Origin of the sequence: Verrucosispora sp. TAA-831 (assembly GCF_050780145.1) — a bacterium.
Classification (GTDB): domain Bacteria; phylum Actinomycetota; class Actinomycetes; order Mycobacteriales; family Micromonosporaceae; genus Micromonospora.
In genome coordinates this window covers 5,955,442-6,011,518 of the sequence record NZ_CP192240.1, presented here as the reverse complement: position 1 = coordinate 6,011,518, position 56,077 = coordinate 5,955,442, and the positions used below count along the sequence as shown (strand labels likewise).

General features: G+C 70.0%; 58 protein-coding genes and 4 tRNA genes (2 of these 62 running past the window's edge). 57 read left to right on the top strand and 5 right to left on the bottom strand.

The annotated features are described in order from the left end of the window. Positions 1–1,137: the 5' portion of a glutamate 5-kinase gene (gene proB, locus ACQVFL_RS26755; protein WP_396690163.1), read on the bottom strand. It extends 21 nt beyond the left edge of the window; 1,137 of the gene's 1,158 nt are visible here — the first part of the coding sequence; it begins with the start codon at positions 1,135–1,137; the stop codon falls past the left edge of the window. A 13-nt stretch (positions 1,138–1,150) separates the two neighbouring features. Here proB and ACQVFL_RS26750 point away from each other — a divergent pair, with 13 nt between their 5' ends. The 5 genes from ACQVFL_RS26750 to ACQVFL_RS26730 all read left to right on the top strand — a co-directional run bounded on the left by ACQVFL_RS26750 (position 1,151) and on the right by ACQVFL_RS26730 (position 6,642). Then, on the top strand, positions 1,151–1,465 hold the full coding sequence (locus ACQVFL_RS26750; protein WP_396690165.1) for an MGMT family protein: 315 nt from the start codon (positions 1,151–1,153) through the stop codon (positions 1,463–1,465). Positions 1,466–1,497: 32 nt separating this feature from the next. Continuing rightward, the gene (locus ACQVFL_RS26745; protein ID WP_431727834.1) at positions 1,498–2,988 is read left to right on the top strand and encodes an MFS transporter; all 1,491 of its coding nucleotides are present in this window, start codon (positions 1,498–1,500) and stop codon (positions 2,986–2,988) included. Then, positions 2,985–4,460, top strand: a complete 1,476-nt coding sequence (locus tag ACQVFL_RS26740; RefSeq protein ID WP_431727833.1) for a pyridoxal phosphate-dependent decarboxylase family protein — start codon at positions 2,985–2,987, stop codon at positions 4,458–4,460. The genes ACQVFL_RS26745 and ACQVFL_RS26740 overlap by 4 nt, the downstream gene beginning before the upstream one ends. Positions 4,461–4,581: 121 nt before the next feature. Next, positions 4,582–5,238 carry an NADH-quinone oxidoreductase subunit B gene (locus tag ACQVFL_RS26735; protein ID WP_431727832.1) on the top strand — a complete coding sequence of 219 codons (657 nt, stop codon included), beginning with the start codon at positions 4,582–4,584 and terminating at the stop codon, positions 5,236–5,238. A gap of 90 nt (positions 5,239–5,328) precedes the next feature. Beyond that, complete coding sequence (locus ACQVFL_RS26730) at positions 5,329–6,642, top strand: DUF2252 domain-containing protein (protein ID WP_396690173.1); 1,314 nt, start codon at positions 5,329–5,331, stop codon at positions 6,640–6,642. Between the two features lie 16 nt (positions 6,643–6,658). Here the strand turns inward: ACQVFL_RS26730 and ACQVFL_RS26725 are convergent, their stop codons facing one another. Further along, the gene (locus ACQVFL_RS26725) at positions 6,659–7,705 is read right to left on the bottom strand and encodes a glucose 1-dehydrogenase (protein ID WP_396690175.1); all 1,047 of its coding nucleotides are present in this window, start codon (positions 7,703–7,705) and stop codon (positions 6,659–6,661) included. 106 nt (positions 7,706–7,811) lie between these two features. Between ACQVFL_RS26725 and ACQVFL_RS26720 the strand changes: the two genes are divergently transcribed. Together ACQVFL_RS26720 and ACQVFL_RS26715 are read left to right on the top strand one after the other, a co-directional pair. Next, positions 7,812–8,558, top strand: coding sequence for an NADH-quinone oxidoreductase subunit C (locus ACQVFL_RS26720; RefSeq protein ID WP_431727831.1), 747 nt, complete (start codon positions 7,812–7,814; stop codon positions 8,556–8,558). Next, entirely contained in the window at positions 8,558–9,523 is a 966-nt protein-coding gene (locus ACQVFL_RS26715) for a complex I subunit 1/NuoH family protein (protein ID WP_396690178.1), read from the top strand. Before ACQVFL_RS26720 ends, ACQVFL_RS26715 begins: the two co-directional genes overlap by 1 nt. Positions 9,524–9,636: 113 nt before the next feature. Here ACQVFL_RS26715 and ACQVFL_RS26710 read toward each other — a convergent pair whose 3' ends face one another. Further along, positions 9,637–10,653 carry a glutathione S-transferase family protein gene (locus ACQVFL_RS26710; protein ID WP_431727830.1) on the bottom strand — a complete coding sequence of 339 codons (1,017 nt, stop codon included), beginning with the start codon at positions 10,651–10,653 and terminating at the stop codon, positions 9,637–9,639. Between the two features lie 160 nt (positions 10,654–10,813). On the opposite strand from ACQVFL_RS26710, the gene ACQVFL_RS26705 reads away from it, so the two are divergent. The 8 genes from ACQVFL_RS26705 to ACQVFL_RS26670 all read left to right on the top strand — a co-directional run bounded on the left by ACQVFL_RS26705 (position 10,814) and on the right by ACQVFL_RS26670 (position 19,976). After that, complete coding sequence (locus ACQVFL_RS26705) at positions 10,814–11,479, top strand: NuoI/complex I 23 kDa subunit family protein (protein ID WP_396690181.1); 666 nt, start codon at positions 10,814–10,816, stop codon at positions 11,477–11,479. Beyond that, positions 11,476–12,042: an NADH-quinone oxidoreductase subunit J gene (locus tag ACQVFL_RS26700; RefSeq protein WP_396690183.1), complete on the top strand. Its 567-nt coding sequence runs from the start codon at positions 11,476–11,478 to the stop codon at positions 12,040–12,042. Before ACQVFL_RS26705 ends, ACQVFL_RS26700 begins: the two co-directional genes overlap by 4 nt. Then, positions 12,039–12,407 (top strand): NADH-quinone oxidoreductase subunit NuoK, encoded by a 369-nt coding sequence (nuoK, locus tag ACQVFL_RS26695; RefSeq protein ID WP_396690184.1) that lies wholly within the window; start codon positions 12,039–12,041, stop codon positions 12,405–12,407. Before ACQVFL_RS26700 ends, nuoK begins: the two co-directional genes overlap by 4 nt. Next, complete coding sequence (locus tag ACQVFL_RS26690) at positions 12,404–14,326, top strand: NADH-quinone oxidoreductase subunit 5 family protein (protein ID WP_431727829.1); 1,923 nt, start codon at positions 12,404–12,406, stop codon at positions 14,324–14,326. Before nuoK ends, ACQVFL_RS26690 begins: the two co-directional genes overlap by 4 nt. Beyond that, entirely contained in the window at positions 14,323–15,861 is a 1,539-nt protein-coding gene (locus ACQVFL_RS26685) for a NuoM family protein (protein WP_396690188.1), read from the top strand. The genes ACQVFL_RS26690 and ACQVFL_RS26685 overlap by 4 nt, the downstream gene beginning before the upstream one ends. A 236-nt stretch (positions 15,862–16,097) precedes the next feature. Beyond that, positions 16,098–17,558, top strand: coding sequence for an NADH-quinone oxidoreductase subunit N (locus ACQVFL_RS26680; protein WP_431727828.1), 1,461 nt, complete (start codon positions 16,098–16,100; stop codon positions 17,556–17,558). Positions 17,559–17,685: 127 nt separating this feature from the next. Next, on the top strand, positions 17,686–18,561 hold the full coding sequence (gene htpX, locus ACQVFL_RS26675) for a zinc metalloprotease HtpX (protein ID WP_396690191.1): 876 nt from the start codon (positions 17,686–17,688) through the stop codon (positions 18,559–18,561). 155 nt (positions 18,562–18,716) lie between these two features. Further along, complete coding sequence (locus tag ACQVFL_RS26670) at positions 18,717–19,976, top strand: MFS transporter (RefSeq protein WP_396690193.1); 1,260 nt, start codon at positions 18,717–18,719, stop codon at positions 19,974–19,976. 24 nt (positions 19,977–20,000) lie between these two features. Here ACQVFL_RS26670 and ACQVFL_RS26665 read toward each other — a convergent pair whose 3' ends face one another. After that, positions 20,001–20,642 carry a TetR/AcrR family transcriptional regulator gene (locus tag ACQVFL_RS26665; RefSeq protein WP_431727827.1) on the bottom strand — a complete coding sequence of 214 codons (642 nt, stop codon included), beginning with the start codon at positions 20,640–20,642 and terminating at the stop codon, positions 20,001–20,003. A 123-nt stretch (positions 20,643–20,765) separates the two neighbouring features. On the opposite strand from ACQVFL_RS26665, the gene ACQVFL_RS26660 reads away from it, so the two are divergent. After that, entirely contained in the window at positions 20,766–21,587 is an 822-nt protein-coding gene (locus ACQVFL_RS26660) for an SDR family NAD(P)-dependent oxidoreductase (RefSeq protein ID WP_431727826.1), read from the top strand. Between the two features lie 217 nt (positions 21,588–21,804). On the opposite strand, the gene ACQVFL_RS26655 is transcribed toward ACQVFL_RS26660, so the two are convergent. Beyond that, positions 21,805–22,299: a YajQ family cyclic di-GMP-binding protein gene (locus ACQVFL_RS26655; RefSeq protein WP_350692913.1), complete on the bottom strand. Its 495-nt coding sequence runs from the start codon at positions 22,297–22,299 to the stop codon at positions 21,805–21,807. A 148-nt stretch (positions 22,300–22,447) separates the two neighbouring features. On the opposite strand from ACQVFL_RS26655, the gene ACQVFL_RS26650 reads away from it, so the two are divergent. The 41 genes from ACQVFL_RS26650 to rplR form a co-directional block, all read left to right on the top strand. Then, positions 22,448–22,531 (top strand) — tRNA-Tyr (locus ACQVFL_RS26650). 259 nt (positions 22,532–22,790) lie between these two features. Further along, positions 22,791–23,492 carry a hypothetical protein gene (locus tag ACQVFL_RS26645; protein ID WP_431727825.1) on the top strand — a complete coding sequence of 234 codons (702 nt, stop codon included), beginning with the start codon at positions 22,791–22,793 and terminating at the stop codon, positions 23,490–23,492. A 939-nt stretch (positions 23,493–24,431) separates the two neighbouring features. Continuing rightward, positions 24,432–26,963 (top strand): putative bifunctional diguanylate cyclase/phosphodiesterase, encoded by a 2,532-nt coding sequence (locus tag ACQVFL_RS26640; protein WP_431727824.1) that lies wholly within the window; start codon positions 24,432–24,434, stop codon positions 26,961–26,963. A gap of 91 nt (positions 26,964–27,054) precedes the next feature. Then, a tRNA-Thr gene (locus ACQVFL_RS26635) sits at positions 27,055–27,127 on the top strand. Positions 27,128–27,152: 25 nt separating this feature from the next. After that, positions 27,153–27,225 (top strand) — tRNA-Met (locus ACQVFL_RS26630). Between the two features lie 131 nt (positions 27,226–27,356). Continuing rightward, positions 27,357–27,524, top strand: a complete 168-nt coding sequence (rpmG, locus tag ACQVFL_RS26625; RefSeq protein WP_007073056.1) for a 50S ribosomal protein L33 — start codon at positions 27,357–27,359, stop codon at positions 27,522–27,524. 125 nt (positions 27,525–27,649) lie between these two features. Next, complete coding sequence (locus tag ACQVFL_RS26620) at positions 27,650–28,096, top strand: MaoC family dehydratase N-terminal domain-containing protein (protein ID WP_350692903.1); 447 nt, start codon at positions 27,650–27,652, stop codon at positions 28,094–28,096. 1 nt (position 28,097) lies between these two features. Beyond that, the gene (locus ACQVFL_RS26615; protein WP_396690230.1) at positions 28,098–28,490 is read left to right on the top strand and encodes a MaoC family dehydratase; all 393 of its coding nucleotides are present in this window, start codon (positions 28,098–28,100) and stop codon (positions 28,488–28,490) included. 126 nt (positions 28,491–28,616) lie between these two features. Next, positions 28,617–28,689 (top strand) — tRNA-Trp (locus ACQVFL_RS26610). A 213-nt stretch (positions 28,690–28,902) separates the two neighbouring features. Next, entirely contained in the window at positions 28,903–29,301 is a 399-nt protein-coding gene (secE, locus tag ACQVFL_RS26605; RefSeq protein WP_396690232.1) for a preprotein translocase subunit SecE, read from the top strand. A gap of 38 nt (positions 29,302–29,339) precedes the next feature. Then, positions 29,340–30,062, top strand: coding sequence for a transcription termination/antitermination protein NusG (gene nusG, locus ACQVFL_RS26600; protein WP_396690234.1), 723 nt, complete (start codon positions 29,340–29,342; stop codon positions 30,060–30,062). Between the two features lie 215 nt (positions 30,063–30,277). Further along, positions 30,278–30,709, top strand: a complete 432-nt coding sequence (rplK, locus tag ACQVFL_RS26595) for a 50S ribosomal protein L11 (RefSeq protein ID WP_396690236.1) — start codon at positions 30,278–30,280, stop codon at positions 30,707–30,709. An 83-nt stretch (positions 30,710–30,792) separates the two neighbouring features. Next, positions 30,793–31,509: a 50S ribosomal protein L1 gene (rplA, locus tag ACQVFL_RS26590; protein ID WP_396690238.1), complete on the top strand. Its 717-nt coding sequence runs from the start codon at positions 30,793–30,795 to the stop codon at positions 31,507–31,509. 435 nt (positions 31,510–31,944) lie between these two features. Further along, entirely contained in the window at positions 31,945–32,490 is a 546-nt protein-coding gene (gene rplJ / locus ACQVFL_RS26585) for a 50S ribosomal protein L10 (RefSeq protein WP_396690240.1), read from the top strand. Between the two features lie 54 nt (positions 32,491–32,544). Beyond that, positions 32,545–32,931, top strand: coding sequence for a 50S ribosomal protein L7/L12 (gene rplL / locus ACQVFL_RS26580; protein WP_396690242.1), 387 nt, complete (start codon positions 32,545–32,547; stop codon positions 32,929–32,931). Between the two features lie 571 nt (positions 32,932–33,502). Then, positions 33,503–36,934 carry a DNA-directed RNA polymerase subunit beta gene (locus ACQVFL_RS26575; RefSeq protein ID WP_396690244.1) on the top strand — a complete coding sequence of 1,144 codons (3,432 nt, stop codon included), beginning with the start codon at positions 33,503–33,505 and terminating at the stop codon, positions 36,932–36,934. Positions 36,935–37,037: 103 nt separating this feature from the next. Then, entirely contained in the window at positions 37,038–40,925 is a 3,888-nt protein-coding gene (locus tag ACQVFL_RS26570; RefSeq protein ID WP_431729897.1) for a DNA-directed RNA polymerase subunit beta', read from the top strand. Between the two features lie 102 nt (positions 40,926–41,027). Next, complete coding sequence (locus ACQVFL_RS26565; protein ID WP_396690246.1) at positions 41,028–41,393, top strand: hypothetical protein; 366 nt, start codon at positions 41,028–41,030, stop codon at positions 41,391–41,393. 695 nt (positions 41,394–42,088) lie between these two features. After that, positions 42,089–42,463, top strand: coding sequence for a hypothetical protein (locus ACQVFL_RS26560; protein ID WP_396690965.1), 375 nt, complete (start codon positions 42,089–42,091; stop codon positions 42,461–42,463). Between the two features lie 513 nt (positions 42,464–42,976). Then, a complete protein-coding gene (gene rpsL, locus ACQVFL_RS26555) occupies positions 42,977–43,351 on the top strand; it encodes a 30S ribosomal protein S12 (protein WP_014440718.1) in 375 nt (124 codons plus the stop codon). A gap of 1 nt (position 43,352) precedes the next feature. Further along, the gene (rpsG, locus tag ACQVFL_RS26550) at positions 43,353–43,823 is read left to right on the top strand and encodes a 30S ribosomal protein S7 (protein ID WP_091650217.1); all 471 of its coding nucleotides are present in this window, start codon (positions 43,353–43,355) and stop codon (positions 43,821–43,823) included. A 75-nt stretch (positions 43,824–43,898) separates the two neighbouring features. Beyond that, entirely contained in the window at positions 43,899–45,995 is a 2,097-nt protein-coding gene (fusA, locus tag ACQVFL_RS26545; protein ID WP_396690249.1) for an elongation factor G, read from the top strand. 212 nt (positions 45,996–46,207) lie between these two features. Then, the gene (tuf, locus tag ACQVFL_RS26540; protein WP_111215579.1) at positions 46,208–47,401 is read left to right on the top strand and encodes an elongation factor Tu; all 1,194 of its coding nucleotides are present in this window, start codon (positions 46,208–46,210) and stop codon (positions 47,399–47,401) included. A 350-nt stretch (positions 47,402–47,751) separates the two neighbouring features. Next, complete coding sequence (rpsJ, locus tag ACQVFL_RS26535; protein ID WP_007073037.1) at positions 47,752–48,060, top strand: 30S ribosomal protein S10; 309 nt, start codon at positions 47,752–47,754, stop codon at positions 48,058–48,060. A gap of 11 nt (positions 48,061–48,071) precedes the next feature. Further along, the gene (gene rplC / locus ACQVFL_RS26530; protein WP_396690251.1) at positions 48,072–48,737 is read left to right on the top strand and encodes a 50S ribosomal protein L3; all 666 of its coding nucleotides are present in this window, start codon (positions 48,072–48,074) and stop codon (positions 48,735–48,737) included. Continuing rightward, positions 48,734–49,384 carry a 50S ribosomal protein L4 gene (rplD, locus tag ACQVFL_RS26525; RefSeq protein ID WP_396690252.1) on the top strand — a complete coding sequence of 217 codons (651 nt, stop codon included), beginning with the start codon at positions 48,734–48,736 and terminating at the stop codon, positions 49,382–49,384. Before rplC ends, rplD begins: the two co-directional genes overlap by 4 nt. Next, a complete protein-coding gene (rplW, locus tag ACQVFL_RS26520) occupies positions 49,381–49,683 on the top strand; it encodes a 50S ribosomal protein L23 (RefSeq protein ID WP_093403611.1) in 303 nt (100 codons plus the stop codon). Before rplD ends, rplW begins: the two co-directional genes overlap by 4 nt. Before the next feature lie 12 nt (positions 49,684–49,695). Continuing rightward, complete coding sequence (gene rplB / locus ACQVFL_RS26515; protein WP_117226254.1) at positions 49,696–50,535, top strand: 50S ribosomal protein L2; 840 nt, start codon at positions 49,696–49,698, stop codon at positions 50,533–50,535. Positions 50,536–50,547: 12 nt separating this feature from the next. Then, positions 50,548–50,829, top strand: a complete 282-nt coding sequence (gene rpsS / locus ACQVFL_RS26510; protein WP_067359615.1) for a 30S ribosomal protein S19 — start codon at positions 50,548–50,550, stop codon at positions 50,827–50,829. A gap of 40 nt (positions 50,830–50,869) precedes the next feature. Next, positions 50,870–51,325 carry a 50S ribosomal protein L22 gene (gene rplV / locus ACQVFL_RS26505; RefSeq protein ID WP_350692880.1) on the top strand — a complete coding sequence of 152 codons (456 nt, stop codon included), beginning with the start codon at positions 50,870–50,872 and terminating at the stop codon, positions 51,323–51,325. Then, positions 51,325–52,179 (top strand): 30S ribosomal protein S3, encoded by an 855-nt coding sequence (gene rpsC, locus ACQVFL_RS26500; protein ID WP_131052671.1) that lies wholly within the window; start codon positions 51,325–51,327, stop codon positions 52,177–52,179. The genes rplV and rpsC overlap by 1 nt, the downstream gene beginning before the upstream one ends. Before the next feature lie 3 nt (positions 52,180–52,182). Next, positions 52,183–52,608 carry a 50S ribosomal protein L16 gene (rplP, locus tag ACQVFL_RS26495; protein WP_007465292.1) on the top strand — a complete coding sequence of 142 codons (426 nt, stop codon included), beginning with the start codon at positions 52,183–52,185 and terminating at the stop codon, positions 52,606–52,608. Continuing rightward, complete coding sequence (gene rpmC, locus ACQVFL_RS26490; protein WP_007073028.1) at positions 52,608–52,844, top strand: 50S ribosomal protein L29; 237 nt, start codon at positions 52,608–52,610, stop codon at positions 52,842–52,844. The genes rplP and rpmC overlap by 1 nt, the downstream gene beginning before the upstream one ends. Continuing rightward, the gene (rpsQ, locus tag ACQVFL_RS26485; RefSeq protein ID WP_396690256.1) at positions 52,841–53,119 is read left to right on the top strand and encodes a 30S ribosomal protein S17; all 279 of its coding nucleotides are present in this window, start codon (positions 52,841–52,843) and stop codon (positions 53,117–53,119) included. The genes rpmC and rpsQ overlap by 4 nt, the downstream gene beginning before the upstream one ends. A 96-nt stretch (positions 53,120–53,215) precedes the next feature. Next, positions 53,216–53,584 (top strand): 50S ribosomal protein L14, encoded by a 369-nt coding sequence (gene rplN, locus ACQVFL_RS26480; RefSeq protein ID WP_023358185.1) that lies wholly within the window; start codon positions 53,216–53,218, stop codon positions 53,582–53,584. After that, complete coding sequence (gene rplX / locus ACQVFL_RS26475; RefSeq protein WP_350692876.1) at positions 53,581–53,901, top strand: 50S ribosomal protein L24; 321 nt, start codon at positions 53,581–53,583, stop codon at positions 53,899–53,901. The genes rplN and rplX overlap by 4 nt, the downstream gene beginning before the upstream one ends. Further along, on the top strand, positions 53,901–54,470 hold the full coding sequence (rplE, locus tag ACQVFL_RS26470) for a 50S ribosomal protein L5 (RefSeq protein WP_350692874.1): 570 nt from the start codon (positions 53,901–53,903) through the stop codon (positions 54,468–54,470). The genes rplX and rplE overlap by 1 nt, the downstream gene beginning before the upstream one ends. Position 54,471: 1 nt before the next feature. Then, positions 54,472–54,657, top strand: coding sequence for a type Z 30S ribosomal protein S14 (locus ACQVFL_RS26465; protein WP_007073023.1), 186 nt, complete (start codon positions 54,472–54,474; stop codon positions 54,655–54,657). A 96-nt stretch (positions 54,658–54,753) separates the two neighbouring features. Beyond that, complete coding sequence (rpsH, locus tag ACQVFL_RS26460; protein WP_093403619.1) at positions 54,754–55,161, top strand: 30S ribosomal protein S8; 408 nt, start codon at positions 54,754–54,756, stop codon at positions 55,159–55,161. Between the two features lie 16 nt (positions 55,162–55,177). Beyond that, positions 55,178–55,720, top strand: a complete 543-nt coding sequence (gene rplF / locus ACQVFL_RS26455; RefSeq protein ID WP_203997226.1) for a 50S ribosomal protein L6 — start codon at positions 55,178–55,180, stop codon at positions 55,718–55,720. A gap of 67 nt (positions 55,721–55,787) precedes the next feature. Then, a protein-coding gene (gene rplR, locus ACQVFL_RS26450) for a 50S ribosomal protein L18 (RefSeq protein ID WP_396690260.1) crosses the window boundary here: on the top strand, positions 55,788–56,077 show its 5' portion. It continues 100 nt past the right edge of the window; 290 of the gene's 390 nt are visible here — the first part of the coding sequence; the start codon lies at positions 55,788–55,790; the stop codon falls past the right edge of the window.

Below are 56,077 nucleotides of genomic sequence, written 5' to 3'. Positions count from 1 at the left end.
GCGGTGGACGACCTCCCGTTCGTACGCCGGACCGAGCGCCGCGGCCAGGTCCGAGGTGGACCGGCCGAGCAGGCCGGGCAGTTCGACCGCGTCGTAGTTGACCAGTCCCCGGGCGACCGGTGCGCCGGAGGTGTCGACCAGGTCGACCGGGTCACCGGCGGTGAAGGCTCCGTCCACGGCGGTGATCCCGGCCGGCAGCAGCGACTTGCGGCGGCCCACCACCGCGGCGACCGCGCCCGGGTCGAGGTGCAGCCGTCCCCGGGGTGCGGTGGCGTGCGCCAGCCAGAACAGCCGCGCGGCCGGGCGGCTGACGCTGGGGTGGAAGAACGTGCCGACCGGCTCACCGGCCAGCGCCGCGACCGCCTGCGGTGCGGAGGTCAGCACCACCGGGATGCCGAATCCGGTGGCGATCCGGGCCGCCTCGACCTTGGTCACCATGCCACCGGTTCCGACACCGGCCCGCCCGGCACCGCCGATGTCGACTCCGGCGAGGTCCGACTCGTCGCGTACCTCGGCGATCCGGCGGGCGCCGGGACGCGCCGGGTTGCCGGTCCAGAGCGCGTCGACGTCGGAGAGGAGCACCAGCAGATCGGCGTCGACGAGCGCGGCCACCAGCGCGGCCAGCCGGTCGTTGTCGCCGAAACGGATCTCCTCGGTGGCGACCGTGTCGTTCTCGTTGACGATCGGCACCGCCCGCAGGTCCAACAGCTTGCGCAGGGTGCGGTACGCGTTGCGGTAGTGCGCCCGGCGGGTCACGTCGTCGACGGTGAGCAGCACCTGCCCGACGGTCCGGCCGTGCCGGGCGAAGGCGGCGGCGTACCGCCCGATCAGCAGGCCCTGGCCGACGCTCGCGGCGGCCTGCTGGGTGGCCAGGTCACGTGGTCGCCGGGAGAGCCCGAGCGGGGCCAGGCCGGCGGCGATCGCGCCGGAGGAGACCAGCACGACCTCACGTCCGTCGGCCGTCCGGGATCCGAGGGCGTCGACCAACGCGTCCACCCGCCCGTCGTCCAGACCGCCCGTGGCGGTGGTCAACGAGGAGGAACCGATCTTGACCACGACCCGCCGGGCCGCCCTCACCGTGTCACGCACCCGCCTATTCTGCGTGGTCGGCGCGGTGTGGCCCGGCGGCCTTCCCATAGTCTGGCCGCTTGTGACACCAGACGAGTACGTCGAGGCGGTGCTGGAGCTCGTCGACCGGATACCGCCGGGCCGGGTGATGTCGTACGGCGGGGTGGCCGACGCGCTCGCCGAGCGCTCCGGACGGGCCTCCGCCCGGCTGGTCGGATCGATCATGGCTCGGCACGGTGGGGCCGTCGGATGGCACCGCGTGGTCAACGCCACCGGCACGATGCCGCCCCGACTCGTCGCCGAGGCGCGGGCGCGGTGGCGCAGCGAGGGTACGCCGCTGCGCGCGGGCCGGGTCGACATGCGGGTGGCGCAGTGGCAGCCCGGAGAGGGGATGTGACCCGCGCCATAACGTGAGTAATATTCGGCACCATGAACGCGTCGCCGGGTGGAACAGGGGCGGCCGGCCTGCCGCGCAAGGTGCACGCCGGGTACGCGCTCGGATCGCTGGCCACGGGAGCCTTCGGCACCGTGCCGGGGCTGCTGCTGTTGCCGTACCTCACCGACACGCTCGGCGTGGCCGCCGGGATGGCTGCCCTGCTGGTGCTGCTGCCGAAGGCATGGGACGTGCTGGTCAACCCGGTGGCCGGGCGGATCTCCGACCGGACCCGGTCGCGGTGGGGCGCCCGTCGGCCGTACCTGCTCGTCGGCGGGTTGGCGCTGGCCGTGCTGTTCGGGTCGATCTTCGCTGCGCCGTTCGGCGCCGGACCGGCCGCCGGGGCGTACGTGGCGATCGCCTTCCTGGCCACGGCCACCGCGTTCGCCTTCTTCCAGGTGCCGTACGTGGCGATGCCGGCCGAGTTGACCGACGACTACGCCGAACGTACCCGGATGATGACCTGGCGGATCGCGGTGCTGGCGCTGGCCATCCTGGTCGCCGGTGCGGTGGCCCCGCTGGTCCGCGACGCCGCCGGTGGTGGCGTGCCGGGGCACCGCTGGATGGGCGTGTTCGTGGCCGCGCTGATCGCGGTGGGTGTCGTCGGCGCGTTCCTCGGCACCCGGTCGGCCCCGCAAGGCTCGGTCGGGGAGAGCGAGCCGAGCCTGCGGGCCCAGCTCTCCGTCGCCGGTCGCAACCGACCGTTCCGGGCGTTGCTGCTCTGCTTCGTGGTGCAGTCCGCCGGGGTGGCCACGATCCTCGCCGGGGTGCAGTACTTCGCCGACCAGATTCTGCGCGACCCGACGACCGGCCCGACGCTGCTGTTCCTCTGCTTCGTCGGCCCGGCGCTGGTGGTGATGCCGCTGTGGTCGCGGGTGGGCGCCCGGCTGGGCAAGCTGGCCGCGCTGGTGGCCGCGTCGCTGATCCTGTCCGCCGGTGGACTGGCGCTGGTCGCCGCGCCGGTGCTGCCCGCCGTCGTGGTCTATCTGCTGGTCGCGGCGCTCGGCGTCGGGTACGCCGGTCAGCAGGTGTTCGCGCTGGCCATGCTTCCGGACTGCATCGCGTACGACACCGCGCGCACCGGCCGGCGGCAGGCGGGCGTCTTCACCGGCCTGTGGACGGCGGGCGAGACCTTCGGCCTGGCGCTCGGCCCGGGCATCTTCGGTCTGGTGCTCGCGCTCACCGGCTACGTCTCCTCCACCACCGGCACTGCAGCGGTCCAGTCGGACACCGCGCGCCTGGGCGTCCTGCTCGGCTTCACCGTCCTCCCGGCCCTGCTGATCGGCCTGGCCACCCTCCTGCTCCGCCCCTACGACCTGACCCCCACCCTCCTGTCCACCCTTCACCCCTCCCACGCCCCCACCACCCCCGACGTCCCCGGCACCCCCGGCACCCCCGACGCTCCCCGCGTCTCCGGCGTCGATCATGGAGTTGTGGTGAGGGCGAATGCCATTAAAAGCCACGGAAAGGGCACCACTACTCCATGATCGACGAGAGCGGGTCGGCGCTGCCGGCGCACGGGGTCCCGGCGGAACAGGTGCTGGCAGAGGTTCGCGTCCTGCGGGAGTCGGACCGGCCGACGCACGGCGGGCGGCTGTTCGCGTACGTGTACGACGCGGCTGTCGCCGGGCTGGACGAGTTGGCCGCCTCGGCGTACGCCGAGAGCGCGCACGTCAACGGGCTCGACCCGACCGCCTTCCCGTCGCTGCTGGCGATGGAGAACGCGCTGGTCGGCGCGGCGGCACAGGTGCTCGGCGGCGGACCCGGCACCAGCGCGCCGGAGGTGGTCGGCAGTGTCACCAGCGGCGGCACCGAGTCGCTGATCCTGGCCGTCAAGGCGGCCCGCGACGCCCGCCCCGAGATCACCGCACCACGGATCGTGGTGCCGACCAGCGCGCACGCCGCGTTCGCCAAGGCCGCCCACTACCTGCGGGTGGCGCTCGACACCGTACCGGTCGACCCGGCCACGCTCCGGCCCTCGGTCGCCGACGTGGCCGCCGCGATCGGGCCGGAGACCGTGCTGGTGGCGTGCTCCGCCCCCTCGTACGCGCACGGCGTGATCGACCCGGTGGCGCAGATCGCCGGTACGGCCGCCGCGGCCGGGGTGCGCTGCCACGTGGACGCCTGCTTCGGCGGCTGGACCCTGCCGTACCTGCGCCGTCTCGGCGTCGACGTGCCCGCGTTCGACTTCGCCGTCGCCGGGGTCACCTCGATCTCGGTGGACCTGCACAAGTACGCGTACGCGCCGAAGGGCGTCTCGGTGCTGCTGCACCGTGATGCCGGGCTGCGCGCGCCGCAGTACTTCGCGTACGCCGACTGGCCCGGGTACACGATGGTCAACCCGGTGATCTCCTCCACCCGATCCGGTGGCCCGATCGCCGCCGCGTACGCCACCCTGCGGCACCTCGGCGACGACGGCTACCTGGAACTGGCCCGCCGCACCCGCGAGGCGGTCCGGGTGCTGGCCGACGCGGTACGCGGCGTCGACGGGCTGCGGCTGGTCGCCGAGCCGGAGTCGACCGTGGTCTGCTTCACCGCCACCGAGTCCGGCCCCGACCTGTTCGTCCTAGTCGACGAGTTGGCCGCGCGAGGGTGGCACACCCAGCCCCAGCTCACGTACGCCGGTCTGCCGCGCAGCGTGCACCTGACGGTGACCGCGGCGGTCGCGCCCACGGCGGCGGAGTTCGGTGCCGACCTGGCCGAGGCGGTGGCGGCGGCCGGCGCGACCGGGCCGGTCGTGTTGCCGCCGGAACTGCTCGCCCTCGCCGGGGCGCTCACCCCGGAGGCGCTCACCCCCGACCTGGTCGCCGGGCTCGCCGCCGGGCTGGGCCTCGGAGGTGGTGGTGGGCTGCCGGACCGGATGGCAGCGGTGAACACCCTGCTGGACGCCGCGCCACCCGCGCTGCGGGAGCGGCTCCTGGTGGAGTTCGTGAGCCTGCTGCAACGCCCGTCGTTCTGAGCGCCTTCTTGTTGTAAGGAGGGGACCCTTGCTATGCACGAGGCGTTAGCAGGGGGCCCTTCCTTACAACCAGGGCGAGTGAGCGCTGTGGTTGACTGTCGGAGACGGGAAGGGGGCGGACGTGCAGCTACCGGCGGTGCTCGGCGAGCCGATCCGGTTCGTGCTCAACTGGGGCCGGCGGTATTCGCTCTGGGTCTTCAACTTCGGGCTGGCCTGCTGCGCCATCGAGTTCATCGCGACCAGCATGTCCCGGCACGACTTCATGCGCCTTGGCGTGATCCCGTTCGCACACGGTCCCCGACAGGCCGACCTGATGGTGGTCTCCGGCACGGTAACCGACAAGATGGCCCCGGCGATCAAGCGGCTCTACGACCAGATGCCCGAGCCGAAGTACGTCATCTCGTTCGGTGCCTGCTCCAACTGTGGCGGCCCGTACTGGGACTCGTACTCGGTGACCAAGGGCGTCGACCAGCTCATCCCGGTCGACGTCTACGTGCCCGGCTGCCCGCCCCGGCCGGAGGCGCTGCTGCACGGCATCCTCCGCCTACAGGAGAAGATCGCCGCCGAGCAGTCCGGCATCGGCGGCGTACCCCGCCCCGACGCGCTCGCCCCGCCCACCGACGCGCTGGCCACCGACGCGCCATCGACCGGCGGGCCGCAGGCCGACGCCCCGTCCGCCGACCAGGCCCGAGCGGCCGACGCACCGGCGGGCCGGAGCACCCCGCCCCGCGACGCGGCCTCCCTCACCGCCCCGCCGGTACGCCCTCCGACCTCCTGAGACTCGCAGCGACGACCGATCCCCGGCGGGCGGGACACCCCGCTCGGCGCGGTCACCGTCACGGTGGCGGGCGGACGCTAGCGTGCGGTCATGACCGACTCAGCGGAGCCGCGCTCCGCCTTCATCGTCAAGGTGCTGACCGAGGAGTTCGGCACCCTGATGGCGCTCGACCCGGCCGCCTTCCGGCGCAAGTTCCGCAAGATGGCCGCGTCGCCGTTCGCGTTCTACCGGGGCAGTGCCAGCCTCTTCTACGCCGACCAGCGCGGCGACTTCGCCGACGAGCGTTTCCTCGACGAGCAGACCAGCCGGGTGTGGATCCACGGCGACCTGCACGCGGAGAACTTCGGCACCTACATGAACGGCTCCGGCCAGCTCGTCTTCAACGTCAACGACTTCGACGAGGCGTACGTCGGGCCGTTCACCTGGGACCTGCGGCGCTTCGTCGCCAGCGTGGCCCTGATCGGCTACACCAAGGCGCTCTCCGACCGGGTGATCAGCGACCTGGTCACCACGTTCGCCGAGCACTACCTGACCGAGCTGCGGGCCATCGCCGCCGGTGGTGACGACGCGATCGGGTCGATCACGCTGGACAACGCCGACGGGGTACTGCGCCGGGTGCTCCAGCAGGCCCGCCTCAACACCCGGGTCGACCTGCTGCGTGAGCAGACCACCGTCGACCAGTACGAGCGGCGGTTCTCGCTGCGCGACGGCGTGTACGAGGTGGACGACGACGTTCGGGCGCGGGTCTGTGCCGCCTTCCAGGACTACCTGGACACGCTGCCCGCCGGCACGCGGACCCGTCCGGTGGCGGCGCAGATCAAGGACGTGGTGCTGCGTAAGGGCGTGGGGATCGGGTCGGCCGGGCTGCCGTCGTACAACCTCCTGCTGGAGGGGCACACCCAGGCGCTGGAGAACGACGTCCTGATCTACATGAAGCAGGCGCAGGTCCCGGCGGTCGCCCGCTATGTCGACGACGAACGCGTCCGTGGCTACTTCCGCCACCAGGGCCACCGTACGGCCGAGTCGCAGCGCGCCCTCCAGGCGCACGCCGACCCGTGGGTGGGCTTCACCGAGCTGGACGGGGTGGGCCAACTCGTCGCCGAGGTCTCCCCGTACGCCGCCGATCTGGACTGGGCGGACGTCAACGAGCCCGAGGAACTGGCCGGGGTGCTGGCCGACCTCGGTCGGGCGGTCGCCCGGATGCACTCGGTCGCCGACGACGAGTCCAGCCACGACCTGGTCGACTACTCCACCGAGGAGGCGATCGTCGCGGCGGTCGACACGGATCCCGCCGGCTTCGTCGCGCACCTGGTCGACTTCGCCCACGCGTACGGGGTGCGGGCCCGGCAGGACCACCAGCTCTTCGTGGACCTGTTCCGCAACGGCGAACTGCCGGGCGTGTAGCGACCGGCGTCCGAGGTCAGACGGTGAAGTCGATGACGACCTTGATGTCCTCGGGCCCGGGGGAGTAGGCCGAGGCGTACTGCGACAGCGGCACCCGGCGGGTGACCAGTGCGCCGAGCCAGTCCCGGTCGGCGCGGGCCAGCGCCTCGGCGGCGGCGTCCCAGTGTCGTCGGTTGGCGTTCACCGAGCCGAAGACGACGTTGTTCTCCAGCACCAGGGTGCGGTTGAGCGCACCGGCGTCGAAGTCGATGATCCGGCCGCCGCTGGAGACCCCGGCCAGGCAGACGATCCCGGTCGGTGCGACCTTGCACATCGTCTCCAGGACGACCACCGGCGCGCCGGTGCACTCGACGATCACGTCCGGCTCGAAGTCGAGTTCCTCGACCGGCCCGGAGTGGTACGTGGCCCCGAGCGCACCGGCCAGCGCCGGCTTCGGCCCGTCGGTGGCCAGGTCGAGCACGTGCACCGACAGCCCCCGCTGGCTGGCCAGCAGCGCGGCCAGCAGGCCGATCGGCCCGGCACCGGTGATCAGGGCGGTACGCGGCTGCCACTCCGCCCGCCGGCCGATCCGGTCGATGTGGTCCCACGCCTTGACCACCACGCTCGTCGGTTCCAGCAGGACGCCCACCTCGCCCAGCGCCGGGTCGAGGCCGACGGCGAACCGGGGTTGCAGGCGCCAGCGTTCCCGGGCGAACCCGGGCAGTCCCTTGATGCCGTGCTCGGTGAACATGCCGTTGCGGCACATGTCCCACTCGTCCACGGCGCAGTTCGGACAGGGCAGCGGGTCCGGGTGCCGGACGATCCCGGCGACCAGGTCACCGGTCTGGAGGGTGCCGGTCGGGTCCTCCAGCACCCGGCCCAGCGACTCGTGCCCGAGCACCAGGTGCTCGGCACCGGGCGGCGCCTCGCCGTACTGCCCGTCGATGATCTCGATGTCGGTGCCGCAGACTCCGACCGCGACGGCCTCGACCAGGATCGCCCCCTCCTCGGTGGCCGGTTCCGGGTAGTCGTCGAGCAGTCGCAGCGAGCCGGGCACTCCCGGGGTCACGGTCACAGCGCGCACGGACCCATCCTGTCCGGCACCGGGGCCCACCGTCGGCAAAGCCGAGATCTCCACCCGGCCGCGCACCACCGGCGCGGGCGGCCGGACACGCCCTAGGATCAGCGGCATGACACCGGAAGAGGTCGGCCGGCGGCTCGTCACGCTGCTCGCCCCCGTCGAGGCCACCGCGACGGTTTCCGGGGGTCAGGCATACTCCCGGGCCACCGTCGACGTACCCCCGCAGCAGTGGCGGGCGGCGTTGCTCGCTGTCCGCGACGACCCGGAGCTGGCCTGCGACTACTTCGACTGGCTCTCGGCGGTCGACGAGCTGGCCGACGGCTTCGACGTGGTCGCCCACCTGTGGTCCACCACGCACCGGCACGGGGTGCTGCTGCGCACCCGGGCGCCCCGGGCGACGCCGACGGTCGACTCGGTGGTGTCGGTCTACCCGGGTGCCGCCTGGCACGAGCGGGAGACCCACGAGATGTTCGGCATCGACTTCGCCGGGCACGCCGACCTGCGGCCGTTGTTGCTGCCGCCGGAGTTCGAGGGCCATCCGCTGCGCAAGGAGTTCGTGCTCGCCTCCCGGGTCGCGAAGCCCTGGCCGGGGGCGAAGGAACCGGGCGAGTCCGAGGCCGGTGGCGGTCGGCGGCCGATCCGGCCGCCGGGCGTACCCGCACCCGGTGAGTGGGGTGTGGTGCCGACCCCGGCCGGGGCCGGGGGTGTCGGGGAGGGGCCGCGCGGCGGTACCCCGGCACGGCCAGCCCGGGAGCGTCCGGCCCGACCGGCACCGGGTACGCGCCCACCGCGTACCCCCCGATCGGCCGGTCCCGCCGCGGACCCGGCGGCGGACGGCGAGGAGGGTACGCTCTGATGCCGCTCTGGCTGGAACTGGTGATCCGCATCGGCGGGGTGGTGGCCGCCTTCCTGATCCTGCCGCTGCTGGTGGGTCAGGCCGAGCACAAGGTGATGGCGCACATGCAGGGCCGGCTCGGCCCGATGTACGCGGGCGCGTTCCACGGTTGGGCACAGCTCGTCGCCGACGGCGTGAAGTTCGTCCAGAAGGAGGACGTCACCCCGCGCGCGGCGGACCGGCCGGTGTTCCGGCTGGCTCCGGCGGTGGCCCTGGTGCCGTACCTGCTCGCCCTGCTGGTGATCCCGCTCGGGCCGAACGATCTGGTCGGGCAGCCGTTGGACGTGGGCCTGTTCTTCGTGCTGGCGGTGGTCGGCGTGGGTGTGCTGGCCGTGCTGATGTCGGCCTGGGCCTCGGCCAACAAGTTCAGCCTGCTGGGTGGGCTGCGCGGTGCGGCCCAGTTGCTCGGCTACGAGCTGCCGCTGGTGCTGGCCGCCGCGTCGGTGGCGATGGCCGCCGGCACGCTGAGTCTGTCCGGCATCGTCGAGGCGTGGCAGCCGTGGTGGCTGATCTGGCAGGCCCCGGCGATGGTGGTGTTCTTCGTGGCCGGCCTGGCCGAGATCCGTCGGCCGCCGTTCGACATGCCGGTGGCCGACTCCGAGCTGGTGTTCGGGTACATGACCGAGTACACCGGCCTGCGGTTCGCGTTCCTGCTGCTGGCCGAGTACGTCGGGATCGTGGTGATCGCCGCGCTGACCACGGTGCTGTTCCTCGGCGGGTGGCAGGGGCCGTTCGCCGACGACCAGCTCGGCTGGCTCTGGACCCTGCTCAAGGTGGCCGCCGTCAGCTTCGTGATCATCTGGTTGCGGGTCTCCTACCCGCGCCTGCGCGAGGACCAGTTGCAGCGGCTCTGCTGGTTGGTGCTGGTGCCGACTGCGCTGGCCCAGCTCGTGCTGACCGCCGCCGTACGGGTGGCGCAGATGTAAGGAAGGGACCCCTACTACCGTCTCCGGTATAGCAGGGGTCCCTTCCTGACATCTCTTCCCGCCGCCAGACGGCCCGCCGCCGCTGCACCGGAGCGCGACGGCGGGGCGGGCGGTCAGCGCAGGGGAGTGTGTGCGGGGTCGACCCGCTCGGCGGGCGGCGGGGGCGGCGGGGGCGTGCCGTCGCCGAACGGGCGACCGCCCAGCGCCTCCCGGTCGTGCGGGGTGAGCCAGTTCGACAGGTCGGGGCCGAGCGGCACCACCCCGGTCGGGTTGATGTCCCGGTGCACCTCGTAGTAGTGCCGCTTGATGTGGTCGAAGTCGATGGTGTCGCCGAAGCCGGGCGTGGTGAACAGGTCCCGCGCGTACGCCCACAGCACCGGCATCTCGCTCAGCTTCTGCCGGTTGCACTTGAAGTGCCCGTGGTACACCGGGTCGAAGCGGACCAGCGTGGTGAACAGCCGTACGTCGGCCTCGGTGATGGTGTCGCCGACCAGGTACCGCTGCCCGGCCAGGCGCTCGCTGAGCCAGTCGAGCCGGTCGAACAGCCGGTGGTACGCCTTCTCGTACCCCTTCTGGCTACCGGCGAAGCCGCACCGGTACACCCCGTTGTTGACGTCGCTGAAGACCAGCGCGTTGACCTCGTCGATCTCGTCGCGCAGGTGCTCGGGGTAGAGCTGCGGCGCGCCGGGACGGTGGTGCGCGGTCCACTCGGTGGAGAGGTCCAGGCTCATCCGGCTGTAGTCGTTGGTCACCACCTGACCGGTCGGCACGTCGACGATCGCCGGTACGGTAATGCCGCGCGGGTAGTCCGGGTACCGGGCGAAGTACGCCTGCTGGAGCCGCTCGATGCCGAGCACCGGGTCACGCCCCTCGGGGTCGAGGTCGAAGGTCCAGCTCCGCGCGTCGTGGGTCGGCCCGGCGACGGCCATCGAGATGGCGTCCTCCAGTCCCAACAGCCGCCGGACGATGATCAAGCGGTTCGCCCAGGGGCAGGCCCGGCTGACCGCCAGCCGGTACCGGCCCGCCTCGACCGGGTAGCCGTCCCGGCCGTCGACCGTGATCCGGGTGGTGATGTAGTTCTGGTCCCGGTTGAACTCGCCCTGCTCGACGTACTTCCCGCCCTCGCCCATCCCGCCCCCAAGGTGTCGCCACGTCCTCCTGCGTCCCATCATGGCCGATCATGCGCGGGCCGGCGCGGGGAGCCCGTCGGAAGCCACGGTCCGGGCCGGACGGTGGAGATCCTTCGGGTGGTGGTCGCGCGCGCCGTGGCCACAGGGCAGGATGTTGCGCATGAGCGAGCGAAGCGAGTCGGCCGGCGTACCCGGCAGCGGCCTGGTGAAGGGGCTGGCGGTCACGCTCAAGACGATGACGAAGCGCTCCACCACCCAGCAGTACCCGGACGTCGCGCCGGACCTGCCGCCCCGCTCGCGCGGGGTGATCGCGCTGATGGAGGAGAACTGCACGGTCTGCATGCTCTGCGCCCGCGAGTGTCCGGACTGGTGCATCTACATCGACTCGCACAAGGAGGAGGTGGCGGTGCCCGGCGCGGCCCGGCCCCGCCAGCGCAACGTCCTCGACCGGTTCGACATCGACTTCTCGCTCTGCATGTACTGCGGCATCTGCATCGAGGTCTGCCCCTTCGACGCGCTCTACTGGTCGCCCGAGTTCGAGTACTCCGAGTACGACATCAAGGACCTGCTGCACGACAAGGAGCACCTGGGCGAGTGGATGGCGACCGTGCCGCCGCCGCCTGCGCACGATCCGCAGGGTGAGCCGGCCAAGGAGGAGACCGCCGCCGCGCGCAAGGCCGCGGTCCCCGCCGCGTCCGCCGCCCGGCCGACCGCCCCGGCGGTACGCCCCGAGCGCCGCCCCGCCGCCCGCCCACCCGCCGCCGAGCCCGGTGCCGCAGGTGCGGGTACGCCCGAACCCGATGCCGGGGAAGGCACTCCCGCGTGACCGGGGTGGACGCCCTGCTGTTGGCTCTCGGCGCGGTGGCGGTCGGGTCAGGGGTGCTGGTGGTGGCGACCCGCCACCTGGTCCGGGCCGGGCTCTACCTGGTGGTCTGCCTCGGCGCGCTGGCCGGGATGTACCTGGTGCTCTCCGCCGAGATGGTGGCCTGGGTGCAGGTGCTGATCTACGTCGGCGCGGTGGTGGTGCTGCTGCTGTTCGCGGTGATGTTGACCCGGGCGCCGATCGGTGCCTCCGACGACCTGGACCGCCCCGGCTGGCCCGCCGCGTTGATCGGCGGCGGCGTCGGGCTGGGGCTGTCGGCCCTGCTCGTCGACGCGTACCGCTGGACCGCCGTGGAACTGCCCGAGCCGGGCAACGCCGAGCGCATCGGTGAGCAGGTCTTCGGAAGCTGGGTGCTGCCGTTCGAGGTGCTCTCCGTACTGCTGCTCTCCGCGCTGGTCGGCGCGATCGTGCTGTCCCGGCCGGACATCGGCCGGGCGTCGCGCGACCGGGCGGAGGCGTCCGACGGCGCGTCGCAGGGTGGCGCGGCCCAGGGGCGGTCGCGGTGAGACCGGTCATCCCGTACGTCACCGCCGCCCTGCTGTTCGGCCTCGGCGTCTACGGCGTCCTGCGGCGGCGTAACGCGGTGCTGGTGCTGATGGCCGTGGAGTTGATGCTCAACGCGGTGAACCTGATCCTGGTCACCGCCGACACCACGGCCAAGGCGTTGCTGCCGCACGGCGGGCAGGTCTTCGCCCTCTTCGTCATCGTGCTGGCCGCCGCCGAGATCGGGGTGGGGCTGGCGATCGTGCTCCAGCTCTATCGGATGCGGGCCAGCGTCGCGGTGGACGAGATCCCGCTGGCCGAGCGCCCGGCCGACGAGCCGACGCGGGTGACCGCCGGTCCGGCCGTGGTCGCGGAGGGGGAGCGGTGAGCGCCACGACGCTGCTGGGTGTGCTGCTGCCGGTCGTCCCGCTGGTCGCCGGACTGACCGGCCTGCTGCTGCCGCCCTCGCCGCGTGGCTCCGCCCTCGGTGCGGATCCGGCCCGCCGGGCGGCCGTCGCGCTCGGCGTGACCGGTGCGGCCGGTGCCCTCGCCCTGGCCGTGGCCCTGCTGGTCACGCTGGACGGCCCGGTGGAGGCGTCGACCACCTGGATCGACCTCGGCGGTCTCACCGTCACCCTCGGCGTACGCCTCGACGGGGCCGCCGCGCTGGTCGCGGTCGCGGTCACCGCCGTGGCCCTGGCCGTGCAGGTCTACTCGACCGGTTACCTGACCGGCGGTCCCCGCGAGGACGGGGACGTGGACCATCGCTACCCGCCGTACGCGGCCCAGATCAGCCTCTTCACCGCCGCGATGCTGCTGGTGGTGGTCTCCGGGGACCTGATCCTGCTGCTGGTCGGCTGGGAGGTGATGGGCCTCTGCTCGTACCTGCTCATCGCCCACGACCGGCGGCTGCCGGAGGCACCGGCCGCCGCGATGAAGGCGTTCCTGGTGACCCGGGTCGGCGACGTCGGCTTCCTGCTCGGCATCGCACTGCTCGGCGTCTCGGCGGGCAGCTTCCGGATCCACGAGGTGCTCGTCCACTCGCACGACACCACCACGCTCACCGCCGCCTGCCTGCTGTTGCTCGCCGGGGTGGCCGGCAAGAGCGCCCAGTTCCCGTTGCACACCTGGCTGCCCGACGCGATGGCCGGCCCGACCCCGATCTCCGCGTTGATCCACGCCGCGACCATGGTCGCCGCGGGGGTGTACGCGGTCACCCGACTGTGGCCGCTGTTCGAGGCGACGCCGGTCGCGCTGGCCGTGCTCGGCGTGATGGCGTCGGTGACGCTGCTGCTCGGCGCGCTGGCCGCCACCGCACAGGACGACATCAAGCGGGTACTGGCCTGGTCCACCGTCTCCCAGCTCGGCTACATGACCGGAGCGCTGGCCGTCGGCTCGCCGCCCGCCGCCCTGTTCCACCTGCTCACCCACGCCGCGTTCAAGGCGCTGCTGTTCCTCGCCGCCGGTGCGGTGATCCACAGCGTCGGCACCGCGCTGATGTCCCGGATGGGCGGGCTGCGGCACACCATGCCGGTCACCTTCTGGTGCATGCTGATCGGGCTCGGCGCGCTGGCCGGCGTACCACCGCTCTCCGGATTCTGGAGCAAGGAGGGCGTACTGGCCGCCGCCGCCGACGCCGTGCACGGCGACGGCCCGGCCCCGGCCTGGGTGGGCTGGCTGGTGCTGGTCTCCGGGCTGGTCGGGGTGGCGATCACCGCCTGGTACGCCACCCGCCTGCTGCTGCGGGCCTTCTTCGGCACTCTGCGCACGCCGCAGCTCCAGCCGCACGACCCGCCCGCCGCCCTGCGCTGGCCGCTGCTGGTGCTCGCGGTGCCGGCGGTCCTGCTCGGCCTGGCCGGTTTCTCCACCTGGTTCACCGACCGGCTGCGGTCCGGCGTGTCGTCCGGTCAGGCAGAGGTGTCCGAGCTGGTGCACATCGGGCCGCTGATGCTGTTGCCGCTGGCGCTGCTGCTGGCCGGGGCGGCCCTGGCCGGGCGGCGTGACCCGGCGGTCGACCCGGCCACCACGCTGGGTCCGCTGCGGCCGGTCCTCGTCCGCGCGTTCCGGCTCGACGACGTCCAGCACGCCCTGGTGGTACGCCCGACGACCGCGCTCGGTCGGCTGGCCCGTACCGCCGACGAGCGGGTGGTGGACGGCGCGGTCACCGGCACCGGCCGGGCCGCCCGCGCGCTCGGCGGCGGGCTGGGCACCCTGCACCGGGCGGCGCTGCCCCGGGCGGTCGTCGCGGTGCTGGCCGGTGCGCTGCTGCTCGGCCTGGCCGCCGTCCTGATCGGAGGAGCGGCATGACGTCCGGGGAAGTCCTGCTGGTGGCGGTCCTCGCGCTGCCGGCCCTCGGCGCTCTCGCGGTGGCGGCCACGCCACACGACCGGGGCGCGCGGGTTCTCGGCACCGTCGTCGCCGCGCTGACCCTGGTCGCGGCCGTCGCCCTGGTCGTCGGCCGGGACGCCGGCTGGTCGGCGTACCGGCCGGACGACACCGCCGGGGCGGTGCTGCCCTGGCACACGGTCGACCTGCCCTGGGTGCCCGGCCTGGACCTGCGCTTCCACCTCGGGGTGGACGGCATCTCCTGGCCGCTGGTGGTGCTCACCGCCCTGCTCACGCTGCTCTGTTGCGGCTACAGCCTCTGGCGGGTGCCGACCGGCGGCAGCGGGAAGGCACTGGTGGCGCTGCTGCTGGTGGTCGAGGTCGGCATCCTCGGCACCTTCCTCGCCCTCGACCTCGTGCTGTTCTTCCTCTTCTTCGAGGTCGTCCTGCTGCCGATGTACGCGATCATCGTCGGCTGGGGCGGCGACAGCACCGACCTGGCGGCGGTCGACGCGCGGCGGCGGGCGGCCCGGAAGTTCGCCCTCTACACGCTGTTCGGCTCGGTGCTGCTGCTGGTCGGCGTGTACGTCGTGGTGGCCGCCGCCGGCACCGCCGACATCGTGGCGCTGACCGGCGGCACCGAGCTGTCCCGCACCACCCAGCTCACCGCGTTCACCCTGCTCGCGGTCGCCTTCGCGGTGAAGAGCCCGCTCTGGCCGCTGCACTCCTGGCTGCCCGACGCGCACACCCAGGCGCCGACGGTCGGCAGCGTGCTGCTCGCCGGTGTGCTGCTCAAGATGGGCACGTACGGCCTGATCCGGGTCGCCGTCGGGGTGGCACCGGAGGGTGCCCGCTGGGCGGCACCGGTGCTCGGTGTGCTCGCCGTCGCCGCCATCCTGGTCGGCTCGCTGGTCTGCCTGGCACAGAGCGAGCTGAAACGGCTGATCGCGTACTCCAGCGTGGGGCACATGGGCTTCGTGCTGCTCGGGATCGCCACCCTCACCGCCACCGGCATCCAGGCGGCGCTGATCGGCAACGTGGCGCACGGCATCATCACGGGCCTGCTGTTCTTCCTGGCCGGCGCGATCAAGGACCGTGCCCACACCGGGGCGCTGAGTGAACTGTCCGGGCTGCGGGAGACCGCACCCCGGCTCTCCGGGCTGCTCGCCTTCGCGGCGGTCGCCTCGCTCGGGCTGCCCGGCCTGGCCGGCTTCTGGGGCGAGGCGTTCGCCGTGGTCGCCGCGATCCAGGTGGGCGGCGCACTCTGGACCACGCTGGCCGTGCTGGCCGCGATCGGCGGGGCGTTGACCGCCGCGTACCTGCTGCGACTGTTGCGTCGGGTCACCCACGGGCGACCCACACCCACGGTCAACGCCCTCGGCCCGGGGATCGCTGGGGCCGAGTTGGCCGCCTGGGCACCGCTGGTGCTGCTGACCCTCGCCGTCGGACTGGCTCCGACCCTGGTGCTGGGCGTCGCCGAGGCACCGGTGGCCGCCCTGGTGGGAGTGCTGCCATGAGCGAGCGTCAGCGAGTGAATCGTCATTGCAGGGCGTTGGTGTCTCGTGGCGGTACGGAGCGGAGCGGAGTGCCGGCATGAGCGAGCGTCAGCGAGTGAATCGTCATTGCAGGGCGGTGGTGTCTCGTGGCGGCACGCAGCGGAGCGGAGTGCCGGCATGAGCGAGCGTCAGCGAGTGAATCGTCGGTACAGCGCGGTGGTGTCTCGTGGCGGCACGCAGCGGAGCGGAGTGCCGGCATGAGCATGGTGCAGAGTGTCGATCACGTCGCGTTGCTCCCGGCGTACCTGGCCGCCGGGACGGCCGTCCTGGTGCTCCTGGTGGACCTGCTGCTGGCCCGTCCGGCGGCGACGGTGGCCACGGCGGTCACCGGTGCGGTCGCCACCGCCGTGGGGGCGGCGGCGGTCGGGACGCTGCCGGATCGGCGGACGTTCTGCGTCGGCGCCGACTGCTCGTACGTCTTCGGTGGCCGGGCCGCACTGGTCGCGGCGCTGGTGGCGTTGCTGATGGTCGGGGTGCTGGCGCTGTCCGGGTCGGTGCTGCGCGACGGGCGTACGCCGGTGGGGGAGTACTGCTTCCTGCTCGCCTGCTCGATGACCGGTGGCGTGGTGCTCGGCGCGGCCGGTGACCTGATCACCCTGATCGTCGCGGTGGAGGTGCTCACCCTGCCGCTGTACGTGCTGGTGGGGCTGCGCCGGGGCAGCCTGGCCAGTGCCGAGGCGGCGGTGACCTTCTTCGTGGTCAGCGTGGTGGCCACCACGCTGACGCTGCTCGGTGCCGCGCTGCTCTACGCGGTCACCGGCGCGCTGCACCTGGAGCGGCTGGGCGGGCTGCTCGCCGACGGGGCACTGCTCGACGTGCCGCTCACCACGGTGGCGGTGACGCTCGTGGTGGCGGGACTGGCGTTCAAGGTGGCGGCGGTGCCGTTCCACGTCTGGGCCCCGGCCACCTACGACGGCGCGCCGCTGCCGGTGGCCGCGTACCTGTCGACGGCCTCGAAACTCGGCGGGGTGGTCGCCCTGCTGGCCGTGGTGCAGCACGCGTTGCCGGCCGAGGTGACCGGCCCGGTGCTGGCCACGGTCGCGGTGCTGACCATGACGGTGGGCAACCTGGTGGCGCTGCGCCAGCGGCGTACGGTGCGGTTGCTGGCCTGGTCCTCGGTGGCGCAGGCCGGGTACATCCTCGCTCCGCTCGGCGCGCTGGCCCTGGCCGATTCCGACGCGCGCACCGGTGCGTACGCGGCTGCCCTGGCGTATGCGGTCTTCTTCGTGGTGTTGGAGCTGGCGGCCTTCGCCGGGGTGGTGGCGCTGCGCCCGGCCGGCGCGGACGGCGGCACCCTGGACGACCTGCGGGGTGCGGCCCGACGGCACCCGTGGATCGGTGGGGGCCTGGCGTTCGCGCTGGTCGGGTTGGCGGGTCTGCCACCGGCGCTGGCCGGGCTGTTCGCCAAGGTGACGGTGGTCCGTTCGCTGCTCGGCGGCGAGGCGAACTGGCTAGCCCTGGTGGTGGCGCTGAACGCGGTCATCGGCCTGGCCTACTACCTGCGCGTCGCCGCGTCGCTCTACGGGCCGCCCGGAGATACCGCCGCGCCCGCCGTCCGGCCGGGACGGGCGGTGCTCGCCGCGCTGGCGGTGGCGACACTCCTCGCCGTGGTGGTCGGGTTCGCGCCGCAGGTCGTGCTGGATCTCGCCGGGGGCTGACCGCTACCGCACTCCTTGGTCATGACTGCCGTTCAGGTAACTCTCAGTCATGAAGCGGATGGTTAACGGGTACCGGGTTGTTGTACCGGTCAGCGGATCCCGTCATCCGTGCACCGAAGGAGTGATCGTGCACCACAACCGTCTGAAGACCGCCGCGTTGCTCGGCCTGCTCACCTCGCTGATCCTGGCGGTGGGTTACTGGTTCGGCGGCAGTGGCGGACTGGTCGTCGCCGTCCTCGTCTCGCTGGCGATGAACGGTTTCACCTACTTCTACTCGGACAAGCTGGCGTTGCGCTCGATGCGGGCGCAGCCGGTCACCGAGGCGCAGTTCCCGGAGCTGTACCACATGGTGCGGGAACTGGCCGCCGAGGCGCGGCAGCCCATGCCCCGTCTCTACGTGAGCCCGACCGCCCAGCCGAACGCGTTCGCCACCGGGCGCAACCCGCAGAACGCGGCGGTATGCGTGACGCAGGGGATCGTCGAGATCCTCGACTACCGCGAACTGCGCGGCGTGATCGGCCACGAACTGTCCCACGTCTACAACCGGGACATCCTGATCTCCAGCGTGGCGGCCGGTCTGGCCGGCATCATCACCATGCTGGCCAACCTCGCCCTGTTCATCCCGCTCGGCGGCAACAGCGACGAGGACGGCCCGAACCCGGTCGTGTTGCTGCTCACCATCATCCTGGGCCCGCTCGCCGCGACCGTCATCCAGCTCGCGATCAGCCGCAGCCGGGAGTTCCAGGCGGACGCCTCCGGTGCCGAGCTGACCCGCGACCCGCTGGCCCTGGCCAGCGCGCTCCGGAAGATCCACATGGGCACCCAGCGTCGGCCGTTGCCGGCCGAGGGCCAGCTCACCAGCACCGCCCACCTGATGATCGACAACCCGTTCAAGGGCGGTGGCATCTCCGCCCTGTTCGCCACGCACCCCCGCATGGAGGAGCGTGTGGCCCGGCTGGAGCAGATGGCCGCCCAGAGCGGCCCGGTCCGCTACCAGCGCTGACGCACCACCCAACCCCTTCGCCGCCCGCGCCGGGTCACCCGGCGCGGGCGGCGCTTCGGTGCGGCCTGTGAGCGCGATAACCATGTTGACCGACGCCACCGGGGCGTTAGGGTCTAAACGAATCTGGCTCATTACATCAGCGGTGGGGGTAAACGGTGGTCGGGCTGCGCCGGTATCTGAGCGTCTGGCAGATCCCAGGGGCACCGACCCTGCTGGTCACCGGCATCCTCGGGCGACTCGGGATCGGCATGACGCCGCTGGCGCTGCTGCTCGTCGTGGAGCAGGTCACCGGCCGGTACTCGCTGGCCGCCCTGGCCGGCGGCTGCTACGCCCTCACCGGTGCCGCGCTCAGTCCGGTCGCCGGACGGATCGCCGACCGGATCGGCCCCACTCCGGTCCTGGTCGGCACCGCGATCGCCCATCCGCTGGCGCTGATCGGGCTGCTCCTGTCGGCCCGCTCCGACACCGTGCCCTTCGCGTGGGTGCTGGTGGCCTCGGCGCTGGCCGGTGGGTCGTACCCGCCGTTGACCGCCGCCATCCGGGGCGCCTGGAACGACCTGACCAGTGTCTCCTCGGGCCGCTACCACCTGCGTAACACGGCTCTCGCCGCAGAGACGACGCTGTTCGAGATCGTCTTCGTGCTCGGCCCGCTGCTCGTCGCCGGCTTCATCCTGTTCGCCGACGCCGGAGCGGCCCTGATCGGCGCGGCCGTCGTCACCCTCGTCGGCACCGTGGCGGTGGCGCTCGGCAGCACCATGCGGGGCTGGCAGCCGCACTCCCGTGAGCACCGCACCCGAGGGCTCGGCCCGCTACGGGTCCCCGGCTTCCCGGCGCTGCTGCTCTGCGTGGCCAGCCTCGGCATCGCGTTCGGTGCGACCGGTGTGACCGTGCCGGCGTTCGCCACCCGCTACGCCGCCGGCGACCCGGACAGCCTCGCCGGTGTGCTGCTGGCCGTCTGGGGGATCGGCAGTGCGATCGGCGGGTTCTGGTTCGGCCTGCGTCGTCCGGCCCGGAACATGACCCGCCAGTTCGCCTGGCTGCTGGGCGGGGTGGCGAGCAGCTTCGTGGTGTTCGCCGCGATGCCCACGGCGGGCGCGCTGGGCGTCGCCCTGGTGATCGGTGGTGCCACCATCGCGCCCGCACTGACCCTGGAGAACACTCTGGTCGGGCGGATCTCCCCGCTGGGCATGCTGAACGAGGCGTACACCTGGGTGGTGACCATGTCGGTCGGCGCGAGCGCGGCAGGCGGTGCCGTCGCCGGCCTGATCGTCGACCAGGCCGGCGGGGTGCCCTGGGCCTTCCTGTTCGCCGGTGCGGCGGTCGCCGTCGGGGCCGGGGTGGCGGCCCTGCCCGGCGGCCCCATCGCCCGCGCCGAGGCCGAGGCGGTACGCCTCGAAGCGCCGGTCACCGTCTGACCGTGCCCCGAACGCCCGTCCACGTCAGGGGCGCAACGCGCGGAGCACGTGCGCGACGAGTGCGTCGGCATACTCGTCGGTGAGTGGCCCCAGGCGGAGCAGCCACCGCTGGTACAGCGGCGCGTAGAGCAGTTCGAGCGCCAGGTCCAGGTCGGCGTCGGCGCGGATCTGCCCGGCCCGCTGCGCGCTGCGCAGCCGCTCCCGCTTGGCCTCGTCCACCGGAGCCGCCAGCCGTTCCCGGTACTGCGCGGCCAGCTCCGGATCGGCGGCGATCTCCAGGTTGAGCGCCCGGATCGGTGCCTCGAACGCCGGGTCGGCGAACTCCGCGACGGTGGCCCGCAGCACCGCCCTCAGGTCGGCCTCGATGTCCCCGGTGTCCGGCAGCACCACACCGTTGGCCTCCTCGCTCAACGCCAGGAACGCGTCGAAGACCACCGCCCCCTTGGACCGCCACCACCGGTAGATCGTCTGCTTGCCGACGCCCGCCCGTGCCGCGATGGCCTCGATGGAGAGCTTCGCGTACCCGACCTCGGAGACCAGCTCCCGCGTGGCCGCCAGCACGGCCTGCCGGGATCGTTCGCTGCGGCGCGCCGGGTCCGGACGCTTCGGTGCCGGTGCGTGGGCTGCGGCCTGGGTCGGGTCGGTGTTTCTCGGGGGCGGGGACATGGGCTTGAGCATATCGAGAGTGAAACGAGACGGTCCGTCTTGACGGATCGGTGTCGGCGGAGCAGACTCGATCCGTCAAGCGAGACGGGACGTCTCGTCTCATGCGATCAGGGGAGGTGCGGGGTGACAGATCCTCGCGTGTGGTTCGTCACCGGAGCCAGCCGTGGCCTGGGCCGGGCGGTCACCGAGGCCGCTCTGGCTGCGGGGGACCGGGTCGTCGGGGCGGCCCGGGACGTCGGCCCGCTGGCCGAGTTGGTCGCGCGCCACCCCGACCGGCTGATCGCGCTGCCCCTGGACGTCGCCGACCGGTCCGCCGTCGCGGGGGCGGTGGACCGTGCGGCCGAGGCGCACGGCCGGCTCGACGTCGTCCTCAACAACGCCGGCGGGATGCTGCTCGGCATGTTGGAGGAAGCCACCGAGGAACAGATCCGGCAGCACTTCGACGTCAACTTCTTCGGCGCCGTCTGGGTCACCCAGGCCGCCATCCCGCACCTGCGCGCCCAGGGCGGCGGTCGCCTGCTCCAGGTCACCTCGATGGGCAGCGGAGGCGGCGTGGCCTCCGTCGGCTTCTACGCGGCCGGCAAGGCCGCACTCGACGCGCTCAGCCAGTCCGTGGCGATGGAACTCGCGCCCTTCGGCATCAGGGTCAGCATCGTGCAGCCCGGCGGCTACGACACCGGCCTCTACACCTCGGGCACCACCACGACCGAACCCCAACCGGCGTACGCGCCGTTGCGCGCGAAACTCGCCGAACTCTGGGGCGACGACGCGGGCCCACCGCCCGAGACCGCCGTACCGGTCATCATGCAACTGGTCGACCTGCCCGAGCCGCCGCTACGCCTCATCGTCGGCAGCGACTCCTACGACATCGTGCAGCAGATGGAGCAGGCCAGAGTCGACGAGTACCGAGCCTGGGAGACTCTCAGCCGCCAGGCACCCGGCTGAGCCGCGCGTACCACCACCGCACCGCGACGCCTCGCGCCCGGCCCGGATCGGCGGTGCGGTTCGAGGCAGGGCAGCCGAAGCCGATCTGGCCAGCCCGACCGGCTGGGGCGGCAGCGCCGTCGGCAGTGTGGACGCGGCACGGGGCGGCCGGCGGAACACCGCCCGCCGGCCGCCCCCGGGTGCTCCTCGGGGGCGGCCGACAGCGTGGGCCACTGCCTCAGCGGTAGTTGTTGAACTGCAGGGCGACGCCGAAGTCCTCGCCCTTGAGCAGCGTGATGACGGCCTGCAGGTCGTCCTTCTTCTTGCCGGTGACCCGAAGCTGGTCACCCTGGATCTGCGCCTGGACCCCCTTGGGACCCTCGTCGCGGATCTTCTTGCTGATCGCCTTGGCCTTCTCCTGGTCGATGCCCTGGATCACCTTGGCATCGATCTTGAAGATCTTGCCCGACGGGCGCGGGTCGCCCGCGTCCAACGACTTCATCGAGATGTTGCGCTTGACCAGCTTCTCCTTGAAGACGTCCAGCGCGGCCCGCACCCGCTCCTCGGTCTCCGCCTGGAGGCTGATCGCCTCCTCGCCCGACCAGGAGATCTCCGCGCCGGTCCCCCGAAAGTCGAACCGCGTCGCGAGCTCCTTCTCCGCCTGGCGAAGGGCGTTGTCGACCTCCTGGCGGTCGACCTTGCTCACGATGTCGAACGACGGGTTCGCTGCCATGCTCATGCTCCTGCTGTCTGGCTGGTTTGTGATCCTTTGCCCCCGATGCCCAGGGGTACGACTCCCTGACGGTACCCGGTTGCGGCCGAGCCGGGAGTAGCCGCTATCCTTGCTTCCGCTGCTGCGCCACGGCGCGGTGGCACGCCCTGGCGGGTTGCCCGAGCGGCCAATGGGAGCGGACTGTAAATCCGTCGCGAAAGCTACAGAGGTTCGAATCCTCTACCCGCCACCAGGTGCGAGAACGGCCCCCGACCAACAGAGATGCTGGTCGGGGGCCGTTCTCGTCGAGCTAGCTCCGTCCGGCTGAGTCCAGCCCGTTGCGCCCTGAGCGACTTCCTGGGCCGAGTCCTTGCCGTCGGGAATTGATGCGGGCTGTCAGGATCCTCGTCGTGAGGCAACTCCCCGCCTGTCGTCGGTAGCTGTGTGCCCGGCGCCGTAGCAGGCAGGGCGGCCCGCCGCCGGCTGGCGCACCGTGAGGTCGAGGAGGTTGCGTGGGCACTCGGTTCGTCCGAGCGGGGACGGCGGGCATCCTTGTTCTGGCACTCGCCGCCACCGGCTGCGATTCGCCGTGCCGGGCCAGTGGCCAGCTTGGCGATGACGTGTTTGTCCAGACGGGCAGCTACGGCTGGGGAGGATCCTTCGCTGTCGGTCATCGACTCACGGACGGCGTCACAATCGTTCGGATCGACAAGGGGCCGGTGACGATCAAGAGCATCGAGCCGGTCATGCACGGTGGCTCGGCTCGTCTGCTCGGTGCCCAGGTGCGGTTGCTGACTGCGTCCCGAGGATCACCCGTGGTGGACTCCGAGGGCTGGCCGCCGGCTCACCCTGACCTTGACGGTGCGGAGGATCCGGCCGGGTTCGTCATTCCCGGTCCGGCTGCCGCTGATCCGGTCGACCATCCCCACGGCACCGTGCACATCGAGATCCTGCTCGGTTACGAGTTCGTCGGGGAGGGCCGGACGGTCCGACGCGGACTGAACGTGACGTACGAGACCGGTGGCCGGCAGCGGAAGGTCTTCCTGGGGAGCTACATGGCGGTGTGCGCGCCTGCGGCAGTGCCATGCCAGCACGAGGACGAGAACGGGCCGGTGCCACTCGCGGCTCATGTCACCCCGACCGGCGGCCTCCTCGACCTTCGGGGGCGTTCTCCGCGACTCCACACCTTTATCGAAGTACGGAATCGGGTTTGATAATGCGGAAGCCGTCGGTACCTCCGGCCGGTCGAGGTCGGGTAGCGGTGAACCGGGAAGGTCGTATTTTTCGTCCGGCCGCTGGTCAGCGAGGACGCCGAATGTCTCCGACGGTGGGAGCGGGTACCCGACAGATCAACTGGCGGCACCGATGAGCAGCACCTTCGCGCAGGTTGGCACGATTCGGCCATCCATGGGGGTGACTGCGATGGTGTGTTCGGCCTACTCTGGGTTCGTGCAGCTCCACAGCGTGCCGTTCGCCCCTGCGGCGTGGGTGTCGGGGTGGCGGGGCTCTGCCTGGTGATCCGGCTGGCTGGTTCGGCACGCGATGGAGGACGCGGACCGACGCGGGGCGGAAGAGCGGTCGCAAACGCGGGGTGACTGATCGCTCACGGTGGTGCGATTGGAGGTCTTCCGCCATTCCGCAATATCCGGTCAAAAGTATTCTTCGCCATTGTCCGCTAGATCCGCTACGCCACCTAAGTAGGGAATGGGTAGTTGGTGTCTTCTTCTTCGGTGGCAACGGCGCTGCCAGCGCTGACCTGCCCGGACGTTGTAGGGCACGGGTACGTAAGTGCGGTGCCGGACGACATCCGGACCAACATCAGGTCTGTGAACTTTCCACCGGCCGACTCGCTGTGGCACCATCGTGGGACCTCCATCGCGTTCCCATCACCCCACTCAGGAGCACAGATGTCTGCTCGACGTTTGGGCCGGCTACTCGGCTCCCTCTTGCTCGTTACCGGCCTGGTTCTCGCGACGAGCACGGTCGCGGAGTTCGATGTCAGGGCGAATGGTCTCGAGTGGAACATGCCGACGCTAGGGTCGCTGATCCCCTGACGGGACTTTCCGCCGGCCCCGTTGCTGCCCGGCCCGCAGCACCCGGTGCTGGGTCCGGGCATCTCCGGGATCCGCTGAGTTCAGGTCGCTAGGGGAGCCATGACGCCTCGCCCCCGCCCCATCCGACGGCGGACGGAGTACGCCTGGCTGGTCACCGGGCCGTTGGCGCTCGGTGCTGTCGTCTTCTCGCTGATCCTCGGGCTGACGACGTCCCCCGCCCTGGGGGACTGGCCGATGACGTTGCTGCTCACGGTGGCGATGGTGGCCGCCGCGCTGCCGACCATCAACGTCGTGGTGCGACGTCAGGCGCTCGCCGCCACGCCGACCGAGATCCCGCTGGTCGTCGCCCTCTATCTGCTGCCGCCGCTGTCGGTGGTGCTGGCGTACACGGCCGCCGCCATCGTTGTGCAGATCCGGCGCAAGCTGCTGCCGGCGAAGTTCTGGTTCAACGTCGCACTCGCGGCGATCGCGACCTCGCTGGCGACCGTGGTTTACCACGTTCTGCCGCAGCCGGGTGGCGTCGGCCCGGGTACCTGGGCGGTGCTGACCGCCGCCGTGGGTACGCACACCCTCGTCGCGCTGGCCGCCGTGGTCGCGGTGGTCTCCGTGGTGCAGGGCTGGCAGGCCGGGCGGGAGATGCTGCGGGCCGCCCCGCCGATGCTGCTCGCGGTCACGATCAACCTCGCGATCGGCCTGGTGATCATCATCGCGCTGGAGGGCACGCCCTGGGCGGTCTTCCTCTTCGCCGGTCTGGGTATCGCCTTCGCCCTGGTCTACGGCTCGTACGCGCAGTTCTTCCGGCAGCACCGCACGGTCGCCGAGATGTACGAGTTCACCAAGGGGATCACCGAGAGCGGTCCCGACGGCAACCTCATCGACGCGTTGCTGGTCCGGATCCGCAGCCTGATGCAGGCGGAGTCCGCCACCCTCTGGTTGCCGGCCCAGGGCCGTCACCCGGAGGTGCTGCTGACCGCTCAGGAGGGCAAGCCCGGCCTGCTGGACTCCACGCTCAGCCCGGCCGCGTTGCGGGACGTCGCGGTGGCCCGGCAGGAGACCGTGGCGGTCAGCGCTCGGCTGGGCGGCGACGACCCGGAGTTGCGCGACGCGCTGGGGTCGACCTCGGTCAAGGACGTGATCGTGGTGCCGCTGCGGTCCGGCAAGGCGATCATCGGCACCCTTGAGGTGACCAACCGGCTCGGCGACACCAACTCGTTCCGGGCCGCGGACGTGACGGTCTTCGAGACGGTGGCGGCACACGCGGCGGTCGCGCTGGAGAACTCGCGTCTGGTCGACCGGTTGCGGCACGACGCGTACCACGACGGGCTCACCAAGCTGCCCAACCGCCGCCGGATCCTCGGCGCACTGACCGAGGCGGTCCGGATCCGGGCCCCCGGCGAGGTCGTCGCGCTGCTGCTCTTCGACGTCGACCGGCTGCGCCAGGTCAACGAGTCCCTCGGGCACGCCGCCGGGGACAAGGTGCTGGTCGAGGTCGCCGATCGGCTGCGCGGATGCGTACCGTCGGCGGCCCTGGTGGGTCGGGCCGGCGGCGACGAGTTCCTGGTGACCCTGCGCCTGGAGAGCGCCGAGGCGGCGGTGGAGCTCGCCGGCCAGCTTCGCGAGCAGATCCGGGACGAGATGGTCTTCGACGCCCTCACGCTGGACGTGGACACCGCCGTCGGCGTGGTGGTGCATCCGGATCACGGCAGCGACCCGGCGACGCTGCTGCAACGGGTGGACGTGGCGGCGTCGGCGGCGAAGTCGGTCCCGGGCAGCGTGCAGCTCTACACGCCGGCCCTGGAGTCGCGGGCGCTGCACCGGCTGGGTCTCGCCGGTGACCTGCGCAGCGCTCTGGACAACGGCGAGCTGGAGATCTACTACCAGCCGAAGGTGACGTTGCGCGACCGGCGTCTGGTGGGGGTGGAGTGCCTGGCCCGGTGGGAACACCCGACCCACGGCACGGTCGCGCCGCAGGACTTCGTCGCGGTGGCCGAACACACCGGCCAGCTCGGTCGGCTCACCGAGTTCGTGCTGCGGGAGGGGCTGCGCCACAGCCGCGACTGGGCACACGGCGGCCAGTCGCTCGCCGTCGCGGTCAACATCTCCGCGCGTACGCTGAACGACCAGCACTTCCCGGAGCGGGTACGTGAGTTGCTGGCCGAGTACGACGTACCGGCGCAGTTGTTGACCCTGGAGATCGAGGAGGCCGGGGTGCTGGACGGCACCGACCGGCCCATCCCTACCCTGCGCCGCCTGCGGGACCTCGGCGTACGGCTCTCGGTGGACGACTTCGGCACCGGCAGTTCGTCGCTGGCCCACCTGCGCCGGTTGCCGGTGCACGAGGTCAAGGTGGACCACTCCTTCGTCCAGGGCATGGCGACCGATCCCGGTGACCTGGCGATCGTCAACGCCGTGGTGACTCTCTCCCAACAGTTCGGCCTGACCGTGGTGGCCGAGGGGGTGGAGAGCGAGCTGACCCTGGAACTGCTCCAGGACATCGGCTGTGAGATCGGCCAGGGATTCCTGTTCAGCCGCCCGTTGCCGTACGAGCGTCTGGAGGCCTGGTTCGGCGCCCAGGTCGACCCGGAGTCGATCACCGACCACGAGCTGCCGCGCCTGCGAGTGGTGCCCTGAGCTGTACGTACGGCGTGCCTGGGGATCCGATTTCACCAGCGAGGTGGGGCCGTGTACTCTTACCTCTGCGCGGCACCGAGTGATCGCGCAGGCCCCCTTAGCTCAGTCGGCAGAGCGTCTCCATGGTAAGGAGAAGGTCTACGGTTCGATTCCGTAAGGGGGCTCAGAGGGCCCGGCTGGGCCCACCACGGCGGTGTAGCTCAGATGGCAGAGCAAGCGGCTCATAATCGCTGTGTCGCCGGTTCAAGTCCGGCCACCGCTACTCTCGTCCGTCCGGAGCATTCCGGCGGTCGGTAGGACGGGCGCCCTGGGCGCCCGCTTTGCGTGTCCGCCCTGGTGGGGCGTACGCTGTAGCGCTGTAGTTGTATCCGTTAGCGAGGAAGGCACTCCGCCGTGGCGAAGGCGACCGATGTCCGGCCGAAGATCACTTTGGCGTGTGTGGAGTGCAAGGAGCGCAACTACATCACGCGCAAGAACCGCCGTAACGACCCGGACCGCATCGAGCTGAAGAAGTTCTGCCCCCGGGACGGACGGCACACCGTTCACCGCGAGACCCGCTGACCCGGCCGGGCCGATTCGGCCCGGGTCGACGCATTCCACGATCGCCGGTTCGTGCGGCGGCGCGGCCCTCGGGCCGACGTCGACCGCTCGGACCGGCGATCATGCGTTGCGTGTAGGTTCGCGGCATGTCCCTGGACCACTCCTTCGTCGGCCGCAGTTTCCCGCCGACCGCCCCCTACCAGGTGGGCCGCGAGAAGATCCGCGAGTTCGCGACGGCGATCGGGGCGACCGATCCCGCCTATCACGACCCGGAGGCGGCCCGAGCCCTCGGCCATCCCGACGTGGTCGCGCCGCCGACCTTCCCCGTGGTGATCACCATGGCCGCCAGCCGCCAGATCGTCGAGGACCCGGCCCTCGGTGTCGACTACAGCCGGGTCGTCCACGGCGACCAGCGGTTCGCGTACACCCGCCCGGTGGCGGCCGGCGACGAACTGGTCTGCGTCAACTTCGTGGAGGACATCACCAGCCGGGGTGGTCACGAGTTCCTGACCACCCGGACCGAGGTCAGCACGACCGCCGGCGAGCCGGTGGTCACGGTCTGGTCCAAGCTCGTCGTACGCGGGGAGGCCTGACATGGAGCTGACCACCCAGACGTTCCGAGTGACCCGGGCGGACCTGGTCCGCTACGCCGGCGCCTCGGGCGACTTCAACCCGATCCACTGGAACGACCGGTTCGCGACCAAGGTGGGTCTGCCGGGGGTGATCGCGCACGGCATGTTCACCATGGCGCTGGTCGGCCGGGCCGTCACCGCCTGGGCCGGTGGCCCCGACGCGGTGGTCGACTACAACGTCCGATTCACCCGCCCGGTGGTCGTGCCGGACGACGACCAGGGCACCGAGATCGTGGTGACCGCCGTGGTCCGCGAGGTCACCGAGGAGGGCCTGACCAGGCTCGACATCACCGCCACCTGTCAGGGCGAGAAGGTGTTGTCGCAGGCGCGGGCCATCGTGCGGACCTCCGCCTGAGCGGCCCCGTCCGGCACGATCGGTGGACCGGTTGGGAAAGTCGGGTCCGTACCCGTACACTGGTCCGCCGTGGGGCAAGTGACTCCTGCCTGGTCGTGTGACCTGGTGGGACGAGCGTTGCCGCACAGGGGTGTAGCTCAATTGGCAGAGCAGCGGTCTCCAAAACCGCAGGCTGCAGGTTCAAGTCCTGTCACCCCTGCGCCTCAGGCCTGACCGTTCCGTGGGTCGCGTCACCGCTCGGTGGCGTGCGGCCCGTGGTGGTGGCATCGGCGGAGAGGTTCCGAGGCATCGGGGCCCCTCCGGTTGATCCGCCGGCCGCGGCCCGTCCCGGGACGGTTGGTCCGGCCGGCGTGACCAGCGCCGCGTACGCGTGTACCGCGTACGACCCCGACATCCCGCGACGGAGGGCGAAGTGGCCGACAACAAGCGGCGCGGCGAGGACGCCGACGACGACCGCCTGAACGACGAGGTGGTCAACGACGGCGACGGTGCCGACGACGACGCCACCGACGCGGACGAGCTGGTATCACGGGGCGGCACCGCCACCCGTGAGCGGGCCAAGGCGGATTCCGCCGACAGCCGGTCGAAGACGCGCGCCGATGCCGAGAAGGTTGGCCTGTTCGGCCGCGTCGCGCGTTTCATCCGCGAGGTCGTGGCCGAACTGCGTAAGGTCATCTGGCCGACGCGCAAGGAGCTGCTGACCTACACGGCCGTGGTGGTCGCATTCGTCGCGATGATGCTGACGATCGTGGCCGGCCTTGACTACGCCTTCGCGAAGGGCGTGTTGTGGGTCTTCGGCAACCCCAGCTGACCGGCTGACTGTGCCGATAGTGACGGAAGTGAGCAAGCGTGCCTGAGTACGACGAGACCGCCGAGACCCCGGACGAGCAGTCCACGGTGGCGACGGCGGCGAACGACGAGTCGGTCGAGGCCGCCAGCGAGCCGGAGTTCGCGACCACGGAGCCCGCACCCGACGAGGACTACGACCCGGTGGCGGAGCTGCGGCAGAAGCTGCGCTACGCGCCGGGCGACTGGTACGTGGTGCACTCGTACGCCGGCTATGAGAACAAGGTCAAGACCAACCTCGAGACCCGGATCACGTCCCTCGACATGGAGGACTACATCTACCAGGTCGAGGTGCCGACCCGGGAAGAGGTCGAGGTCAAGAACGGCAAGCGGTCCCAGGTCCAGGCGAAGGTCTTCCCGGGCTACATCCTGGTCCGGATGGAGCTGACCGCCGAGTCCTACTCCTGCGTGCGCAACACGCCCGGGGTGACCGGTTTCGTGGGTGCCACGGACCGGGCCGACCGCCCGGCCCCGTTGAGCCTCGACGAGGTGCTGAAGTGGCTGGCGCCGGCCGTCGAGACCGAGCAGAAGAAGGCCAAGCCGGAGATCAAGGTCCTCGACTTCGAGGTCGGCGACTCGGTCACCGTCACCGACGGCGCCTTCGCGTCGCTGCCGGCCACGATCAGTGAGATCAACGCCGACCAGCAGAAGCTCAAGGTGCTGGTGTCGATCTTCGGCCGGGAGACGCCGGTGGAGCTGAACTTCAACCAGGTCGCCAAGATCTGATCGCGTCGACCGGCGGCGACGACCCGGGTGGTCGTCGCGGCCGGTCGACGACGTTCGTCTGGTCCGGTTCGCCCCGTCGGGGGCAACCTCTGTGGGCGGGTGGATTCCGGCCTGCGCTACCCTAGAACGTCGCCGCCGTCCACACGCGCTGACCGTGCGCGCCCGACGGCGACGTCGGTGCGAACAATTCCCAGTTCCAAGCCCCAGGAAGAGACATGCCTCCGAAGAAGAAGCTCGTCAAGACGTTCACGCTTCAGCTGCCGGCGGGCCAGGCCACCCCGGCGCCGCCGGTGGGCCCCGCGCTCGGTCAGCACGGCGTGAACATCATGGAGTTCTGCAAGTCCTACAACGCGCAGACCGAGTCGCAGCGGGGCGACATCGTCCCCGCCGAGATCAGCGTGTACGAGGACCGGTCCTTCACCTTCGTGCTGAAGACCCCGCCCGCCGCCCGGCTGCTGATCAAGGCCGCCGGTGTGCCGAAGGGCTCGGGCGTCCCGCACACCCAGAAGGTCGGCTCGGTGACCCGCGCCCAGTTGCGTGAGATCGCCGAGAAGAAGATGGCCGACCTCAACGCCAACGACCTCGACCAGGCCGAGAAGATCATTGCCGGTACCGCCCGGTCGATGGGCCTGAACGTCACCGACTGATCTCGGCCACAGCGAACCCGTACGGATCGTGGGAGGGCGCGCGAGCACCGCGGGCCCGCCAGAAACCACAGGAGTAGACAGAAATGCAGCGCAGCAAGAGCTACCGCAAGGCCGCCGAGGTCATCGACCGGTCCAAGCTCTACACCCCCGCCGAGGCCGTCAAGCTGGCCAAGGAGACGACCAACGTCAAGTTCGACGCCACGGTCGAGGTCGCCATGCGCCTCGGCGTCGACCCCCGCAAGGCGGACCAGATGGTCCGCGGCACGGTCAACCTGCCGCACGGCACCGGTAAGACCGCCCGCGTGATCGTCTTCGCCGCCGGTGCGAAGGCCGAGGAGGCCGTCGCCGCCGGTGCCGACGAGGTGGGTACCGACGAGCTGGTCGCCCGGATCCAGGGCGGTTGGTTGGACTTCGACGCGGCGATCGCCACGCCGGACCAGATGGCCAAGATCGGTCGGATCGCGCGGATCCTGGGCCCGCGCGGTCTGATGCCGAACCCGAAGACCGGCACGGTGACCATGGACGTCACCAAGGCGGTCGCGGACATCAAGGGCGGCAAGATCACCTTCCGGGTTGACAAGCACTCCAACCTGCACCTGATCATCGGCAAGGCCTCGTTCTCCGAGAACCAGCTGGTGGACAACTACGCGGCGGTCCTCGACGAGGTGCTGCGGGCCAAGCCGTCTGCGGCGAAGGGCAAGTACCTCAAGAAGGTCACCCTCACCACGACGATGGGCCCGGGTGTGCCGATCGACCCGAACCTGGTGAAGAACCTGCAGGAGGGCTCGGCCGACAGCTGAGCATCGACCTCCGCGAAGGGCCCCGCCACGGTCGTGGCGGGGCCCTTCCGGCTCTCGTCGGCGGATCTGACGGTCCGCCGCGTACGGCCGGTGGCCTCAGCCGGGTGAGCAGGGGCACAGCAGAGCATTTGGTGGAGCGGCGCGTGGTCGCGTACGCTGCGTAGGTTCACACATGTTGTCATGTGTGAGGATCCACCCAGAGACCGCTGGTCACCGTGCCTCGGCACGGTCGAAGGTCCCGCGAAGACGGGCGACCCGCGTAGGGCGGCAAGCGATAACCGGCAGTGTCCCGTGGTCCGCCGACTGCGATGATCTCCGCCGACCTCGCCCCGTGCGCCCTGCGCCGGGGCTTTTCTGTTGCCGCGGTGCCTCCGCCCCCGTCACAGGCGCCTGTCTGCGACGGTGACCAGCCTCGAGTAACGAGAGAGGAGGGACATGGCGGACAAGCCGATCCGGGCCGACAAGGCCACGGCCGTTGCTGAGCTGACGGAGAGTTTCCGCAGCGCGGGTGCCACCGTGCTGACCGAGTACCGCGGTCTGACGGTTTCCCAGCTCACCCAGCTGCGGCGCTCGCTCGGCAAGGAGACCACCTACACGGTCGCCAAGAACACGCTGGCCAAGCGTGCTGCGGCGGACGCGGGCATCTCCGGCCTCGACGAGCTGTTCACCGGTCCTACCGCGCTGACTTTCGTTTCGGGCGACATCGTCGAGGCGGCGAAGGGACTTCGCGACTTCGCGAAGTCCAACCCGAAGCTCGTCATCAAGGGCGGCGTCTTCGAGGGCAAGGCCATCACCGCGGCCGAGGTCACGAAGCTCGCCGACCTGGAGTCCCGCGAGGTGCTGCTGGCCAAGCTGGCCGGCGCGATGAAGGGCAACCTGAGCAAGGCTGCGGCCCTGTTCCAGGCCCCGCTGTCGAAGACCGCCCGTCTGGCGGCCGCACTGCAGGACAAGCGCGAGAAGGAGGGCGCCGAGGCGGCCTGAGGCCACCCGGCGCACCCACGTTCTTAGATAAACCATTCAGAAAGGACGCCAGACATGGCGAAGCTCAGCACCGAAGAGCTGCTCGACGCGTTCAAGGAGATGACGCTGATCGAGCTCTCCGAGTTCGTGAAGCAGTTCGAGGAGACCTTCGAGGTCACCGCCGCCGCGCCGGTCGCGGTCGCCGCGGGCCCGGCCCAGGGTGGCGCCGCCGCCGAGGCCGAGCCGGAGAAGGACGAGTTCGACGTCATCCTCGACGCCGACGGTGGCAAGAAGATCCAGGTCATCAAGGTCGTGCGTGAGCTGACCGGCCTGGGCCTCAAGGAGGCCAAGGACCTGGTCGAGGCCGCGCCGAAGGCGGTCCTGGAGAAGGTCAACAAGGAGGCCGCCGACAAGGCCAAGGCCAAGCTGGAGGGCGAGGGCGCCAAGGTCACCCTCAAGTGACCTGAGCCTCACCCGGGCGCCCCGGCTCACGTGAGCCGGGGCACACCCACATCGCGGCGGGCGACGATCCGGATCTCGGATCGCCGCCCGCTGTGTGGTTTCACCGCCCGGAACCGGTCATGAGCAGGGCGTGTGCGTCGCGGCGGGCGTGGGGGCGAACGGCGCTCGTTTCGCCCGTCGGTGGGAAAGAGCGTCGGATGGCGGCACCGGCCCTTGACGCGACCATGGCCTCCCAGGCACGCTGACATCAGCAAGACCTTCCGCGCTTGCGACGGCCACCGGCTGGGTATGAAGCGGCAGCACCACCGCCGCAGACACCTGGGCGGCCCGGCAGGGACGTTGCGTTCCGAGCGGCCCGGTGCGACCCGTTTCCAGGGTCCCGAGGCCCGTTCCGCAACTTCCTGCGGGGTGGGCTGGACAGCGGTTAGCCTCTCGGCTACACTGCTAGTTTGCGCTGCCTTCCGACTTGACCCCTGCTCGGAAATGTCCGTTTATGGATATTTTCTGGTGGGGTCATTGGAGTGCACGCGTACCAGCCGTTCTGCAGCACCGGTCCTCGGAAGGACGCATCTTGGCAGCTTCCCGCCCTGCGAAGACCAGTCGTACGTCGAGCGCATTCGCTCCCCGCCGAGTTTCCTTCGGTCGGATCACCGAACACCTCGAGGTCCCCAACCTCCTCGCCATTCAGAACGAGTCCTTCGACTGGCTCGTCGGCAACGAGGGTTGGCAGGGCCGGTCGGCGGACGACCCGCACGCACGCTCGGGTCTCGCGGAAATCCTCGACGAGATCAGTCCCATTGAGGACTTTTCCGGCACCATGTCGCTTTCCTTCTCGGCACCGCGCTTCGACGAGGTCAAGGCCTCGATCGAGGAGTGCAAGGAGAAGGACCTGACCTACTGCGCGCCGCTCTTCGTGACCGCGGAGTTCACCAACAACACCACCGGCGAGATCAAGAGCCAGACGGTGTTCATGGGTGACTTCCCGATGATGACGCCGAAGGGCACCTTCATCATCAACGGCACCGAGCGCGTCGTGGTCAGCCAGCTCGTCCGCTCGCCGGGCGTCTACTTCGACAAGCAGCCGGACAAGACCTCCGACCGCGACCTCTCCAGCGTCAAGGTCATCCCGAGCCGGGGTGCCTGGCTGGAGTTCGACATCGACAAGCGCGACACGGTCGGCGTACGCATCGACCGCAAGCGTCGGCAGGCCGTCACGGTGCTGCTCAAGGCCGTCGGATGGTCGGCCGAGCGGATCCGTGAGAAGTTCGGCTGGTCCGAGCTGATGATGACCACGCTCGAGAAGGACCACATCGCCGGCCAGGACGAGGCGCTACTCGACATCTACCGGAAGCTGCGCCCTGGCGAGCCGCCGACCCGTGAGAACGCCCAGACCCTGCTCGACAACCTCTTCTTCAACCCGAAGCGGTACGACGTCGCCAAGGTCGGTCGGTACAAGTTCAACAAGAAGCTCGAAGTGGACGTGCCGATCACCACCGGCACGCTGACCGAGGACGACATCGTCGCCACCGTGGAGTACCTCTGCCGGCTGCACGCCGGTGAGGAGGGCTACGAGGCCGACGACATCGACCACTTCGGCAACCGGCGCCTGCGTACCGTGGGCGAGCTGATCCAGAACCAGGTTCGGGTCGGCCTCTCCCGGATGGAGCGGGTCGTCCGCGAGCGGATGACGACTCAGGACGTCGAGGCGATCACGCCGCAGACCCTGATCAACATCCGTCCCGTGGTGGCCGCGATCCGGGAGTTCTTCGGCACCTCGCAGCTGTCCCAGTTCATGGACCAGACCAACCCGCTGGCGGGCCTGACCCACCGGCGCCGGCTGAGCGCGCTCGGCCCGGGTGGTCTGTCCCGGGAGCGGGCCGGCTTCGAGGTCCGCGACGTGCACCCGTCCCACTACGGCCGGATGTGCCCGATCGAGACGCCGGAAGGCCCGAACATCGGTCTGATCGGCGCCCTGTCCACCTTCGCCCGGGTCAACCCGTTCGGCTTCATCGAGACGCCGTACCGGAAGGTCGTCGACGGTCGGGTCACCGACCAGATCGACTACCTGACCGCGGACGAGGAGGACCGGTTCGTCAAGGCGCAGGCCAACGCGCCGCTGCGGGCCGACGGCACGTTCGCCGAGGACCGCGTCCTGGTCCGCCGTAAGGGCGGCGAGACCGAGGACGTCGCGCCCGGCGCGGTGGACTACATGGACGTGTCGCCGCGGCAGATGACCTCGGTCGCGACCGCGATGATCCCGTTCCTGGAGCACGACGACGCGAACCGGGCCCTGATGGGCGCCAACATGCAGCGTCAGGCGGTGCCGCTGGTCAAGGCGGAGTCGCCGCTGGTCGGCACCGGCATGGAGTACCGCGCCGCGGTCGACGCCGGTGACGTGGTGGTGGCCGAGGTCGGTGGCGTGGTCGAGGACCTGTGCGCCGACTACATCACCGTCCACCAGGACGACGGCCACCGCCGGACGTACCTGCTGCACAAGTTCCGCCGCTCCAACGCCGGCTCCTGCGTCAACCAGAAGCCGGTGGTCTTCGAGGGTGACCGGGTCGAGGCCGGCCAGGTCGTCGCCGACGGGCCGTGCACCGACGAGGGCGAGATGGCGCTCGGGCGCAACCTGCTCGTGGCGTTCATGTGCTGGGAGGGTCACAACTACGAGGACGCGATCATCCTGTCGCAGCGCCTCGTGCAGCAGGACGTGCTCACCTCGATCCACATCGAGGAGCACGAGGTCGACGCGCGGGACACCAAGCTCGGCCCGGAGGAAATCACCCGCGACATCCCGAACGTCAGCGAGGAGATGCTCGCCGACCTCGACGAGCGCGGCATCATCCGGATCGGTGCGGAGGTCGTCCCCGGCGACATCCTGGTCGGCAAGGTCACGCCGAAGGGCGAGACCGAGCTGACCCCGGAGGAGCGGCTGCTCCGCGCGATCTTCGGTGAGAAGGCGCGTGAGGTCCGGGACACCTCGCTGAAGGTGCCGCACGGTGAGACCGGCACGGTCATCGGCGTGCGTACCTTCTCCCGCGAGGACGGCGACGAGCTGCCGCCGGGCGTCAACGAGTTGGTCCGGGTCTACGTCGCCCAGAAGCGGAAGATCCAGGACGGCGACAAGCTCGCCGGCCGGCACGGCAACAAGGGCGTCATCTCCAAGATCCTGCCGGTCGAGGACATGCCGTTCCTGGAGGACGGCACCCCGGTCGACATCGTGCTCAACCCGCTGGGTGTGCCGAGCCGGATGAACATCGGCCAGGTGCTGGAGACCCACCTGGGCTGGGTGGCCAAGACCGGTTGGAAGGTCGACGGCGACGACGCGGAGTGGAAGCGTCAGCTCCAAGGGATCGGTGCGGACGAGTCCGAGCCGGACACCAACGTGGCCACGCCGGTCTTCGACGGTGCCCGCGAGGAGGAGATCTCCGGTCTGCTCGCGTCGACCCTGCCCAACCGGGACGGCAAGCAGCTGATCGGCGCCACCGGTAAGGCGCAGTTGTTCGACGGTCGCTCCGGCGAGCCGCTGCCGGACCCGATCGCGGTCGGCTACATCTACATCCTGAAGCTCAACCACCTGGTCGACGACAAGATCCACGCTCGGTCGACCGGTCCGTACTCGATGATCACGCAGCAGCCGCTGGGTGGTAAGGCGCAGTTCGGTGGCCAGCGCTTCGGTGAGATGGAGTGCTGGGCGATGCAGGCCTACGGTGCCGCGTACGCCCTGCAGGAGCTGCTGACGATCAAGTCCGACGACGTCCTGGGCCGGGTCAAGGTCTACGAGGCGATCGTCAAGGGCGAGAACATCCCCGAGCCGGGCATCCCGGAGTCGTTCAAGGTGCTGCTCAAGGAGCTGCAGTCGCTGTGCCTCAACGTCGAGGTGCTCTCCAGCGACGGCGTGGCCCTGGAGATGCGCGAGACCGACGACGAGGTCTTCCGGGCCGCGGAGGAGCTGGGTATCGACCTTTCCCGGCGCGAGCCGAGCTCGGTCGAGGAAGTGTGACGTTGGGCCTCGGTGGCGGGGCGTTCTCTCCGGAGGCCGCCCCGCCCCGAGCCCAGACCCGGTCAGCTGCTAACGCAACAAGCGACGTGTGAGGGAATTGAACGTGCTCGACGTCAACTTTTTCGACGAGTTGCGAATTGGGCTGGCGACCGCCGACGACATCCGTCAGTGGTCGCACGGCGAGGTCAAGAAGCCCGAGACGATCAACTACCGCACCCTCAAGCCGGAGAAGGACGGGCTCTTCTGCGAGAAGATCTTCGGTCCGCAGCGGGACTGGGAGTGCTACTGCGGCAAGTACAAGCGGGTCCGGTTCAAGGGCATCATCTGTGAGCGCTGCGGCGTCGAGGTGACCCGCTCGAAGGTCCGCCGTGAGCGGATGGGCCACATCGAGCTCGCCGCGCCGGTGACCCACATCTGGTACTTCAAGGGCGTGCCGAGCCGGCTGGGTTACCTGCTGGACCTCGCCCCGAAGGACCTCGAGAAGATCATTTACTTCGCCTCGTACGTCGTGACGAGCGTCGACGCCGAAGCGCGTCACCGCGACCTCTCGACCATCGAGAACGAGATCCTGGCCGAGAAGCGGCAGTCGGAGAACAGCCGCGACTCGGAGATCGAGAAGCGGGCCGCCAAGCTCGAGGCCGACCTGGCCGAGCTGGAGGCGGAGGGCGCGAAGGCGGACGTCCGGCGCAAGGTCAAGGAGGGCGGAGAGCGCGAGATGCGCCAGATCCGCGACCGGGCCCAGCGCGAGATCGACCGCCTGGACGAGGTGCTGGACACCTTCCGCAAGCTGGACTCGAAGCAGTTGGTCACCGACGAGTTGCTCTACCGTGAGCTGCGCGACCGGTTCGGCGAGTACTTCACCGGGGGCATGGGCGCCGAGGCGATCAAGGCCCTGGTGCAGAACATGGACCTTGAGGCCGAGGCGGAGAACCTGCGGGAGACCATCCGCACCGGTAAGGGTCAGCGGAAGATCCGGGCGCTCAAGCGGCTCAAGGTCGTCGCGGCGTTCCAGAACACCCGCAACTCGCCGCTCGGCATGGTGCTCGACTGCGTACCGGTCATCCCGCCGGACCTGCGCCCGATGGTGCAGCTCGACGGTGGCCGCTTCGCGACCAGCGACCTGAACGACCTGTACCGCCGCGTGATCAACCGGAACAACCGGCTCAAGCGGCTGATCGACCTCGGTGCGCCCGAGATCATCGTCAACAACGAGAAGCGGATGCTGCAGGAGGCCGTCGACGCGCTGTTCGACAACGGCCGCCGCGGCCGGCCGGTCACCGGCCCGGGTAACCGTCCGCTGAAGTCGCTGTCCGACATGCTCAAGGGCAAGCAGGGTCGGTTCCGTCAGAACCTGCTGGGCAAGCGCGTCGACTACTCCGGCCGTTCGGTCATCGTGGTCGGCCCGAAGCTCAAGCTGCACCAGTGTGGTCTGCCCAAGCAGATGGCGCTGGAGCTGTTCAAGCCGTTCGTGATGAAGCGGCTGGTCGACCTCAACCACGCGCAGAACATCAAATCCGCCAAGCGGATGGTCGAGCGGCAGCGCCCGGTCGTGTGGGACGTGCTGGAAGAGGTCATCGGCGAGCACCCGGTGCTGCTCAACCGGGCGCCCACCCTGCACCGACTCGGCATCCAGGCCTTCGAGCCGCAGTTGGTCGAGGGCAAGGCCATCCAGATCCACCCGCTGGTCTGCACCGCGTTCAACGCCGACTTCGACGGTGACCAGATGGCGGTGCACGTGCCGCTGTCCGCCGAGGCCCAGGCCGAGGCGCGGATCCTGATGCTGTCGTCGAACAACATCCTCAAGCCGGCCGACGGCAAGCCGGTCACCATGCCCACCCAGGACATGGTCATCGGGCTCTACCACCTGACCCACCTCACCACCGGTGAGCGCGGGGAGGGCCGGGCGTTCAGCTCGGACGCCGAGGCGCGGATGGCGTACGACAACGGCGAGCTGCACCTGCAGGCGCCGGTCAAGATCCGGCTGCGGGACGTGGTCGAGGTGGACAACGGCGCCGGTGGGCAGCCGTGGACCGCGCCCGAGGGCTGGGTTCCCGGTGAGCCGCTGAGCGTGGAGACCACGCTCGGCCGGGTGCTGTTCAACGAGACCCTGCCGCAGGGCTACCGGTTCGTGAACTACGAGATCCGCAAGGGTCAGCTCTCCGCGATCGTCAACGACCTCGCCGAGCGGTTCCCGAAGGTGGCCCTGGCGGCCACCCTGGACGGGCTCAAGGAGGCCGGTTTCCACTGGGCCACCTGGTCCGGCGTGACCATCGGCATGGAGGACGTCATCGCTCCGCCGCGCAAGCGGGAGATCCTGGAGCGGTACGAGAAGGAAGCCGACCGGATCGACAAGCAGTACCAGCGTGGTCTGATGACCGCCGAGGAGCGTCGCGGCGAGCTCATCGAGATCTGGACCAAGGCGACCAACGAGGTCGCCAAGGAGATGGACACCGCGCTGCCGCAGGAGAACCCGCTGTGGAAGATGATCAACTCGGGTGCTCGCGGTAACCTGCTCCAGCTCCGGCAGATCGCGGCGATCCGTGGTCTGGTGGCCAACCCCAAGGGCGAGATCATCCCGCGGCCGATCAAGGCCAGCTACCGGGAGGGTCTGTCCGTGCTGGAGTACTTCATCTCCACGCACGGTGCCCGTAAGGGTCTCGCGGACACCGCCCTGCGTACCGCCGACTCGGGTTACCTGACCCGGCGTCTGGTGGACGTCTCGCAGGACGTCATCATCCGCGAGGAGGACTGCGGCACCGACCGGGCCATCCCGATGCAGGTCGGTCAGCAGCTCGACGGCCGGCTGGTGGTGCACGAGCACGCCGAGACGAGCGTGCACGCCCGTACCCTCGCCGACGACATCAAGGGGCCGGACGGCACCGTCGTCGCCGAGCGTGGCGCGGACATCAACTCGATCCTGGTCGACAAGATCGTCGCCGCCGGGGTGGACGGTGTCCGGGTCCGCAGCGTGCTCACCTGCGAGTCGAAGCTGGGCGTCTGCGGTGCGTGCTACGGCCGCTCGCTGCCGACCGGCAAGATCGTGGACGTCGGTGAGGCGGTCGGCATCATCGCCGCCCAGTCCATCGGTGAGCCGGGTACCCAGCTGACGATGCGTACCTTCCACACTGGTGGTGTCGCGGGTGAGGACATCACTCAGGGTCTGCCGCGTGTGCAGGAGATCTTCGAGGCCCGGATTCCGAAGGGCAAGGCGCCGATCGCCGACACCCCCGGCCGGATCCGGATCGAGGACGGCGAGCGGTCGCGCAAGATCGTCGTGATCCCGGACGACGGCAGCGACGAGATCGTGTACGACAAGATCTCGAAGCGGGTCCGGCTGCGGGCGCACGACGGCGACCACGTCGAGGTCGGCGAGAAGCTCACCGAGGGCACCATCGACCCGCACGAGCTGCTGCGCATCCTCGGCCCGCGTGCGGTCCAGGTCCACCTGACCCAGGAGGTCCAGGAGGTCTACCGCTCGCAGGGTGTGCTCATCCACGACAAGCACATCGAGATCATCATCCGCCAGATGCTCAAGCGGGTGACGGTCATCGACTCCGGCTCGACCGAGTTCCTGCCGGGTGTGCTGGTCGACCGGGCGCTGTTCGAGTCGGAGAACCGCCGGCTCGTCGGCGAGGGCGGCGAGCCCGCAGCCGGACGTCCGGTGCTGATGGGTATCACCAAGGCCTCGCTGGCCACCGACTCCTGGCTCTCGGCGGCCTCCTTCCAGGAGACCACCCGGGTGCTGACCGACGCGGCGATCCACGCCCGCAGCGACTCGCTGATCGGTCTTAAGGAGAACGTGATCATCGGTAAGCTCATCCCGGCCGGTACCGGCATCAGCAAGTACCGCAACGTCCGGGTCGAGCCGACCGAGGAGGCGAAGGCCAAGGTCTACTCGATGACCGGCTACCCGGAGACCGACTACGGTTTCGGGCCGGCCAGTGGCCAGGCTGTTCCGCTGGACGACTTCGACTTCGGGTCGTACCGCTAGGACCGTGTGACGTGGGAGGCCCCCGGCATCCGCCGGGGGCCTCCTCGTGTCCGTACCCGCCGCTGTGGCGCGGGGTCCGGCGCGGACAGGCATCATGTGCTCATGACGATCGCACCCGGACCGGCGCCGACCGCGTCGGCGCCACGTCATCCGCTCGACCCCGATCCGGTCCGGGCGACCAAGGCCCGCGCCGTGTTCGCGCTCGGGCTGATGGGGGCGATGACCGGCCTGCTGCTGGGCGGGGTGGTCCCCGCGACGATTGCGCTGCATCTGGCGCGGCAGGCACGCCGGGAGGCGTACGCCTCGGGCGGCTTCCTGACCGGCGCGGCCTGGCTGCGTCGCGGCGAACGGCTGGCCTGGACGGGGTTGGTCCTGGTCGCGGCGAGCGTGGTGGCGCTGCTGGTGATCGGGGTGGTCCGGCTCGCCGAGGCGCCCTACGGGCAGGACTTCGCCCCCACCGTCGACTGACCCCGACCTGACGGGGCCTCGCGCCGGGCACGGAGGGCCGACCCACGGCGGTAGCCTGACGGTGTCCGTCCCGCACCGCGGTGGACGGCCGATGAGGAGGAGATCCCGTGACGGAACCGGCGCGCCCCGAGGGCGGCGAGTCCGCCCAGCCCACTTCCGGGCGCCCGGACGACGCGGCCGGGACGGAACCGGGGGAGCAGCCAGGGCCCGGGTACGCGCCGGAGTCCGCCACCCCGCCGCCCCCGTCCGGGTACGCGTCGGCCTACGCCCCGCCGCACAGTGCACCGCCCGGCTTCGGTCCACCCTCCGCGCCGCCCGGCTTCGGCCCACCCTCCGCGCCGCCTGGCTTCGGTCCGGCCTCTGCGCCGCCCGGCTTTGGCCCGCCGTCCGGGCCGCCCGGGTTCAGCCCGGCTTCTGGGCCGCCCGGCTTCGGTCCGCCTTCTGCGCCGCCCGGCTTCGGTCCGCCGTCCGGGCCGCCCGGGTTCAGCCCGGCTTCTGCGCCGCCGGGCTTCACCGCGCCTTCTGGGCCGCCCGGTGTCGGTCCGCCGCACAACTCGCCGCCGCCGGGACCGCCGCCCGGTGGCCCGGGATTCGGTGCGCCGCCGGTTCCAGGCGGGTCCGGATCGGGCTGGGGTGGCCCGGCGGCCGTGCCGCCACCACAGGACCGGCCCCGGCCGCCCAAGCGGGTGGAGCCGGTGCCCGGCACCCCGTTCGCGACCGTGCACCTGGACGTACCCCCGGTCACGTCGGGACTGGCGGTCGGATCGCTGGTGGCCGGCATCACCTCGATCCTGATCTCGTTCCTGACCATCTGCATCGGTGCGGTCGGCGGCGGCACGGGCGGGGGAGCCTGGGCCGCCGGTGCCTTCGCCGTGCTGGGCAGCCTGACCGGTGCCGGTGCCGTGGTGGCCGGCCTGCTCGGCGTACGACAGATCCGCCGCCCGGCCGCTCCGCCGGCGGTCCGGTTCACCGGCCGTGGCGTGGCGATCGCCGGGATCAGTTGTGGTGGCGCGGGTCTTCTCCTCTGTCTGTCGGGCCTGGGACTGGCGTTGCTGCTGACCCTCACCTGAGACGCGATCCACGTTCGTGGCGGGTGGGTGAACCGGCCGCCGGATACCGACCGGGCCCGCCCAGGGGCTATCGGTCCGGTTTCCGGCGGAGCCGGTACACTTGTTTCCGTAGGTGCCCATCACAACTGTCAGGCATGACGGATTCAGCCGGCGAGCAGTGAGAAGTCCGGCGGGTCTTCCGTTTTGACCTGCACGGCTGTGGTAGGTACTCTTTCCCCTTGTGCCCGGGCTTGCCCGGGCAACTCGTGCGTGCGCAGGATCCGGAATCCGGTATCCGAACAGCGGCACGACTGAGCCAGAAGACCCGGCGGGCGGTGACCCGCGTGCCGGTGACACAACCCGGAGCCTCCGCGCGAGCGTCGGAACCGGGGAACCGTGAGCGGGCGACACGCCCGACCGCGGGTGCCGGGACCACCGCGAGGTGGCCCTGGTCGGAATGTAGGAGAGCCGGTTCATCAGGCCGGTTAAGCGAAGCGCGGTCGCGTGAGCGGCCGAAGGGAGCGGAGAAACCCGGTGCCCACGATCCAGCAGCTGGTCCGCAAGGGCCGCCAGGCCAAGACGAGTAAGACCAAGACCCCGGCGCTGAAGGGATCCCCTCAGCGGCGCGGCGTGTGCACTCGCGTGTACACCACCACCCCGAAGAAGCCGAACTCGGCGCTGCGCAAGGTCGCTCGTGTCAAGCTCAGCAGCCAGATCGAGGTGACCGCCTACATCCCGGGCGTCGGCCACAACCTGCAGGAGCACTCGATCGTGCTCGTCCGCGGTGGTCGTGTGAAGGACCTCCCCGGCGTGCGTTACAAGATTGTCCGCGGCTCGCTGGACACCCAGGGTGTCCGCAACCGCAAGCAGGCGCGCAGCCGTTACGGCGCGAAGAAGGAGAAGAGCTGACATGCCGCGTAAGGGACCCGCTCCGCGGCGGCCGCTGGTCGCTGACCCGGTGTACAACTCGCCGCTGGTCACCCAGCTGGTGAACAAGATCCTGCTGCGGGGCAAGCGTCAGCTCGCCGAGCGCGTGGTGTACGCGGCACTGGAGGGCTGCCGGGAGAAGTCCGGCACCGACCCGGTCGTCACCCTCAAGCGGGCGATGGACAACGTCAAGCCGACCCTCGAGGTGCGCAGCCGCCGTGTCGGTGGCGCCACCTACCAGGTGCCGGTCGAGGTCCGTCCGGCCCGGGCGACCACGCTGGGCCTGCGCTGGCTGGTCACGTACTCCCGCGCCCGGCGCGAGAAGACCATGGTCGAGCGGCTGATGAACGAGCTGCTGGACGCGAGCAACGGCCTCGGTGCCGCCGTCAAGCGGCGCGAGGACACGCACAAGATGGCGGAGTCCAACAAGGCCTTCGCGCACTACCGCTGGTAACAGCCTGGTCCCGGCGCCCAACCGGTGCCGGGACCACCACCAGTTGTGTCGAGACGACGATAAGTAGGGATTGAAGTGGCCGCCGCAGACGCGCTCGCCAACGTACGCAATATCGGCATCATGGCGCACATCGATGCCGGTAAGACCACTACCACCGAGCGAATCCTGTTCTACACCGGTATCACGTACAAGATCGGTGAGGTCCACGAGGGCGCTGCCGTCATGGACTGGATGGAGCAGGAGCAGGAGCGCGGTATCACCATCACCTCCGCCGCCACGAAGTGCGAGTGGAAGGGCCACACGATCCAGATCATCGACACGCCCGGCCACGTCGACTTCACGGTCGAGGTGGAGCGGTCGCTGCGTGTCCTGGACGGTGCGGTCGCGGTCTACGACGGCGTGGCCGGCGTGGAGCCGCAGACGGAGAACGTCTGGCGTCAGGCGGACAAGTACAACGTCCCCCGGATGTGTTTCGTCAACAAGCTGGACCGGACCGGCGCGGACTTCTTCCGCTGCGTGCAGATGATGATCGACCGGCTGAACGCCACCCCGCTGGTGCTTCAGATCCCGATCGGCGCCGAGAGCGACTTCATCGGCGTGGTCGACCTGGTCGAGATGCGCGCCCTCACCTGGCGTGGCGAGACCCAGAAGGGTGAGGACTACGCGGTCGAGGAGATCCCGGCCGAGCTGGCCGACTCCGCCGCCGAGTGGCGCGAGAAGCTGATGGAGACCCTGGCCGACGTCGACGACTCGGTGATGGAGAAGTACCTGGAGGGCGAGGAGATCTCCGTCGAGGAGATCAAGGCCGCCATCCGTCGGGCCACCATCGGCGGCAAGGCCAACCCGGTCCTCACCGGCACCGCCTTCAAGAACAAGGGCATCCAGCCGATGCTGGACGCGGTCGTCGCGTACCTGCCGTCGCCGCTGGACATCCCGGCGATCGAGGGCACCGCGACCGACGGTGAGACCCCGATGCAGCGCAAGCCGTCTGTGTCCGAGCCGTTCTCCGGTCTGGCCTTCAAGATCCAGACGGACAAGCACCTCGGCAAGCTCACCTACGTGCGGATCTACTCCGGCACGCTCGAGTCCGGCTCCCAGGTGGTCAACTCCACCAAGGACCGCAAGGAGCGGATCGGCAAGATCTACCAGATGCACGCCAACAAGCGGGAAGAGCGCAGCTCGGCCCAGGCCGGCGACATCATCGCGGTGCAGGGTCTGAAGCAGACCACCACCGGTGACACGCTGTGCGACCCGGCGAACCCGGTCATCCTGGAGTCGATGACCTTCCCGGAGCCGGTCATCGAGGTCGCCATCGAGCCGAAGACCAAGGCCGACCAGGAGAAGCTCAGCACCGCGATCCAGCGGCTGGCCGAGGAGGACCCGACCTTCCGCGTCAAGCTGGACGACCAGACCGGTCAGACGGTCATCTCCGGCATGGGTGAGCTGCACCTGGACATCCTGGTCGACCGGATGCGCCGCGAGTTCAACGTCGAGGCGAACATCGGTAAGCCGCAGGTGGCGTACCGCGAGACCATCCGCCGCAAGGTGGACAAGGTCGAGTACACCCACAAGAAGCAGACCGGTGGTTCCGGCCAGTACGCCCGGGTGATCATCAGCCTGGAGCCGCTGCCGCTGGGCAACGACGCCCCGACCTACGAGTTCGCCAACGGCGTCACCGGTGGCCGCATCCCCCGGGAGTTCATCCCGTCGGTGGACGCGGGTGCGCAGGACGCCATGCAGTACGGCATCCTCGCCGGCTTCCCGCTGGTGGGCATCAAGCTCACGCTGCTGGACGGCCAGTACCACGAGGTCGACTCGTCGGAAATGGCGTTCAAGATCGCCGGCTCGATGGTGATGAAGGAGGCGGCCCGCAAGGCCGACCCCGCACTGCTCGAGCCGATGATGGCTGTTGAGGTCACCACTCCCGAGGAGAACATGGGTGACGTCATCGGCGACCTCAACTCCCGCCGCGGCATCATTCAGGCGATGGAGGAGCGCAGCGGCGCCCGCGTCGTCCGTGCTCTGGTGCCGTTGTCGGAGATGTTCGGCTACGTCGGCGACCTGCGGTCGAAGACCCAGGGCCGGGCTAGCTACAGCATGCAGTTCGACTCCTACGCCGAGGTTCCGGCCTCGGTCGCCAAGGAGATCATCGCCAAGGCGACGGGTGAGTGACGCTCACCTGAGCTGATCCGGGGTGGTCGCGGGAGGATTCCCCGACTGCGACCACCTCGGTCGGATTGTGTGAATTCCGGGCCTGTAGGCTTCATCGCCGCAGAACCCACAAAGCTCTCCGGCCGTCAGGTCGGAAAGGCTGTCGACAGAGTCCTAAGCGCCGACCTGGCGCACCGGGGCGAACGAACCAAGAAGTCCACAGGAGGACACCAGTGGCGAAGGCGAAGTTCGAGCGGACTAAGCCGCACGTCAACATCGGCACCATTGGTCACATCGACCACGGTAAGACGACGCTGACGGCGGCCATCACCAAGGTCCTGCACGACCAGTACCCGGACCTGAACCCGTACACGCCGTTCGACGAGATCGACAAGGCGCCGGAGGAGAAGGCCCGCGGCATCACGATCTCGATCGCGCACGTCGAGTACCAGACCGAGGCGCGGCACTACGCGCACGTCGACTGCCCCGGTCACGCCGACTACATCAAGAACATGATCACCGGTGCCGCCCAGATGGACGGCGCGATCCTGGTGGTCGCGGCGACCGACGGCCCGATGCCGCAGACCCGCGAGCACGTGCTGCTGGCCCGCCAGGTCGGCGTGCCGTACATCGTCGTGGCGCTCAACAAGAGCGACATGGTCGACGACGAGGAGCTGCTGGAGCTCGTCGAGCTCGAGGTCCGTGAGCTGCTCTCGGCGCAGGAGTACCCGGGTGACGACCTGCCGGTCGTGCGGGTCTCGGCGCTCAAGGCGCTTGAGGGCGACCCGGAGTGGACCGGCCGGCTCCTGGAGCTGATGAACGCCGTCGACACCGCGATCCCGCAGCCGGAGCGCGAGACCGAGAAGCCGTTCCTGATGCCGATCGAGGACGTCTTCACGATCACCGGTCGTGGCACCGTCGTCACCGGTCGCGCGGAGCGCGGCATCCTCAAGCCGAACGAGGAGGTGGAGATCGTCGGCATCCGTGAGAAGTCGATGAAGACCACCTGCACCGGCATCGAGATGTTCCGCAAGCTGCTCGACGAGGCTCGCGCGGGCGAGAACGTCGGTCTGCTGCTGCGCGGCATCAAGCGCGAGGACGTCGAGCGCGGCATGGTGGTCGTCAAGCCGGGCACCAGCACCCCGCACACGGAGTTCGAGGCGACCGTCTACATCCTCTCCAAGGAGGAGGGTGGCCGGCACACCCCGTTCTTCCAGAACTACCGTCCGCAGTTCTACTTCCGGACCACGGACGTCACCGGTGTCGTCACCCTCCCCGAGGGCACCGAGATGGTCATGCCTGGCGACAACACCACGATGACCGTGAAGCTGATCCAGCCCATCGCGATGGAGGACAACCTCAAGTTCGCGATCCGGGAGGGTGGCCGTACGGTCGGCGCGGGTCGCGTCACCAAGATCATCAAGTGAGCTGGGTAACCCCGATTAGACCCGCCGCCGGTCGTGCGGCATACTAGTCAGGTTGCGTAACGACAGTTCGCTGCCTGTGTTCGGCTCACGCCGAACCTCCGGGTAGGCAGAACAGTCGGGCGTGGGGTGGTTGGCGGCCCGGCCGCCAACCACCCTCGCGCGGCGTTCAGGTCGCGGGTAGCGCGATCGGCGCCTGGACCCACCGCGGTCAGGATCGCTCCGGAATCTCGGGGCGGAGCCTGGCCACAGGGCGCGACACGCCCGACCGCGGGGGTGGGCGAAGAGGGCCTGTACCAGCCGGTACAGGCACCCGCAACACAGCGGCATCGAGAGAAGGAACAGAAGCCACCATGGCGGGACAGAAGATCCGCATCCGGCTCAAGGCCTATGACCACGAGGTCGTCGACTCCTCGGCGCGGAAGATCGTCGAGACGGTGACGCGTACCGGGGCGCAGGTCGCTGGCCCGGTGCCGCTGCCCACGGAGATCAACCGTTTCTGCGTCATCCGCTCGCCGCACAAGTACAAGGACTCGCGCGAGCACTTCGAGATGCGTACGCACAAGCGGCTGATCGACATCATCGACCCGACCCCGAAGACGGTCGACTCGCTCATGCGCCTCGACCTGCCGGCTGGCGTCGACATCGAGATCAAGCTGTAGGGACCGGACACATGGACAGGCAAGTTAAGGGGATCCTGGGCGCGAAGCTCGGCATGACCCAGGTCTGGGACAACAACAAGGTTGTCCCGGTGACCGTGGTTCAGGCCGGCCCCTGCGTCATCACCCAGGTTCGTGACGCCGACAAGGACGGTTACTCCGCGGTCCAGCTGGCGTACGGGACGATCGACCCGCGCAAGGCCAAGAAGCCGCTCCGCGGGCACTACGCCAAGGCCGACGTGGCGCCGCGCCGGCACATCGTCGAGCTGCGCACCGCCGACGCCGGCGACTACTCGCTCGGCCAGGAGATCACGGTCGAGGAGTTCCCGGTCGGCGTCTCCATCGACGTCACCGGCAAGACCAAGGGCAAGGGCTACGCCGGCCCGATGAAGCGGCACGGCTTCCACGGTCTGCGCGCCAGCCACGGTGTCGAGCGCAAGCACCGCTCCCCGGGCTCCATCGGCGCCTGCGCCACCCCGGGTCGCGTCTTCAAGGGCACCCGGATGGCGGGCCGCATGGGTGGCGTGCGCTACACCGTGCAGAACCTGACCGTCCAGGCGGTCGACACCGAGAACAACCTCCTGCTCGTCCGCGGCGCCATCCCCGGCCCGAAGGGCGCGCTGGTCCTGGTTCGCACCGCGGCCAAGACCAAGGCGAAGAAGGGCGGTGTGGCCAAGTGACCACCGTTGACGTCCTGAACACCGAAGGCGCCAAGAGCGGCTCGGTCGAGCTGCCCGCCGACATCTTCGACGTGCAGGCCAACGTCCCGCTGATGCACCAGGTCGTGGTGGCGCAGCTGGCGGCGGCCCGGCAGGGCACCCACAAGACCAAGACCCGCGGTGAGGTCGCCGGCGGCGGCAAGAAGCCGTACAAGCAGAAGGGCACCGGTCGGGCCCGTCAGGGCTCGATCCGGGCGCCGCAGTTCGCCGGCGGTGGCGTGGTGCACGGCCCGGTGCCGCGCGACTACAGCCAGCGCACCCCGAAGAAGATGAAGGCCGCCGCGCTGCGTGGCGCCCTCTCCGACCGGGCGCGCGCCGGACAGGTGCACGTCGTCGAGGCGTTCGTCTCGGGCGAGAAGCCGTCGACCAAGGCCGCGCTGGCCACGCTCGCCAAGCTGACCGAGGCCCGTCGGGTGCTGGTCGTGCTGAGCAGCACCGACGAGCTGAACTGGGTGTCGCTGCGCAACGAGTCGCGGGTGCACCTGATCGAGGCCGGCCAGCTCAACACGTACGACGTGTTGGTGGCCGACGACGTGGTCTTCACCAAGGAGGCCCTGGACGAGTTCCTGGGCGTTCCCGCCGAGACCACCGAGGAGGGTGGCAAGTGAGCACGATCGCCGACCCGCGCGACATCATCGTGGCGCCGGTCGTCTCGGAGAAGAGCTACAGCGAGCTGAACCGGAACTGGTACACCTTCCTGGTGCACCCGGACGCGAACAAGACCGCGATCAAGATCGCCATCGAGCAGATCTTCAACGTCCGCGTCCTGACGGTCAACACGCTCAATCGCGAGGGCAAGCGCAAGCGGACCCGTACCGGGTTCGGCAAGCGCAAGGACACCAAGCGGGCGATGGTGAAGCTGGCTGAGGGAGACCGCATCGAGGCCTTCGGCGGCCCGGTCAGCTGAGGGGTGTAGACAATGGCTATCCGTAAGTACAAGCCGACGACGCCGGGCCGGCGTGGCTCGAGCGTCGCCGACTTCGCCGAGATCACCCGGTCGACGCCCGAGAAGTCGCTGTTGGCCCCGCTGCCGAAGAAGGGTGGCCGGAACGCCCACGGGCGGATCACCGCCCGGCACCAGGGCGGCGGCCACAAGCGCCAGTACCGGCTGATCGACTTCAAGCGGGTCGACAAGGACGGCGTGCCGGCCAAGGTCGCGCACATCGAGTACGACCCCAACCGCACGGCGCGGATCGCGCTGCTGCACTACGCCGACGGCGAGAAGCGGTACATCCTCGCGCCGAAGGACCTGAAGCAGGGCGACGCGGTGGAGTCGGGCCCGGGCGCGGACATCAAGCCCGGCAACAACCTCCCGCTGCGCAACATCCCGGTCGGTACCACGATCCACAACGTGGAGCTGCGTCCGGGTGGCGGTGCCAAGCTGGCCCGCTCGGCCGGCGTCGGCATCCAGCTCCTCGGCCGTGAGGGCGCGTACGCGACCCTGCGTATGCCGTCGGGTGAGATCCGCCGCGTCGACGTGCGCTGCCGCGCCAGCGTCGGCGAGATCGGCAACGCCGACCAGTCAAACATCAACTGGGGCAAGGCCGGCCGGATGCGCTGGAAGGGCAAGCGCCCGACCGTCCGTGGTGTGGCCATGAACCCGGTCGACCACCCGCACGGTGGTGGCGAGGGCAAGACCTCCGGTGGTCGCCACCCGGTCAACCCGCAGGGTAAGCCCGAGGGCCGCACCCGTCGTAAGGGCCAGCCGAGTGACCGGCTGATCGTCCGCCGCCGCTACGCCACGCGTAAGCGCGGCTGAGGGAGATAAGACATGCCTCGCAGCCTGAAGAAGGGCCCGTTCATCGACGACCACCTGCTCAAGAAGGTGGAGACGCAGAACGAGAAGGGCTCGAAGAACGTCATCAAGACCTGGTCGCGCCGCTCCACGATCATCCCGGACATGCTCGGGCACACGATCGCGGTGCACGACGGACGTAAGCACGTCCCCGTGTTCGTGACCGAGGCCATGGTCGGGCACAAGCTCGGCGAGTTCGCGTTGACCCGCACGTTCAAGGGTCACGAGAAGGACGACCGGAAGAGCCGCCGGCGCTGACGCCGCGGGCATACGGATAGAGGATCAAGGGGTTACAGCGATGCCAGGAAAGGGCGACGCTCCGGTGCTTCCGGGCGCGCGGGCGATTGCGCGACACGTGCGCATCTCGCCGATGAAGGCGCGCCGGGTGGTCAACCTCGTCCGCGGCCTGCCCGCGAAGGAGGCGCTCACGGTGCTGCAGTTCGCGCCGCAGGCGGCGAGCGAGCAGGTGTACAAGGTGCTCGCGAGCGCGATCGCCAACGCGGAGAACAACGAGCGGCTGGACCCCGACGCGTTGCTCGTCAGCGAGGCGTTCGTGGACGAGGGCCCGACCATGAAGCGGTTCCAGCCGCGGGCCCAGGGCCGGGCGTACCGGATCCGCAAGCGCACCTGCCACATCACGGTGGCGGTCGAGGCGGTCGCGCCGGCCGCGCCGAAGAAGTCGGCGAAGAAGTCGGCCCCGGCCAAGCAGACCGAGCCGGCCGAGACGCAGAGCAACACGGAGGGCGCCGAGTAATGGGTCAGAAGGTTCACCCGCACGGGTTCCGGCTCGGCATCTCGACCGACTGGAAGTCCCGCTGGTTCGCGGACAAGCTCTACAAGGACTACATCGGCGAGGACGTCAAGATCCGCCGGATGATGTCCAAGGGCCTGGAGCGCGCCGGCATTTCCAAGGTCGACATCGAGCGCACCCGCGACCGGGTCCGCGTCGACATCCACACCGCCCGGCCGGGCATCGTCATCGGCCGTAAGGGTGCGGAGGCCGACCGGATCCGCGGCGAGCTCGAGAAGCTCACCGGCAAGCAGGTGCAGCTCAACATCATCGAGGTGAAGAACCCCGAGTCGGACGCGCAGCTGGTCGCCCAGGGCGTCGCCGAGCAGCTCTCCAGCCGGGTCAGCTTCCGCCGGGCGATGCGCAAGGCGATGCAGTCGGCGATGAAGAACCCGATGTGCAAGGGCATCCGGGTGCAGGTCTCGGGCCGCCTCGGTGGCGCCGAGATGAGCCGCACGGAGTTCTACCGCGAGGGTCGGGTTCCGCTGCACACGCTGCGGGCCAACATCGAGTACGGCTTCTTCGAGGCCCGTACCACCTTCGGCCGCATCGGCGTGAAGGTCTGGATCTACAAGGGTGACGCGGTGCCGGGTCGGGAGACCCCGACCGAGGCTCCGTCGCGCCCGCGCCGGGAGCGCGGTGACCGCCCCGAGCGGCCGCGTCGTGGTCGGTCCGGTTCGTCCGGCACGACCTCCGGTGGCACCGAGGCCGGCCGCGCTGCCGCGACGACCGTCGCGCAGCAGGCCGAGACGCCGAGTGGCGAGCCGGTGGACGCGTCCGCCGTCGCCGCCGCGGCAGAAACGCAGCAGGAGGGCTGACAGATGCTGATGCCGCGCAAGCCCCCGAAGGGCTTCCGCAAGCCGCACCACCCGGACCGCAGTGGCGCGTCCAAGGGCGGCAACCGGGTGGTGTTCGGCGAGTTCGGGATCCAGGCTCTCGAGCCGGCGTACGTGACCAACCGGCAGATCGAGTCGGCGCGTATCGCGATGACCCGCCACATCAAGCGTGGCGGCAAGGTCTGGATCACCATCTTCCCGGACCAGGCCCTCACCAAGAAGCCGGCCGAAACCCGGATGGGTTCCGGTAAGGGTTCGCCGGAGTGGTGGGTCGCCAACGTCAAGCCGGGGCGGGTCCTCTTCGAGATGTCCTTCCCCAACGAGCAGATCGCGCGAGAGGCGATGCGCCGCGCGATCCACAAGCTCCCGATGAAGTGCCGAATTGTGACGCGCGAAGTGGGTGAATCCTGATGGCAGCGGGCGTTAAGGCCTCCGAGCTGCGTGAGCTCTCCGAGGAGGAGCTGGTCACGAAGCTGCGTGAGGCCAAGGCGGAGCTGTTCAACCTCCGCGTGCAGGCCGCGACCGGTCAGCTGGACAACAACCGGCGGTTGCAGGTCATCCGTCGGGAGATCGCCCGGATCTACACGATCATGCGTGAGCGCGAGCTGGGGCTCTCGGCCGCGCCGACTGAGGTGACTGCTTCATGAGCGAGAACACGACCGCCACCCAGCAGCGTGGCCGCCGGAAGGTCCGCGAGGGCCTCGTGGTCAGCGACAAGATGGACAAGACCGTCGTGGTCGAGGTCGAGGACCGGGTCAAGCACGCGCTGTACGGCAAGATCATGCGCCGTACCAGCAAGCTGAAGGTCCACGACGAGCAGAACTCCGCCGGTATCGGCGACCGCGTCCTGATCATGGAGACCCGGCCGCTGTCCGCCACCAAGCGGTGGCGAATCGTGGAGATCCTCGAGAAGGCCAAGTAGCGAAGGCTCGAGCTCGGCCGAGATCGGTCGGGCGCAGGTTCCGCCAGGCTCCGGCCGCCCCGGCGGCCGGAGAACCGGCAGACATAGGAGATAGACGTGATTCAGCAGGAGTCGCGACTGCGCGTCGCCGACAACACGGGTGCCCGGGAGATCCTGTGCATCCGGGTTCTCGGTGGCTCCGGTCGGCGCTACGCGAGCATCGGCGACGTCATCGTGGCGACCGTCAAGGACGCGATCCCGGGTGCCGGTGTCAAGAAGGGCGACGTGGTCAAGGCCGTCATCGTCCGTACCGCCAAGGAGCGGCGGCGGCCGGACGGGTCGTACATCCGCTTCGACGAGAACGCCGCCGTCATCATCAAGGACGGTGGGGACCCGCGCGGTACCCGTATTTTCGGCCCGGTCGGTCGTGAGCTGCGGGACAAGCGGTTCATGAAGATCATTTCTCTCGCGCCGGAGGTGTTGTGACCGTGAAGGTCAAGAAGGGCGACACGGTCGTCGTCATCGCCGGCAAGGACAAGGGTGCCAAGGGCAAGGTCATCGCGGCCTACCCGCGGCAGGACAAGGTCCTGGTCGAGGGCGTGAACCGGGTCAAGAAGCACACCCGCATCAGCACCACTCAGCGTGGCGCCAAGACCGGTGGCATCGTCACTCAGGAGGCCCCGATCCACGTCTCGAACGTGATGGTCGTGGACTCCGACGGCAAGCCGACCCGCGTCGGTTACCGGATCGACGACAACGGCCAGAAGGTCCGCGTCGCGCGTAGCACTGGTAAGGACCTGTGATGACCACGGCTACCGAAACCAAGACCATGCCGCGCCTCAAGGAGCGGTACCGCAACGAGATCGTGGCCCAACTGCGCGAGCAGCACGAGTACGGCAACCCGATGCAGGTGCCGCGACTGGTCAAGATCGTCGTGAACATGGGTGTCGGCGAGGCCGCTCGGGACGCCAAGCTCATCGACGGCGCGGTCCGCGACCTGGCCACCATCACCGGCCAGAAGCCGCAGGTCCGGCGGGCGACGAAGTCCATCGCGCAGTTCAAGCTCCGCGAGGGCATGCCGATCGGCGCGAAGGTGACCCTGCGCGGCGACCGGATGTGGGAGTTCCTGGACCGGCTGCTCTCCATCGCGCTGCCGCGTATCCGTGACTTCCGCGGCCTGGACGGGCGCAAGCTCGACGGGCACGGCAACTACACGTTCGGTCTGACCGAGCAGTCGGTGTTCCACGAGATCGACCAGGACAAGATCGATCGCCAGCGGGGCATGGACATCACGGTGGTGACCACCGCCACGACCGACGACGAGGGCCGGGCGCTGCTGAAGCTCCTGGGCTTCCCGTTCAAGGAGAACTGAGATGGCCAAGAAGGCGCTGATCCTCAAGGCGGCCGCGAAGCCGAAGTTCTCGGTTCGCGCGTACACCCGCTGCCAGCGGTGCGGGCGTCCCAAGGCGGTCTACCGCAAGTTCGGTCTCTGCCGGGTGTGCATCCGGGAGATGGCCCACCGCGGTGAGCTGCCCGGCGTGTCCAAGGCTTCCTGGTAATAGCCCGGCGCGCTTCGGCGCATCTGCTGGACTGTCTCTTCGCCGTAGGCCTGCGCGAGTCGCGGGAACCCCGGCGAGAAAGGTTGACGAGTTTTCATGACGATGACCGACCCGATCGCAGACATGCTCACGCGTCTGCGTAACGCCAACCAGGCGTACCACGACCGGGTGACGATGCCCTACTCGAAGATCAAGGCCAACATCGCCGAGGTCCTCAAGTCCGAGGGTTACATCGCCACCTGGGCGGTCGAGGAGCCCGAAGAGGGCGCCGTCGGCAAGCGACTGGTCGTCGAGCTGAAGTACGGCCAGAACCGGGAGCGGAGCCTGGCCGGTATCAAGCGCGTCTCCAAGCCCGGTCTGCGGGTGTACGCCAAGTCGGACGGGCTCCCGCGGGTGCTCGGTGGGCTGGGCGTGGCGATCATTTCGACGTCCCAGGGGCTGCTCACCGACCGGCAGGCCCGCAAGCGGAGCGTTGGCGGGGAAGTCCTCGCCTTCGTCTGGTAACGGGAGACAGGTAGAAATGTCGCGAATTGGACGTAAGTCGATCCCGGTGCCCTCCGGCGTCGACGTGACGATCGACGGCCAGACCGTCAAGGTCAAGGGCCCCAAGGGCGAGCTGTCGCACACCCTGGCCGCGCCGATCACGATCGAGCGGGCCGAGGACGGGCAACTGAGCGTCAACCGCCCGAACGACGAGCGCAAGGCCAAGGAACTGCACGGCCTGAGCCGTACCCTGGTCGCCAACATGATCGTCGGGGTCACCGAGGGCTACCGCAAGAGCCTGGAGATCGCCGGCACCGGTTACCGGGTCACCGCCAAGGGCAAGGACCTGGAGTTCGCACTCGGGTTCTCGCACCCGGTGCAGGTGCAGGCGCCCGAGGGCATCACCTTCACGGTGGAGCGGCCGACGCTGTTCCACGTGGCCGGTATCGACAAGCAGCTCGTCGGTGAGGTCGCCGCCAACATCCGGAAGATCCGCCCGCCGGAGCCCTACAAGGGCAAGGGCGTGAAGTACCAGGGCGAGGTCATCCGTCGCAAGGCTGGTAAGGCGGGCAAGAAGTGACCGCGTTCGCTGACACCAGGGCGAGGTCATCCGCCGGCCGCGAGGCCGTGAGAAAGGCAGGTAAGAAGTGAGCGCCACGCTGCTCAAGCGCCGCCGCGGCGTCGCCGCCAAGCGTGCCGTCGGGCGTGCGCGTCGGCACTTCCGGGTCCGCAAGCACGTCAGTGGCACCGCCGAGCGTCCGCGCCTGGTGGTCACCCGTTCGCTGCGGCACATCGTGGCCCAGATCGTGGACGACACCAAGGGGCACACCCTGGCGTCGGCCTCGACGCTGGACGCCTCGGTGCGCGGTACCGAGGGCGACAAGAGCGCCCTGGCCGGCAAGGTCGGCTCCCTGCTCGCCGAGCGGGCCAAGGCCGC

What these genes read in the sequence shown, in the direction of transcription:
- ACQVFL_RS26745 (WP_431727834.1), top strand. Translation starts at nt 1,498, where the DNA reads ATGAACGCGTCGCCGGGTGGAACAGGGGCGGCCGGCCTGCCGCGCAAG.
- ACQVFL_RS26740 (WP_431727833.1), top strand. Translation starts at nt 2,985, where the DNA reads ATGATCGACGAGAGCGGGTCGGCGCTGCCGGCGCACGGGGTCCCGGCG.
- ACQVFL_RS26730 (WP_396690173.1), top strand. Translation starts at nt 5,329, where the DNA reads ATGACCGACTCAGCGGAGCCGCGCTCCGCCTTCATCGTCAAGGTGCTG.
- ACQVFL_RS26720 (WP_431727831.1), top strand. Translation starts at nt 7,812, where the DNA reads ATGACACCGGAAGAGGTCGGCCGGCGGCTCGTCACGCTGCTCGCCCCC.
- ACQVFL_RS26715 (WP_396690178.1), top strand. Translation starts at nt 8,558, where the DNA reads ATGCCGCTCTGGCTGGAACTGGTGATCCGCATCGGCGGGGTGGTGGCC.
- ACQVFL_RS26710 (WP_431727830.1), bottom strand. Translation starts at nt 10,653, where the DNA reads ATGGGCGAGGGCGGGAAGTACGTCGAGCAGGGCGAGTTCAACCGGGAC.
- ACQVFL_RS26705 (WP_396690181.1), top strand. Translation starts at nt 10,814, where the DNA reads ATGAGCGAGCGAAGCGAGTCGGCCGGCGTACCCGGCAGCGGCCTGGTG.
- ACQVFL_RS26685 (WP_396690188.1), top strand. Translation starts at nt 14,323, where the DNA reads ATGACGTCCGGGGAAGTCCTGCTGGTGGCGGTCCTCGCGCTGCCGGCC.
- ACQVFL_RS26680 (WP_431727828.1), top strand. Translation starts at nt 16,098, where the DNA reads ATGAGCATGGTGCAGAGTGTCGATCACGTCGCGTTGCTCCCGGCGTAC.
- ACQVFL_RS26665 (WP_431727827.1), bottom strand. Translation starts at nt 20,642, where the DNA reads ATGTCCCCGCCCCCGAGAAACACCGACCCGACCCAGGCCGCAGCCCAC.
- ACQVFL_RS26655 (WP_350692913.1), bottom strand. Translation starts at nt 22,299, where the DNA reads ATGGCAGCGAACCCGTCGTTCGACATCGTGAGCAAGGTCGACCGCCAG.
- ACQVFL_RS26640 (WP_431727824.1), top strand. Translation starts at nt 24,432, where the DNA reads ATGACGCCTCGCCCCCGCCCCATCCGACGGCGGACGGAGTACGCCTGG.
- ACQVFL_RS26620 (WP_350692903.1), top strand. Translation starts at nt 27,650, where the DNA reads ATGTCCCTGGACCACTCCTTCGTCGGCCGCAGTTTCCCGCCGACCGCC.
- ACQVFL_RS26615 (WP_396690230.1), top strand. Translation starts at nt 28,098, where the DNA reads ATGGAGCTGACCACCCAGACGTTCCGAGTGACCCGGGCGGACCTGGTC.
- rplK (WP_396690236.1), top strand. Translation starts at nt 30,278, where the DNA reads ATGCCTCCGAAGAAGAAGCTCGTCAAGACGTTCACGCTTCAGCTGCCG.
- rplA (WP_396690238.1), top strand. Translation starts at nt 30,793, where the DNA reads ATGCAGCGCAGCAAGAGCTACCGCAAGGCCGCCGAGGTCATCGACCGG.
- rplJ (WP_396690240.1), top strand. Translation starts at nt 31,945, where the DNA reads ATGGCGGACAAGCCGATCCGGGCCGACAAGGCCACGGCCGTTGCTGAG.
- rplL (WP_396690242.1), top strand. Translation starts at nt 32,545, where the DNA reads ATGGCGAAGCTCAGCACCGAAGAGCTGCTCGACGCGTTCAAGGAGATG.
- ACQVFL_RS26565 (WP_396690246.1), top strand. Translation starts at nt 41,028, where the DNA reads ATGACGATCGCACCCGGACCGGCGCCGACCGCGTCGGCGCCACGTCAT.
- rpsG (WP_091650217.1), top strand. Translation starts at nt 43,353, where the DNA reads ATGCCGCGTAAGGGACCCGCTCCGCGGCGGCCGCTGGTCGCTGACCCG.
- rpsJ (WP_007073037.1), top strand. Translation starts at nt 47,752, where the DNA reads ATGGCGGGACAGAAGATCCGCATCCGGCTCAAGGCCTATGACCACGAG.
- rplC (WP_396690251.1), top strand. Translation starts at nt 48,072, where the DNA reads ATGGACAGGCAAGTTAAGGGGATCCTGGGCGCGAAGCTCGGCATGACC.
- rplB (WP_117226254.1), top strand. Translation starts at nt 49,696, where the DNA reads ATGGCTATCCGTAAGTACAAGCCGACGACGCCGGGCCGGCGTGGCTCG.
- rpsS (WP_067359615.1), top strand. Translation starts at nt 50,548, where the DNA reads ATGCCTCGCAGCCTGAAGAAGGGCCCGTTCATCGACGACCACCTGCTC.
- rplV (WP_350692880.1), top strand. Translation starts at nt 50,870, where the DNA reads ATGCCAGGAAAGGGCGACGCTCCGGTGCTTCCGGGCGCGCGGGCGATT.
- rpsC (WP_131052671.1), top strand. Translation starts at nt 51,325, where the DNA reads ATGGGTCAGAAGGTTCACCCGCACGGGTTCCGGCTCGGCATCTCGACC.
- rplP (WP_007465292.1), top strand. Translation starts at nt 52,183, where the DNA reads ATGCTGATGCCGCGCAAGCCCCCGAAGGGCTTCCGCAAGCCGCACCAC.
- rpmC (WP_007073028.1), top strand. Translation starts at nt 52,608, where the DNA reads ATGGCAGCGGGCGTTAAGGCCTCCGAGCTGCGTGAGCTCTCCGAGGAG.
- rpsQ (WP_396690256.1), top strand. Translation starts at nt 52,841, where the DNA reads ATGAGCGAGAACACGACCGCCACCCAGCAGCGTGGCCGCCGGAAGGTC.
- rplE (WP_350692874.1), top strand. Translation starts at nt 53,901, where the DNA reads ATGACCACGGCTACCGAAACCAAGACCATGCCGCGCCTCAAGGAGCGG.
- ACQVFL_RS26465 (WP_007073023.1), top strand. Translation starts at nt 54,472, where the DNA reads ATGGCCAAGAAGGCGCTGATCCTCAAGGCGGCCGCGAAGCCGAAGTTC.
- rpsH (WP_093403619.1), top strand. Translation starts at nt 54,754, where the DNA reads ATGACGATGACCGACCCGATCGCAGACATGCTCACGCGTCTGCGTAAC.
- rplF (WP_203997226.1), top strand. Translation starts at nt 55,178, where the DNA reads ATGTCGCGAATTGGACGTAAGTCGATCCCGGTGCCCTCCGGCGTCGAC.